The following is a 57,671-nucleotide window of genomic DNA, read 5'->3' as shown; positions in this document are numbered from 1 at the left end:
ATATCCCGCGTTCTTCAACGAGGTTTCCATTGCGGCGACGGCTTCTTCATCCCCGTTCGTGTAGATGACCACCTTCTTCGCTTCCCCCGCGCTGCCGCTGCCGCAGGCAGCCAGTGCAAACACCATGCTGATGGCGATTAATGACAGCAGCATTCCTTTTAACGTTTTGATCATGAGTAACTCCACTCCTTGTTGTGTTGTTATATTTAGAAATCAAGTGAAATGATGGGTCTAACTCGCTTGCGCATATCTTTGATTGAATTGCAGATTATGCTTCTGGGCACGGTACTTCTTGCTTCTTGCTTGGTGCTTCGTGCTGTCACCCAGCGAAAGAGGACGGAATCGTACTGGAGAAGCGTATGCGTTCGCCTCGGATTTCTGCAGTTGATTCATTCAATCAGAGAAATCTGAAGATAACAGCGATCGGAAGTACGATCCGGCGTCGCAGCGGACATGCATCCCTTGCAGCAATAGCTCAGCGTCGAACGGAAGTCCTCCGCTGCCATGCGTCGCACACCAGCTTGATGATCAGATTCGTGAAGAAGATCAGCATCGACAGCACGAAGATTTCATTAAACTTGGCGAAATGCTGCAGCTCTTTGATCTTGCTGGCAACAAGCGACGTCTGGGCCGATACGAGAAAGATAATCCCGCTGACCGTCACCATAGCGTTGATGAAATAGTAGCCAAACATCTCGATGACGGTTGAGGCCGAGTTCGGCAGGATCACCCGATATACGGTCTTGAACCAGCTGTCGCCCAACAGCTCCCCGGTAGTCTCCCAGGATGGATTCATTTTGGACAGAGAGTTCTTGGCCATTAAGTACGGCGTCGTAAAGAAATGCACGATATTGCATAAGACAATAATGACAAACGTGCCCTTCAGGCTGCTTCCATTAAAGAGGAGCAGGTAGGAGATCCCCAGCACCATGCCGGGTACCGTATTGGTAATCATCGATACCATATCTACCGCCGATCGGGCTTTTAACGAGGTGCGGACATTGAGCAATGCCGATCCGTATGCCATCAGGGTTCCGAACAGAGCCGTCAGGAGGGCGACCCAGAGCGAGTTGCGATATACCCCCGTCAAATCGCTCGATTGAAACACGTCCCGTACATGCTTGAACGTAAACGTCAGGTCATAGGGATAACTGCTCAGCCATGGTGCAATGAACATCACGGCAAAAATAGAGAGCATTCCAAGCACGATCACCGATGAAATAACTCCGAATGCGATATCCCGCACTCGGTGCCGCGGCAGCTCGATATCCGACAGCTTGTCATAGTGAAAATTCCATTTCTCCAGATAATTCAGCAGCCAGATGCCGAACACGGCCGGAATCAGCATCAGAACCGCAATAACAGCGCCTTGGTTGAAGTCCGGAATGGAGCCCAGCATCACCTGATACAGCTGCGTTGCCACGACGGGATAGGTACCGCCAACGGAAGCCGGTATTCCGAAATCCGTAAAACTTAAAATAAAGGAAAGTACAAAAGCTCCGCCCAGCGCACCCGCGAGAGGGCGCAGAATGGTGTTCATGAAACTTCTCATCGTTCCGTCTCCCATTAACTTGGATACGATGATGAACTTTTTATCAATGTATTGAAAAGCGTTATGGATCAGCAGGAATACGGGAGGCAGCGTGTATACGACATAGCCGATGAGTAATCCGTTCAATCCGTAGATTTCGAACAAATTGCGTCCGGCAAGCCGGGTGATCAATCCCTGGTTACCAAACGAATACATAATGGCGAACCCATACGTAATCGTCGGAAGCAGCATCGGGACGATGATGACGGTTTTTAACACCCCTTTGAGGGGCTGATATATCCTCGTGCAATGAATGGAGTACGCCAGCATAAATCCCAGGATGGTTGTGATCAGCGCCGTTAACGCCGATACCTTCACACTGTTGCCGATCGCTGTCATCAATTCCCGGTTCGAGCCTAGTGACATATAGTGACCGAGGGTAAATCCCTGATCGGACTCGAAGGAACGAACCAGCAATATAAGCAACGGCAGGAACAGAAACCCAGCGAACAAGATCAGAATGACGGTGAAGATTACCCGCATTTCCGGCTTCACATTAGGCATAATGCTCACCGAACAGATTGTAAATATTCTGCCTTTTGATATGCAGCTGCTTGATGATGAACTGCTTCACAAAATCATCCTGGGGATGATGAACAATCTCCTGTGGCGTACCGAACTGGGCGATTTTCCCTTGGTTAATAATCAGGATTTTATCGGACAGCGTCAGCGCCTCCTCCGGATCATGCGTCACAATGATCGTGGTGAGTTTGAATTCTCTGGCAATCGACTGGATACGCTGCTTGATCGACTCCTTAATGACGCCATCCAGCGCACTGAGCGGTTCGTCGAGCAGCAGAATTTTTGGCTTGGTGACAAGTGTTCTTGCCAGGGCCACCCTCTGCTTCTGACCCCCTGACAGTTCGCTGATCCGCTTCTTCAAGTGGGGCTGCAGTTCCAGAAAATCGATATATTCCTGTACCTCCTGCTCACTCACAGTTCCCTTCTTATTCCGCAGCCCGTATACGATATTGTCGTAGGCATTCAAATTCGGGAATAAGGCATAATCCTGAAAAACAATATTAAAACCCCGCTTCTTCATAGGTACGCTGCTCAGATCCTGGTCATGGAACACGATGCTTCCCTGGTCCATCCGGGTGAGTCCCAAAATGATATTCAGTAATGTGGTCTTTCCGCTGCCGCTCGGACCAAGCAGTGACACAATCTCACCTGTCCCGATTTCTACGCTGATGTCATCCAAAACCACTTTATCGTCGAATTGTTTGCTTATATGCTGAAGCTTCAACAATCGGCTCACCTCCTTGAACACATCCTCAGTATAAAAACCATATGTAAACAAGAATCATGCAAACTGTTAAATGTAAGTAAATTATGCATATATCATTCATAAATTAATACTAATTGTTGACTATATTTAACTGTATCACATGCCTAACTTACGAATAATATGGGTAAATCTATTGAATATGAAGGCACGAATGAGTAAACTAGACTTGAAAGCGAGCGTCAACTACTAATGCAAATTGAATGGGTGAGGGCGAATGTTTCCACTGGAGAGGCACAAGAAAATACTAGAGCTGCTTACGATTAGAAAAGTATTAAAGATCACGGAACTAACCGAAGAGCTGAATATCTCTGTGGATACACTGCGCCGGGATCTGAACACTTTGACCAAGCAAGGCCGGATTGAGAAGATTTACGGCGGGGTTAAACTCGTAGAGTCCCGGTTCGGCGAATCCTCCATGGATGAGCGTATGGTCAGCCAGCTGGAAGAGAAGGACAGGATCGCCCGCAAAAGCAGTGAATTCATCCATGACGGCGATTGTATCTACATCGACAGCGGCTCGACCACGTATCAGATCGCCAAATACGTGAAGCATAAGAAGAAGCTGACGGTGGTTACGAATTCGCTTCCGGTTGCGATTGAACTGATGGACAGCGATGTAGAGCTGATTATGATTGGCGGTAAAATCCGGCGCGAGGAACAGTCCGTCGTAGCGTATGAATACATCTTCAACTTCCATGAGCTGAATGTGCTGAAGGCCTTCATCTGCTGCAGCGGCATTACCATCGAGAAAGGCATTTCCGACTATAATCTGGAAGAAGCCATTACTCGTAAAAAAATGATCGAGCTGTCCAAAGAGGTGTTTGTTATGGCGGACAGCACCAAGTTTGGCAAAGACGTTACCATCTCTATCGCATCACTCGACAAAATTGATACCATCGTGACAGATGCCAACGTCAATGCAAGCCTCATTCCAAAATTCAAAAAAACCAGTACAACGCTAGTGATTGCGGATGAATAGAATAAACATCAAAACGGACATTCTCCATCGCCGAAGCTTCAGCGATGATGGGAATGTCCGTTTTGGCATTTCACGTTGGATATACCGATGCTGCTTATGAGCGCAAACTTCTCGAATCCCTCCACCCGTACCATGTTCCCTTCTTCCCTAATGCCGCCAATCCCTCGGCACAACGAGAGCCATCAAGCCTCATGCGGTTGTACTCTAGATTTAAAGCCCATATAATGTAATGAAGAATAGGATATTTTTGTTATTTTACTTAGATACTCATGCAGGTAGAGGAGGAAGTAGGACATGAACGTGGGATCAGCACGAGCAGCAGCCACCGATTGGGTCTTGCAGCATGCCAGCAGGGAGCCCGGCTTTATGGGTGCCTATTTTAGCGGCTCCACCGTAGGGAAGCCGGATGATGCCGAGATGGCCCCGTCCTCGGACATCGACGTTGTCGTTGTCACTGAAGACGCAGAACCCCCTCTCAAGCTCGGGAAGTTTGTCTACCAGGACGCCTTGATTGAGGCCACCTATCTTTCCTGGCGGGACCTGTCCTCGCCCGAGCAGGTATTAACCTCCTATCATCTGGCCGGCAGCTTTCGGGTAGACACCCTGATGTCCGATCCGACCGGTCAGCTCCGCAAGCTGCAGACAGAGGTTTCCCGGCATTTTGCGGACCGGATCTGGGTCAGCCGCCGCTGCGAGAATGTGCGAGAACGCATCATTACCGGGCTCAGATCCATCGATCCTTCTGCCTCCTGGCATAGACAGGTTACCTCCTGGCTCTTCCCTACCGGCGTTACGACCCACTTGCTGCTGGTTGCCGCTCTTCGGAACCCAACCGTCAGACTGCGTTATGCGGCAGCCCGCGATGTGCTTAAGGAATACGGCCGAGAGGAAATCTACGAAGAGTTGTTAAGACTGCTGGGCTGTAAGGACATGACGGCCGAGCAAGCGATGAATCATCTCAATGGACTCTCTCGAACCTTCGACGCCGCTGCCGCGATTGCGAAGACAACTTTCTTCTTCAGCAGCGATATTACCGTGGACGCAAGACCGATTGCCATTGAAGGCAGCCGCGAGCTGATCCTGAACGGCAGCCATCGAGAGGCTGTTTTCTGGATGGTCGCCACCTTTGCACGCTGCCACAACATTTTGGAAGCTGATGGACCTCCTGAGTTTCAACGGGAATACGCCCCGGCCTTTGACGCCATACTTGCGGATCTTGGCATTACATCCACGGCAGACCTGCAAAAGCGGGCAGACGAAGTCATTCGCTTCCTACCCACGCTTTGGAACATCACGGAGGGGATTCTGGAGGCCAATCCCGAAGTAACAGGAGGCCCAGAGCCGACCTAGAATTTCTATATAATTTAAGACCACGCCCCCATATGGCAGGCGTGGTCTTTGTTTTTGTATATGGGGATCTCCTGGTCACCAAACCGCCAGAGCAACGCATCCTATCCAGCCTTTACCGCTGGTTACAGTTCCCCCCAGCAGAAGCATTTGCCCTTCCCAAAACCCCGAACAATCTTTCCTTTCACTCATACGAATGGAAATTTCCTTAAAGTGGATTTACATCTATGTTATTACGTAATATAATAATTACGTAATAACATAATTTTACGATAAGTGAGGTTGATGACTCCTATGACACGCGACCTGCTCCATGAAATGGATGTCTTACAGAAACAAATGGCGGAGCTGCAGCAGCTTGTATACCAAGCTCTGGTGGAACGAAAACCAGCTTCCGCATCAAACCAGCAGCCCCAAGAAATCACTTCAGCATCCAACATACATGTCTCGAACCATGAACCCGGCTCCGTCTTTTACTCCGGACAGGTGCACCTGAACGGCGATGGACTCCGGTGGGAGCCCCAGGAACGCCGAATGGAGCAATTGCTGGACATGAACACCGAGAAGGCAGCCAAAATCCTCGCAGCCCTGGGCAATAAGCAGCGCCTCGATATTTTAAAGGCCGTCATGACAGAGCCCTTGACCGGCTCCGAGCTGGTGGAACGCTTGAACATGGGGACGACCGGCCAGCTGTATCATCACCTCAAGGCGCTTCTCGGCGCGGATTTACTCGTGCAAGAGCACGGTGGACGCTACGCTCTGCCCAAGCACCGGAGCCTGCCGTTCCTGCTGCTGCTGTCTGCGGCGGGCGATCTTCTTGATACGAGCGATTATCTGGAAATGACAGAAACCCGCAATCATGCGGGGATGTATTTCGGAACCTCGCAGAATTTCGATATTCATCAGCTGCTCTGGGCGGTGGTGGAGAATTCGATATTGGAGCATACGAACGGGTACGGCAATCAGATTGGCATCTTCCTGCATGGGGATGGCAGCGTAACGGTGACCGATAACGGCAGAGGCATTCCCGTGCAGGCCCTTCCGAATTCCAGCATTCCTGCCGTCCAATCGATTCTGACCGATGTCCACCGCTTGAATTCAAGCGCACACTTCCTCGTCCCTGGCGCGGAAAAAGGCATCAGCATCGCCGTCGTCAACGCCCTCTCTCAGCGGCTGGCCGTAGAGATTCGTCGTGACGGCAAGGTGTATCGGCAAGAGTACCGCCACGGCATTCCGCAAACCGGACTTTTGACAGTTGGTTTGACTCAAGACACTGGCACCAGTGTGACTTTCAAACCCGAGCCCGAATTATTCGGCTCCGCCTTTGAAATGAACCACATCATGGAGCGGAAGAAGGCGATTGACGCGGATTATCCTGAGCTTACCCTGACGATCGGTGACATTGCTGAATAAAAGAAACGCAGGAGATCGGTTTCGCACCCCCTTTTTTCCCAGTCTGTAGTAATGTAGTAAGCTCCCGCAAACCGGCTTTACGCGCCTGTGATATACTGACTTGAACGAACGCTAATCGAGGTGATATAGAATGTTGGAACGTTCTATGGAGAATGTAATGGAATCCGAACAGGAAAGGGGATGTTGCGATTAAACAAAATATGAAAAGAGGACGATACACATGCACACACAGCGTACGATCATGAGCGACGGATTTGCTTTGAATGTTTCCATTCATGGAAGGGGCATGCCCATATTGGTGGTGGGAAGCAGCATTTACTATCCCCGCTTATTTTCGGAGTTGCTCTATACCCAATTTCAATTGATTTTCCTGGATCACAGAGGATTTGTGAAGCCCCCTCGAGCACTGGAACCGGAAGACTATACACTGGATCAGGTTCTGGATGATATCGAAACGGCAAGACAAACGCTGGGACTGGAGGATTTTATCATATTAGGGCATTCGGGGCACGCCTTCATGGCCTTGGAGTATGCCGCCCAATATCCGGAGTCTGTCCGGAAGGTCATTCTGCTGAATGCTGCGCCGACCAACAGCCTGGAACGACAGCAGCAGAGTTTGGATGGCTTCAACGAAACGGCAAGTCCTGCCCGGAAGCGGCAGTTTGAAGGTGATATGGCCCTGCTGGAAGGTGATATTCAGAGGGAGCCCGAGCGGCGCTTTGTTCATATGTGCATCCGGATGGGAGCCCACAGCTTCTATAACTATGCCTTTGATGCGGCATCGATGTGGGATGGAGTTTTCACGAACATGCCCGTTATGGATCATTTATGGGGAGAGGCTTTCGCGCAGCTCAATCTGATCGAATCACTGAAAGGCTTCACCAAGCCGGTGTTCCTCGGTCTTGGGCGTTACGACTACTTGGTCGGCCCCGTATCGCTATGGGATACTGTCGACGGGTCGCAAGAGAACGTGAAGAAGGTCATTTTTGAAAAAAGCGGCCATAATCCGATGTTCGAGGAGCCTGAGCTTTTTGAGGCCATATTGACGGCTTGGATTCATGAAACAGACAGCTAATCCGGTGAAGTAACTAACGTATACCGATGGATGAACTAAGAGGAGCCCGCAGCATTCCCGCTGGGGCTCCTCTTCTGTAGTACTAGCGTTTCAACCGATAAACCCTCGCTTCATACGGCTTCAGCGGCAGCGTGCGGACGCTCTTCTCCTTGCCGACCTCCATGTTGGAAATCAACAGCTCGAATTCACGATACTTGATATCCTTCGACAGATGGAATACCGTTTCATCTGCCGTCAGGTTCGTGATGATCAGCAATTGCTCGTCTTCCAGCGTTCGGGTGTACGCATAGATCCGCTTATGATTCTTCAACAGAAGCTCATAGGAGCCGTATACCAATGCAGGATGCGCCTTGCGAATTTCAATCATTTTTTTATAGTAGTGATAGATGGAATTCGGATCTTTCCGTGCCTTCTCGACATGGATCTCCTTGTAATTCGGATTTACCTTCAGCCACGGGGTACCGCTCGTGAATCCTGCCTGCTCCCCGTCATTCCACTGCATCGGTGTTCGGGAATTATCCCGTCCATTCTTCCAGATGATCCTCATGATCTCGTCATGACTCTTGCCGTTCTCGGATTCGATGCGGTACAGATTCTTGATTGCCACATCATTGTAGTCCTCAATGGATTCAAACTGCACGTTTGTCATTCCGATTTCCTGGCCTTGATAGATAAACGGAGTCCCCTGCATGAAGAAATACATCGTAGCCAGCGCCTTGGCGGATGCATCCCAATACGCGCCGTCATTGCCCCATGTGGATACCGACCGCGGCTGGTCGTGATTCTCCATGAAGAGAGCGTTCCAGCCTACGCCTTCAAGGCCTTTTTGCCAGCGGGTCAGGGTTTTCTTAAGCGCATAAATGTCTGCGCCCCCGGTAACACTCTTGCTCCAAAGTCCCATGTGCTCAAATTGAAAAATCATGTTAAATTTGCCGCTGGACTCTCCTACCCACAGGTCCGCATCCTGAACGCTGACGCCGTTCGCTTCGCCCACCGTCATAATGTCATACCGATCAAACGTTTCTTGCTTCAGCTCGTTCAGGAACATATGAATGCCTTCCCGGTTCATATGTCCGTCCATGGAAGGCACATATCTCAGCTTGTATTTATTTGGCATATCGGGGAATCCCGGTACCTTCTTGATGTGGGAGATCGCATCAATCCGGAAGCCATCGATACCTTTATCCAGCCACCAGTTGATCATATCGTACAGTTCCCGGCGCACGTTCGGATTTTCCCAATTCAGGTCCGGCTGTTTGCGGGAGAAAATGTGCATGTAGTACTGTTCCGTCGGTTCATCATATTCCCACACGGAACCACCGAAGATGCTCTCCCAGTTGTTTGGCTCCTCGCCGTTCTTGGCATCCGTCCATATATAATAATCACGCTTGGGATTGCTCTTGCTCGAACGCGATTCGATAAACCATGGATGCTCATCGGAGGTATGGTTGATCACCAGGTCCATGATCAGTTTCATGCCCCGATTATGAACCTCTTGGAGCAGCTGATCAAAATCCTGAATCGTTCCAAACTCCTCCATGATGTCCTGATAATCGGAAATGTCGTAACCGTTATCGTCGTTCGGCGATTTGTATATCGGGCAAATCCAGATGACATCGATGCCGAGCTCCTTCAAGTAATCCAGCTTCGATATAATACCTTGCAAATCTCCGATGCCATCGCCATTGCTGTCCATAAAACTTCGAGGGTAGATCTGATACGCTACGGCCTCTTTCCACCAAATTCTCTCTGTCATTCGTGCACTCCTCGTATGTTGTCCTTGTTTGTTATCGTTTTGCTCTATATGGACTCTAAAAATACATCCTTCATCATTATCCATTGTCTGCGTTCCCCGTCAAGTCCCCATATAAGGTTCCATCTATGGTGTAGAAACTCTGTAATTAGAAATTCGTGAGAATTTCCTGGAAAACAACTAATTATCGTATGTAGCTGTTCAGGCTAGGACCGCTTCGCCTGCTGAATCCGTGGATGATTGAGGTTAAGTTAACAAGGCTATTTCGTGTCCATTCGGACACAGGAGCCGTTATTTGCTTAAAACCACTCTATTTGCGAGTCCATTCGGACACAGGTTCCGTTATTTGCTCAAAACCACTCTATTTGCGAGTCCACTCGGACTCAGGTTCCGTTATTTGCTCAAAACCACTCTATTTGCGAGTCCACTCGGACTCAGGTTCCGTTATTTGCTCAAATCACGGATAAATACCCCGAAAATTGTGAAATAACGGATCTCTTGTCCTCATATCGTTACAAATCAGCAAAAAACAACAAAATAGCGGAACCACGGTCCTCTAAAAGCGGCCAATCCATACTTGATCGTAAATGATACCCGTGCTCCCTTGATGAAGCCCTGTTTTTCCCCAAGGTCTTGGCGCAAGATGCATTAACACCTAGGGTCTCGTAGAAAGTACATAACCCATAAGGCATTGTACAGAGCACATACACCCTAAGTCATACAGAGCATATAAACCCTAAGGTCCTCATAAAGGGCACATTAGCTCTTAGGGCGATCGTACAGAGCACATCCAACTGCTAGAGTCATTGCAGAGTACATAAATCCTAAGGTCATCGTACAGAGTACAAACCCCCAAGGGTCATCCTACAAAGTTACAAAGTACATAAATCCCCCAAGTCATCGCACGGAACACAAAATACCCTAAAGTCATCATACTAAGCACATAATCCCTAGACTCGCCGTACGAAGCACACACTCAACGGATTCAGCACCCCGTCCTGCCAACTCCATCTGCCTCAACCTTCCTTCAAGATTTAAGGAGGCGGAACTCTTCCGCCCTCCTCAGAAGGACAACCCCTCCAGCCTGCGGGTCTCCTCCTCAATCCGGCTTGTATCGATACGTTCAAACAAGAGCTCCACGTGATGGAGGGGCTCGCCAGCCGGAACATTGCACCAGTTCCACGCTGCTGGCTTCAACGAGAGAAAGCCTCTTATTTTGTCACAGGAAAACGGGATAAACGGCTGCAGAAGATTCGTCAGGTTAGCGATGATCTGAACACAGGTGAAGAGGGTATCCCCGCAAGCTTCGCGATCCTCCTTGACCTGAATCCATGGCTTGCGCTCATCAAAATATTTGTTCGCATGACGTACCGTACTAAAAATTAATTCCAGCGTCTCCTTCAATCGCCCCTCTTCGATGAGCGTTCCGGCCTCCCGGTACAATGACTCCATACGTCTCTGCCACTCTTCAGTTATGCGCCCTTCGGGTACCTTCCCGTCAAACGATTTGTTCACAAACACCAAAGTTCGATTCACGAGATTCCCAAAAGCTCCAAGCAGCTCGCCATTATGGCTATGAATGAACTCCCGCCAGGAAAAATCGGTATCCCGCTTCTCGGGACCGTTCGCAATGAGGAAGTAGCGAATCGAATCCGGCTGATAGCGACTCAGCAAATCCGGTACCCAGATCGCCCAGTTCCGACTGGTCGAGAACTTCTTCCCTTCCAGCGTCATGTACTCACAGGAAATGATCCGATCCGGCACATGCAGTCCTCCGGCACCCTTAAGCAGCGCTGGCCAGATCAATGTGTGAAACGGGATATTGTCTTTCCCATGAACATAATAAGCTGTTATATCCTCCCTCTCTTTCAGCCAAAAGGACTCCCAATCGCCGCCCGTTTCCGCGGCCCACTGCTTGCTGGCGGATAGATAGCCGCTTACCGCCTCAATCCATACATAGATTTTCTTATCCTCGAAGCCAGGGACGGGTACATCCACTCCCCAAGTGAGATCCCTCGTCGCCGCCCGGTCCACAAGCCCTTCCTCCAGATATCTTCGAGTCAGCTGGATCGCATTCTCCCGCCAGCCCTTGGCGTTATTCAGGTCATCGGTGAGCTCTCCTTGAAAATGCGACAGCGAAACATAATAATGCTCGGTTGGCCGTTCTACTGGCGGGTTGCCGCAGATTTTGCAGGCTCTGTTACTCAGATCCGACGGATCCAGTAGGGTTGAACAGACGTCGCACTGGTCACCGCGAGCCCTGCTGCCGCATACCGGACAGTCTCCTTCCACATAACGGTCCGGCAGAAACCGCCGATCGGTCTCGCAATACGTCTGCTGGATCGTTTTCCGATACAGATGGCCGTTATCCAGCAGCTTCAGAAACAGCTCCTGAACCACGCCATGATGAAATTCCTGATCGGTTCGCGTATACAAATCGTAGGAAAAACCCAGCTGTTCGAAGCATTTCGCAAACTCTCCATGATACCGATCCGCAATATCCCGAGGCGTTACCCCCTCTTGAATCGCCTGCACCGCCACCGGCGTACCATGGCAATCGCTGCCGGACACATACAACACCTGCTCTCCCTTTGCGCGGAAATAACGCGCTAACACGTCACCGGGCAGTAAGCTTGCGAGCCTCCCCAAATGTAAGGAACCGTTGGCATAAGGCCAGGCACCGCCGATAAAAATGTTTGTCATATCGTTCATCCTCCTTTTTATGGACAACAAAAAAAGCCCTCATCCCAAAGGGACGAGAGCTTGTCGCTCACGTGGTACCACCCAATTTCATTCATGCCTCGCGGCACTCACCTCTTCGGGTACGGCGCGAATCATCGCGGGTATACCCTAGCATGTTAACGGATGCGGGTTCCGGCACAGCCTACAACCCGCTTACGGGTTTCGGTGCACAGCTCAGAGACCATGTTCCCAAGGTTCTTTCCTTACCCCTTTTCACCAGCCGGGGCTCTCTGTTCAAAGACGTCGCCAAGGTACTCTTTCTCTTCATTGCTTTTGCTTGATTTATTCAAGTTATTGGAGATAATACCCGATCCTAACTCAAGAAGTCAAGAGGAAGGAGGCGAGGCCTTTCTTACTTTCGTCTACCGTCCCGCAGCGCCCCCACTTTCTTGCCCAGCATGATATTCAATTTCTTGCGGGCTCTGCTCATGCGATTCCGTACATTGACAGGCTCAATCTGAAGGACTTCCGCTATTTCCAAGGTGTTGAATTTCTCATAGTAATACAAATACATCGGCTGTCTCAAGGTTTCAGGCAATGCAAGCACAGCGGACAGCAGAGCATCGCCTGGATCCTCGCTACCAATAGCCAATTCCGGAGGTGTCTGCATGGTGCATTCGCTTAAACGATCCCTAGAAAGAAAGTCCATCGATATCAGCTCCATTTCGTCATAGGTCGATCCATTCTTCCTTATCACCCCTTTAAGGTTGAACTCAGGCCCGCTTACTGATCGGTCGAAATGGCCTTACATGGCGTAGTTCAGGAGTTGATTGGCCGGTCTTTGAGGACCGTGGTTCCGCTATTTTGCTGTTTTCTGTTGGTTTGTAACATTATGAGGACAAGAGATCCGTTATTTCAGGATTTTCGATAATTAATCCTCGATTCTGGCACATTAACGGAACCTGTGTCCGAGTGGACAGGAAAATAGAGTGGTTTTTAGCGAATAACGGAACCTGTGTCCGAGTGGATAGGAAAATAGAGAGGTTTTCAGCGAATAATGGAACCTGTGTCCGACTGGACGAAAGTGGACCGCAGTGTCAGGAATAAAGCACCCCATTCGGGTTATCGAGATCAAGCCTCGGACTTGCCTGTATTTCCAAGCCTCTCCAGCCTCCTGATCCCGCTCCATCTGCTGCTGCCGTATGAGGTAATCCACAACAAATCAATTGTTCATCCCCACCTCTCTCCTTTCCCTGCCCATAAGTTCATATTTTTTTGAACTAATTAATTTAGTTCAATTATATACGAACCAATAATAAGTTCAATATTTATTTTTCCCAGGTTGTGGTATCCTAAAAACGGATAGATGAGCCCTTGAAGGAGAATGACCATGACCTTAATCAGAATTGACTATTCGCCTGTTCACGAGCTGGTAACCAGCTTGTTCGCATATACAGACAATAAAAATCAACTGCACGATCTCGGCAATAAATGGAGGAAGGAAATTGAGAAGAAGCTGCCTGCATCTTTTAAGAAGAAGCTGGAAGAGATGAACCTGTACGAAACCATTGCTTATCTGCATCTGATCATTGTCGACAGCCCGGAAAAAGACAACGTCGAGCGGTTTCTCAGCTGGTTCAAAAGCTTAGGCGAAGGTCAGTTGTATGAGCTCTTGGCGCCTTATCTTGAGGATGGAATACCCATGGGGCTTAAAACGTTCCGTGATCTTAGCCATGAGATCATGTTAGAGTGGCAACAGGCCTATACCATCCCGCCTGAGATTCATGAATTACTGGGGCGCTCCGCCGCACGTATGGAACAATTGAAGCCACAACTTTCATACATCGATCTGATTGATGAAGCAACGAGCGGCATTGTGCTGGATTCCTCAGACGAATACAACGGCCTGCTTCTCATCCCCACCTATCACATCAAGCCGCTGAACCGGCTGGACTTTGTGAGCAATCAACTCATCGTTAGTTATGCCGTAGACGATGAGCAGATTGACGAGGATACACCAACCAATCAGCTGCTGCGCATGACCAAGGGATTGGCTGACGAGAAGAGGCTGACGCTGCTGCACATTTTGGCTAACGGACCGGTCACATTTACCGAATTGCAGCAGAAGACCAAGCTCTCCAAGAGCAATCTCCACTATCACCTGTCCCTGCTCAAAACCGCGGGGCTCTTGCGAATGCATTTCAAAATGCCAAACGAAAAATATAAATACAGCGCAAGACCCGAGTCATTCAATCAACTGAAGGGTTTACTGGAGTCTTATGTGTTCGGACTTACAGGCTACAATGATCGGTGAGGAGGAATAATGGGTGTTTATCATCTTTGTAGGTGCGGTCCTCGGCGTCATGCAAACGTTATTGAACTTCATTATCGTTGACAAAGAAGAAAGCAAGTTCAAAAAAATGTACGATACCGCCGGAGCCTCATATTATTTCCGCGGAAGCGTGATCTTCTTCATCGTGATTATCGGAATTGCAATCATCGGCTTCTTGGACATAATCACGGCGGCAGCTATTCAGCGGATGTTTCTCGTCTCCCTGATTATTGCTCTGGCCCTTCGCGCGTATATGGAATGGAAGTACCTCCGCAATACGAACCAGCATAAAGCCACGCTGATCCTATTAGGCACCCTGCTTCTTTTTTCTGTATTTTTCTTTTTGTTAAAATAAGTTCATGCTCATCACAAAAAAGCCTGGAACACAAGGTTCCAGGCTCCAGGCTGCCGAGGACATCCCGGCGGCTGTTTTTATAGTTCCGTACGAATATGGAGCCGACCGCTAATCTCGACTCTGTTCGTTCACTAGCTGTTCGCCAGCATGACAGTCAGAGCGCTCTTGGCCGGCATCTCCAGCTGCAATGCCTCTTCCCCGCGCAGCTGGATCGCCACGCTCTCTGGTGCCTCGCTGTCGTTGAACAATACGGCTGCGATTGAACCATCCGTATTCTTGAAGGCAACAGAGCGGATCAGATCATTGCTGGTGGAAGCAACACGCAGCGCTTTCGGACGGACACATTTGCTGAAATGTGCCAGCGCATAATAGTCCAGCGTATACGTTAGCTCCTTTGTCTGCTGATTAACGGTCACGATGCCGCGGCAGGTGCTTTTGCCAAAGCCAGGTACGGTAGGACCATTCTTCTCGTCCAAGGCCATATTCCACAGCACATAGGACTTACTATGATTGCGCAGAATCTCAATACCCGTCCGCATTACATTGGAGAAGGCCTGCTCAAACGGCGGAATCCACTCCCCGCCCGACCCTTCCGTAAAATGCACCTCTTTGCCAGGGAAAGCTTCGAATACGTCCGATTGGGCCGACGGCTTGCCGCCATACCAGTGCCAGGCAACACCATCCACTGCATCTTCCGCTTGCTTGAACACCGTCATCGGGTAATCCGGCTTATCCCAGTTATGATCATAACAGAGGATTTTTGTGTTGATCCGGTTCTTCACGAATTGCGGCTTCAAGTGATTCTTGATGAATTCGCTTTGCGCTTCAGGCAGCATGATCATGCCCGGATAGTGCCCGGGTGAATACAGCGCCTCATTTTGGGGGGTAACGGCATAAATCGGGAGACCGTGTGAAGCATATCCCTGAATATAGCGCACAAAATAATTTGCATACACCGAATAATATTCCGGCTTCAGCTCTCCGCCAATCATCGAGCCGCTCGTCTTCATCCAGCCTGGGGGACTCCAAGGCGAGCCCATCAGCTTCACATCGGGATTCAATCGCAGCGCTTCCTGCAGCAGTGGAATCATATCATCCTCATCGTGTGCGATGGAGAACTGCTTCAGTTCCTCATCGGATTGACCTTCCGGCAGATCATTATAACTATAGAAATCCCGAGCGTAATCAGACGCGCCCATCGGTTGCCGCAGTACCGACAGACCGATCCCTTCGTTGGCATCGAACAATTGTGTCATGAGCTCCGAACGCTGCTCGGTCTCCAGCACTTGATGAATCAGATAAGCAGCGGAATCCGTAAAGGACGCTCCAAAGCCATCCATCTCCTGAAACGTCTGCTCCTCATCGATAACAATTGTGTGCTGCTGTGCCTCCGGGGATACGGGCGCCAGCTGCTCCTTGGTTTTCTTAACGAATAATTGCTCTTCACCGTTTGACTGGTAGATTGTGATGTTCGACATGTTGTTTCCCTCCAGTGTTCTGTTTATATTTCCTATCCCATGGCTTTACTCTGAACCGCTGACATAGAGAAAGCCCCTTCCTATCAAGAAAGGAGCTCTCCCAGCAAGAGATTTACTTATTTCAGCCCCAGCTTTTCTTTGTTCGCTTTCATCTTCTCGTTGCGGACTTCGGTGATTTTATCCCAGTTGTTATCGTCCAGGAACTTTTTGTATTCGTTCAAAAGGCTATCGAATGCTGCATCATCCTTCGAACGGATCATACTGACGAGAGTTGAGTTCCATTTCGTATTGATGGCCGTCAGGGAGCGTGCTTCCGGTGTTCCTTGGTCCGGGTTGATATTCTCCAAAATAAAGTGCGGTACGAGCTTCCCTTTGCCCCATTCCTGCATCTGCTTGATGGCATCCGGGAATGCATCCCCGCTCAGCGCTTTGTGGCGGTCATGACCGAAGAACATGAATTCGCCCATACGGTAGTCCTTCTTGAACGTATCCGAATTGTTCATCTGAAGATCCTTCACCTCAGGAAGGAACTCTACTGTTCCATCTGCATTCACCTGATAGGTCTCGCCTTCAATCCCATAGTTCATCAGCATTTGTCCTTCTTCGCTTAACAAATACGTGAAGAGCTGAATGGATTTGGCAGGATCTGCATTCTCTTTGGTAATAAAGCTGATCATCCAGCCGGTGATACCGGATTGGTTCAGGGTCGGCGCATGTCCGACCGTGCTTTGCGGTCCGTCAATCGCGATGTACTCACTGCCTTTGTTGTTGCTGTAGAAGCTCTGCAGGTTACCACCCTGCTGCGGCGTGCCGTCCAGCATCATCGTTGCGTATTTGCCTGCTTTGACCTTCTCTTCAAAAGCTGTTCCGTCATCGGCAAAGCTGTCATCGCTGATCGCTCCGTCACGATATACGGTATTGAATGCCTTCACCCAAGTCAGATAGTCTTCATCCAGGTTACGGTTATAGAAACCGCCGTTCTCGTCTTCGAGCGGCACGCCGATGAAATCCTGCAGCACGTCGCCAAGCGAGCCGGTGCCTTCACCGATGGAGTTAAAGCCCAGTGGAATCAGAGCAGGGAACTGCTTCTTGATGTCCGCGAGAGCAGCCCGGAATTCTTCCGGCGTTCCCATAGCCGGCTTCCCTATAGCCTCATATACGTCCTTGCGGATGATAAATGCCGTTTTGGCAGGAATGTTACCGCTGTCATAATCCTCCTGCGTATTGGAATAGTTCGGATATCCGTACGTTTTGCCGTCCTTCAACTGGAACCAGTTGATCGTATCCTGTGCTGCTACTTTATTGAAATAAGGATCATATTTCTCGGCAAGATCATTTAACGGCAGCGCCCATGTGGCCGCCTTCTGGACAACTGGGGAGTTGGAGTCAAACGTTGTGATCAGATCCGGCATTTCTCCGCCTGCAAAAAACGTATTTAATTTGGTGTCGTCACCCGTAATGAATTTGATGTTGATGTTCAGATCTTCCTTGATTTTTTTAGTTACAACGTCCTTGCCAAAGTCCGTGTTCCACCAGTCTGCATTCACGTACCAAGTGAGCTCGGTTGTCTCCTCTTTTTTATCCAGCTGCCAAGCCGGGGTCTCTGCGTCCGGTGTATAACGATCCTCGATCGAAACCCAGTTTTCCTTCTTGGAGCCGGAATTGCCGCCAGATCCGCCGCATCCGCTAACAACCAATACAACAGCCATCAATGCGGTGATCAGCGTGAGTCCCTTCTTGCCCAAAGCTTTGTTCTTCAACATCCTGTAACCCTCCCTTTAAATAAAAGCGCTTTCTTGTTAGACCCTAACCTGTCCAGGTGTGCTTCTGTTCCACTCCCCTAAGAGCAGCAGCTCTACTCTTTAACTGCCCCCAGCATCATGCCGGAGATAAAATATCTCTGTAATATTGGATACATCACAACAATTGGCAGCGTTGTCACGACAATTGTTGCTAGTTGGACCCCTTTGGTGGTCGTCTGGATCGCAACCGAACCGATATTTTGCATCGATTGGGTCTGGGACTGCACAATAATCTCATACAGCATCATCTGTAATGGATATAGCGACTGATCCGTGATGTACAATTTGGTGGTCATGAAATCATTCCACTGTCCGACCCCGTTAAACAACGCAATGGTCGCCATAGCTGGCATGGAGAGAGGAATGAAGATGCTCAGGAAAATTCTCCAGTCACCCCCGCCGTCGATCTTCGCCGATTCCTCCAGCGAATCCGGTACGTTGCGGAAGAAGTTCATCAGAATGATAACATCGTAAAAACTCAACAGAGCTGGAATGATATAAACCCAGAAGCTGTTTAGCAGCCCCAAATCCTTCATCAACAAGTACGTCGGAATCATGCCGCCCGAGAAAAACATGGTGACGACACCCATCGACACGTAGAATTTACGGCCGCGGACGTATTTTTTGCTCAAGCCATAACCCACCATGGCACAGAAGAACACGTGCGTGATGACCCCGATTACGGTTTTGGCAACCGAGATGAAAAAGGCATTCCATATGCTGGCATCCCGGAACACGGCCTGATAATTCTCAAGAGAGAATTCCGTAGGCCAGAAGATGAACCCGCCCTCGGCCAGCGACCTGCCCGAGCTGAAGGATGAAACAACCACGTTCCACAGCGGAACGACAATGATGATAGTAAACGTAACCAGTAAAATGATATTGATCGTATCAAAGATCTTGCTGTCGAGATCCCCTTTTGCTGCTTTCAAATTCACCGTATTACCTCCTTCTGCATGACCTATAGAACGGATTGATTATCATTCAATTTACTGGTCACCTTATTAGCCGTAACGAGCAGAATGACAGATATGATGGATACACCCAAACCAACGGCGGTGGCATAAGAGAAATCGCCTTGTGTCATACCCATCCGGTATACGTACGAGTTAATGACTTCGGCCTTTTCCCGGTTCTGCGAATTCATGAGTACCAGGGTTTGATCCAGATTCGATCCCAATAAACCGCTTACAGTAAGGATTAAATTCAAGCTGATGATCATCTTCATGTTCGGCAGGGTGATGTTCCAGATTTGTCTTAGCCGACTGGCCCCATCAATCTTGGCAGCCTCGTAATAGGTAGGATCAATCTTGGCCATGATCGCCAAGTACAGAATCGTTCCCCACCCGGCTTCCTTCCATATATCCGATAACGTTGCGATCCACCAATACTTGCTCGGGTCGAGCAGAATATTTTGCGGCTGCGAGATTAACCCGAGACTCAACAAAATTTCGTTGAATAGTCCGGATGTCGAGAACCAGGTAATGAGCATGCCGCCCAATACGATCCAGGACAAGAAGTGAGGCAGATAGGAGATCGTTTGGACGAATTTCTTGAATCGCCCCATGCCCACCTCGTAAATCATAATGGCCAGAATAATCGGAATGACAAAACCGATCGCCAGCTTCAGGAAGCTGATGCCCAGCGTATTGACCACGGAGTCCCAAAAATACTTATCCGATAAAATAATTTTGAAATTATCGAAGCCAACCCATGGAGCAGAATCCAGCGTATCGATCACGGTGTAATTTTTAAAAGCAATTGTCAAACCGTAAATCGGAATGTAGCAAAAAATAAACATAAAAATAACGCCGGGAATAATCATCGACTGAAGCTCCCATTGCCGCCTGAAATCAATGAAGAATTCCTTGATCCTCTGCCCCATCGGCTTCTTCCCGGTTGGCTGAACCGTACCCGTGCCAGTTGACTGAACTGCAGCTGTTTTGCTCACCTGCTTAGCCTCCTTTGATCATAAAATCGATAAGATAATCAGCGCTAATAAAAACGTTTTTATTTTTGGCGAAAAAACCACCATGACATGATGATCATTTTTAAAAAAACAGATACAAAAAATTCCGTTTCTTCACTTAAACCGATTCGTTCCGATTCATCTTCACGTGACTGGAACCGCGAACGACCAGTTCCCCTGGCAGTTTCTGAATCTTGCCCTTCTCTTTCTTCTGAATCATGCGAACCAGATGATCCACGACCAGAATGCCTTGTCTGGCAATCTGATTGCGTACGGTCGAGAGAGGCGGGGTAAAATACTGCGCGATATCGATATCATCAAAGCCCACAACGCTGATATCCTGCGGAACCTCGTAACCAAGGGACTTCAGCGCCTTGATGCAGCCAATGGCACTCACGTCGTTACCGGCAAGGAAAGCATCCGGCACTTTGCCGGGATGGAGATGAAGAAGCGATTTTACAGCAGAATAGGAGCCTTCCTCCTCAAAATAACCTTGCAGTATGTAGTCGCCATCGATCGGGAACTGGCACTCTCGCAGTGCAGCCAAATATCCCTCTTTCCGCTGAACGCTGTCAAACATCGTATCCACGCCGGAAATATACGCAATTTTCTTATGACCCAGGCTGATCAGGTATTTGGTTGCCTCATAACCGGCTACGTAAGAGTCGAATATGATGCTGCCCATCGTCTCGTTCTGAACCTCACGGTCCAGGAATACAGCCTTGATCTTGTCTTTCTCCATGGCGGCGATGTCTTTATCGTCGATCTTCAGCTCTTCAAAGATAATGACGCCATCCACTCGGCCGCCCATTATATTGCTCATAATGACCTGCTTATCCTTCGTAACAAACACGTTCAATCCATAACCCAGACGGTCACATTCACGTGACATCGACTCAACCAGTGTGTAGAAGTAAGGCCCTGACACGCTTGTTGTAAAGAAGCCCAGCATATTGGTCTTCCCCGACTTCAACAGCTTCCCGTTCAGGTTGGGTACATAGTTTAATCGCTCCGCCACCTTCAGCACATGTGATTTGGTCTCCGGGTTCAATACATCTACATCATTCAAAGCATTTGAAACCGTTGAAATAGAGACTCCGGCTTCTCTTGCCACATCCTTAATCGTTACCTTACCCATATAACTATTCTTCCTTTGCAATAAAAACGTTTTTATGTACATAAGTTACCATACAAGCGCTTACAATTCAATGCTTTTTTTCAAGGCGTTACAAATATTTTTTTCGATTATACTTAACAACCCTTGGGGAGATAGGATATGAAAAAAACAGGCACTCTTCAAAGCGGTACCCTTCATCGGTACCACTCTTCAAAGTGTGCCTGCAGGAATTGAATCTCTTTTTCGTAATGAGCCACATGCCCTTCATCGATCATTTTCTGGTAAGCCTTGTTGCCTTGTGCCGCACCGGTTGTAAGTGTATCGCATAATGCCTTAATGCGTCTTATAATCCACTCTTTCATGTTGGGAGGCGGAGCTATACCATAAGACTTAAAGAACAGCGATATTCTGTGAGTACGATCCGCAGCATGTAATTCCGATCGATAAGGTATCGATGTCCCTGTAGTGTAATTTATTGCAAAGCTTGCTAGCGGGACTGAAGTGTACAGCATATAAACCATGTCCCAGATTCGTGGGCCTTGTGCAGCCAGATCAAAATCGATCAGCGCTACCGGAACCTCGTCTCTAAACACGATATTGTACAAAGCGGCATCATTGTGACAGATCACTTCATCGTCCCATTCCCCCGAAGCCTGAGGGTTATGTTCAGACTCCGTTTGGATTGAAGTAGTTGCAAAGCCTTGTACGGCGTCATGATAACGCCGTAACAACGCTGCACTCTGGATAAGGGCATGGTCCGACCATATATAGGGTTTTAAATCAGGATATTGGTTTCCCGGTACCTCTCCAGGAATAAAGGACAAGATCTCGCGACCGCTATGATCAATACCTATAAACTTGGGAGCGCCATCAAAGCCCTGCTTATCCAAATGTCGAAGCAAATCATGGACGAAAGAACTCCAATTTGTAGTACGGTGAACGTTATTTCCGATACGTACGACTTCGTTAACATTGCCACCGGGAAGTACTTCCTCCTTGTCACACATCCATAGCTCCCCTTCCCGCTGCTCCATGTGCCATCCCCAGTACCTCAGCCAGTCCCTCCAGATCCAGTCCGTCGGCGGCAAAAGCGGTGCGGACAAGCTTCGGCGGAACAAACTCGTCATATTTGCCGAGATACGGCGCCTCATCCGGATCGAGAAGCGCTCCGGCATCCTCGCAATCCGTCAGCTCCTTGCGGATTTCCTCCATCAGCGTCTCGTTATCCACCTTGCCCGCGACAACCATGTAATACGGCTCCATCGGCACGATGGAGCGAAGGGCCAGCCGCTCCGACAGATTATGCTTCAGCAATCGCTCCAGCGTCCGGAACTGCTTGCTCCCTGCCCAAGGCAGAATGAACAGGGAATCGCCTCCCGCCGGAATGACCACCTGCTTCAGCAGTCCGCTCTCCCGGGCAAGCCGGCGAGCCCGCTCCAGGCGGTTTACCGCACCCGGTGCCAGGTACGGATAGATGGTGCTGTCCTCCAGCACCTCCCGCATCTTCTGCACCACACGGGTATGCACATCGCCGCCTGCGCCAAGCCACAAGGTATCAACCTTGCCCTTGGCCGACTTCACGTACAGTGCCTTATGCTTCGTGTCGACTTCCTCCACCTTCCACAGCATGCCTGCCAGCGAGAAGCAGTAGCCGGGCGGGGGTACGGTCGTAATCGATCCGATTTCTTCCGACCCGTTATAGACGACATGCTCTTCATCGTCTTTAAACACCGCATAGAAGCGGTAGTTGTTGACGATTTTCTCTCCGCCAAGGCCGATGATCAGGCTGCCTTCTTCCGTACGCTGGATGTGGTCCGTCTGGATCAAATACTGCAAGAACTCCTTGTATTCCTCCGGCTCGATGCCGCGGAAGGCAGGGAGCGTCAGCACCGCTCGCGCCAGATCCGGCGGCTCGGCCTCGCCCATGCTCTTAAGCATGCTCATCGTCTGATGGTAGAGCACGCCCACCGGTTTCTTCCGCAGGGCGAGCGGTTCAACCCACTTCTCGCGAATATACAGCTCAATGACGGCAATGGCCCGGAGCAGCATCCATGGCATGCGTGCCGGCAGCTGTGCTTCTTCGTCCTCGTCCTCCGGACAGAGGAACATCATCTCGGAGGCCTGATCCCCGCGCCGGCCGGAGCGGCCGAGCCGCTGAACGAAGCTTGAGCAGCTGTACGGCGCGCCCAGCTGGATGACCCGCTCCAGCTCGCCGAGATCGATGCCGAGCTCGAGCGTCAGGGTGGCCGCGGCAACCGCAGGCCCCGGGCCTTCGCGGAGCGCGGCCTCGGCTTCCTCGCGCAGCATGGCCGAGATGCTTCCATGGTGCACATGGAAGACATCCCGCTGCTCGCGCTTGGCCGCAATCCGCCGCAGCTCGAGCGTGGTCAGCTCGGCATCCGAGCGGCTGTTCGTGAAGACCAGCGCTTTTTTCAGGTGGGTGTTGTCGTACACGAAGTCGTAATAGGCTTTGCGTGCAAGCTCCAGCTGCTCCGCCTGCTTCTCATCCCGCGCATCCGGGAATGAGAAATGCTCGACAGACAGCCGCAGCTTGCGTCCTCCTTGCGGCGAAACGACCTCGACCGCATTCTTCGTGCCTGCGCCCAGCCAGGCGGCTGCGGTCTCATAATCACTGAGCGTTGCCGACAGCCCGATGCGGCGAGGCGAGCAGGAAGCCATCCGCTCGATACGGGTCAGCTGACTCAGCACCTGAATGCCCCGATCGGCACCCATGAAAGCGTGCACCTCATCAATGATGGCGTACCGCAAATCCTGGAACAGCGCCGGGATGGCATTCGGCCGGTTCATAAGCAGTCCCTCAAGCGATTCCGGCGTAATCTGCAGTACGCCGCAAGGCTTCTGCATCAGCTTGGTTTTCTCAGCTTGGGACACATCACCATGCCAATGCCACACCGGCACCTGACCTTCCTTCAACAAATCGGTGATGCGTTCAAACTGGTCGTTAATCAGGGCCTTCAGCGGCCCGATATACAGAATTCCTACCGAGCTGGAAGGCTCATTGTACAGCTCCGTCAGCGCCGGGAAGAACGCGGCCTCGGTCTTGCCCGATGCGGTACCGGAAGCAATCAGCAGATGGTTCGGCGTATCGAACAGGACGCGGCAGGCTTCCACCTGCGCCTCGCGGAGCGTGTCCCATCTTTTTTTATAAATAAACTCCTGAATGAACGGAGCCAGTCTGGTAAAAGGGTTCACACTCATAATTCGAACTCCGCCAGCAGATCGTCCAAATCGTCCGAAGCCGCTTCATTATTCCTCTTGCCTTGCGGCTGCGCCGCGGCGCGTTCTCCCAGGAGCTCCTCGAAGACGGCCTCCGGATGCTGATGCAGTGTATGCAGCAGATCCATAAAGTCCCGCACCACCTCGCGGGTGGTAAGCAGCTCCTCAGCCCCCAGCCGGTTCACGGCTATCTGCATGAAGGCGATCAGCTGCTCATCCGTCAACTGCGGCTCATACTTGAAGTGCAGGGCGTGAATGTCCCGCAGCTTTTGCAGCAGAATGAGAATTTCCTCGTACGACAGCATGTCCAGCTTCAGGATGGGCGAGGTGTAGGTTTTCAGCGAACCGCTGCCGTAGCGCCCGTCGATCAGGCGGGAGCGCAGCGCATCATAACTGAACAGCCCCCGGCGCTCATCCTCGACAAACTGCGGCGTTCCGCCCATATAGATGCCCAAATGCTCCGCCTTGCCCTGCATGGTGTCGTTGAACATGGTCAGCAGCTTCTCGTAGTTGCTCTGGCGGGATACACTATTGGTAATTTTGTAGAGGTTAACCCCTTCATCAATAAACAACAGCAGTCCCTTGTAACCGATGGCCGCCGTAAATTCGGACCACAGCTTCATGTAGTCATACCAATTGTCGTCATCGATAATGACCCCCACGCCGAGGTCCTTGCGTGCTTCTGTCTTCGTTGGCACTTCTCCGCGGAGCCAGCGCAGCGCTGCCCCCTTGCGGTCATCGTCGCCCAGTTTATAGCCGTTCCAGTAAGCAGCCAGCACCTTTGCAAAATCAAACCCATGCACCAGGTTCTGCATGCCGTTAGTCACCGCATAAATCTGCAGCTCCACGCTTTCGTTCAGGGCAGGGTCGTCCGGGCGCATGCCCGTTTCCTGCATGATATCCTGCTGGATCGCGGCGATCCATTTCTGCAAAATGGCTTCCAGCGCACCGCCGTCCGGCCTGGTTCTCGTGGACAGATGGGTCATCAGCTCCCGGTACGTGGCAAGCCCCTGCCCCTTCGTACCCACCAGCCGCCGCTCCGGCGACAGGTCCGCATCCGCCACTACAAAATCGCGATCCATCGCGTAGTTGCGGATAATCTGCAGCAGGAAGCTTTTGCCGCTTCCGTAGCGGCCCGTAATCAGGCGGAAGGCAGCCCCGCCCTCGGCGATATTATCCATATCGAGCAGGATAGACTCCACCTCCGGCTTCCGTCCAACGGCAATAAATTCCAGCCCCACCCGCGGCACAACGCCTGCGGTTAGAGAGTTTACAAGGGCCGTTGTGAGCCGTTTGGGGATTTTCAGTTCAGTCATGGTTCCACCTCTCTCAAGCAGCTTACAAACATAACAATTTCAATCCGTTCGTTTACACGGACTTCAACGTTTCCAGCATCTCTATATAATCATCCGCAATGGTCTCCCCATCAATCAGAAGGTCCCCGATGGTATCCATTGCGGCATCATTGATCTCATCGAGCAATAGCGCCGGCATGGAGCCGGCTTTCTCCGCAATCCGCTGCAGCCCCGGACGATTCGAACCCTCCTTGAGGGCATGGAGAACTTCCAGGTGGATGGGACTCAGACGCTCTGCGAGCTCCTGCCATTCCTCATCCTCGACCTCCCATTGCCACGACTGCTCTTCTACTGCAAGCATCCCTGTAGGCATTCCGGTGTGCATGTCATTCTCTACGGGGTGCGGGTCCATACCATGGATAACTCCAGCTTCAGAAGAATGCTCTTCTCGTGAACCCATGGATTGCATCAAGCTATCATCAGCGCTCCCTGACGACTCCATATAGCAGCCTTCAGCTGCTCCTAATTGGGACTCTGCTTCTGGTTGCTTCGCTTCTAGCGTATTTACGGAACTAGCGATGTCATCTGCATCATCCGATTGTTCCCGCATCTCGATGGAATCGAGCTCATAAGGATCTGCATCAAAATCCATCACGGCCTGGAACACGTCCGGTTTCATAGGCGCGGATCTGGTGGCGGATCGGCTCCTGGAAGGCGTTTCGGTCTTAGCGCTATCTTTTGTAATAGAGCCTGCGTCGTCCAAAGGTACTCTTGGCGCTCGCGTCAGCTCGCGCTGAAACACTTCAGCCTGCTGCTGCCCGGCTTCCTCCGTAAGCAGCATGTCGCGGACCTGGTCCGACTCCCGCTGTAACCGGCGCAGCTTCCCTGTGTCGATCTGAACCTCAGGCAGGCTCTGCTTGCGCTCGGCCTCCATCTGCTCCTGAATCTCTTTTTTCAAGTAACGGGTGATGATCTCTTCCACTTCGGGCTCAACCACATCCGCGCCGCGCAGCCTTCCCTTGAAGCCTCTCAGTTCTCGCAGCTTATTCTCGGTCAAGCGGACCAGCCCGGTTATATAGGAACGCAAAGGAGCGTACTCGCTTAACGACACCACCGTCAGCACGACGGTGCGCCCGTATAACCCGTGATCGTACACCGCGCTGCGGAATAAATGCCGCTTTACCTGCCGGGGCCGTGGCTGAAAGCGGTCGATGAAGCGCTGACCCTTCATTTTTGCCAAATAGCTGTCCACGAGCGCAATCACCTTCGGGGCGTACCGTTCCAAGTCCTTGCGGCCATTCTCCTGGTAAAAACGGCTCTTCTCCACGTCATAATCCAGCAGTTCCAGCAGCAGATCCCATGTCAGCTCCACCGGCTGGAGGGAGAACCGGCGCTTCCATTCCTTCTCTTTCAGCTCAGCGGATAAAACGCGTGGAAAGCGCTGGTACGTCTCCCGGATCGGCATATCCAGGCCATGCACGATCATAAAATCATATAACCACTCCCGCAGGTACGTATCCAGTTTGGCATAACGCTTGCGGTATGCGGTCCACGTCTGCTCCATCCATTCGTACCCTTGGAGGGGATCACTCCAGCCTACGCCATGGATCAGCTCATAAAAATACACAAATAAATAGGATAAGTCCGTATCCGGGTACCGCCCGGACCTGACTTCCTCCCGCCAGTAGAAATACCATGTGAACTGGTCGCTAGTCATTTGGTCGTAGGTCGGCCAATAGCTTTTGAAGGCAACAAAAGGAGTCTCCTCCTCCACATGCCATGCGAGCTCCCTTGCCTTCTGCACGAATTGCTGCTCCTTGGTCACGTATCGGAAATCCTCGCCCCAGTTCATATCGAGCGACTGCTGCGGCTTCACAATCAAGGGCTTCTTCGTTGGGACAGCAGGGTCAACTGTTTCCTGCACCTGATTCAGCGTATCCGGGCGCTTGTCCGGGATTGAAACATCCTGCTCATCACCGGCCAGTTCGAATTCGGCAAAACGAATCCCCTGGTCGTTCACGTGCGTAGTATGTCTTATTGAATTTATGTGATTGTCGTTGTTAGGCTTATCATTTTTCATCAAACATGAACCTCCGTCACAACTTCAATTATACCATTTAACCGAAAGGGTCTACCCGATTTTCACATGTTTCTCATCTGTATTATAATGGACGGAATGATAGTCTAGCGAATGACTTTACGCTGAAAGGACCTTCGAATGAATAAATGGCTAAAAGCACTCTTGTTTCTAGTGGGCGCAGCTTTTCTGACGAGACTGATCCCCTTCTCCTCCTGGTTCCGTATCCTGGATACGATGATCCACGAGCTGGGGCATGCCGTGATGACCCTTATTATGTCAGGGCGGGTACTTAGCATTGAGCTGAACCCCGATCATAGCGGCGTTACCTATTCCATGCTGGCTTCAGGCGGGTGGAGCCCGATTGTCGTCTCGCTTGCAGGCTATATGTCCGCATCCCTGTTCGCCATTCTAATGTTCTACGGCTACGCCAAGAAAAAACAGGCCGCCGGCCTGATCACCATTACCGTGCTTGCCCTCATCATGATTATTTTCTTCGTTCGCACCGGCTACGGATTATGGTGGCTGATTATTTTTATGATCGTGAATCTGATCTTTTATTTTCTCGGCGAGAAGATCCGCAATTTCTATTACCTGCTGCTCGCCTTTCTCGTACTCGAAGAATCCGTGGTCGGTCCGCTCACCCTCTTGACCATGGCGCTGACCCAGCCCAATCAAGCAGGCGACGCCTCCAACCTGGCTAACTTGACCGTGCTCCCGGCCTTCGTCTGGGCGCTGCTGTTTCTGCTGTTCTCCCTGTGGTGCGCAAAGGTGGCGCTGCAGCTGTTCTGGAAGAAGCGGTGAGGGTGAAGGAAGGTATATAGATTAAGCCAGCGTTATCCAACATGTGGATGGCACTGGCTTTTTTTATAGCGACTTTTTACTCATATGGATCTAAGGGTCACAATTCACTGCGCTTTGGAAGAGGATTAACTCCCTCATCATGGAACTTGTATAAATCAAAATAAACAAATAAAACCTATAAAAGCGTTATAAAATGAGCTATACTGAGGTAAGAATAAGTAAGGAGTCGTGCTGCGAACACGACTCCAGAGTACAATAACTGCATAAAGAGCAGTCGGCCACGAAAGACAGGTCGAAAAATAGACCGTTACCTTAGGCAGGGCGGTCTATTTCTTTTTCATGTAGGTGAGCAATGCCAGAATGAACATGCCGAACATGAACATTAAGGAAAGTGCATCTTTGACCTCCATGGGCATCACCTCCCTTCTGGGAGATTAGCCGACCGCCCTTATAAGCCGTATATTGTACTAGAAAATTATAACATAACGAAGACGATCTAATACGAAAACAAGCATAAAATACGATAAAAGAGTAATGAAAAAAGACTATATAAGGAAGTATATACCAATCACCTAAACCATTCTTAGGACATAGAACTCCATAAAAAATGGGCAACCCAGCAAGTAGTTCCACTACTGGCAGGTTGCCTATTTTCTATTTATACTTCACACGAATTAATTATCGCAATCTCTGACATAATCCAATTAAGTGCCTGAAAACTGAGTGACATCCTTCATCCTTCAACTACCACTCTCACCGACACCGCACCAACAAATCGATCGGATAGCGGCCTGCATTCCGTCCATACAGACTGATGCCGCCTTCTTCGGCTCGCAGCTCCAGTCGGAAGCTGCGCTTGCGGTCAAGCTTCGCCGAAAGTCTGCCCGGCACCTGCGCCTGGCACAGGTAGCCGTACGAACCGGCCTCTTCCAAGAGGTTATGAACCGGCTGATAGTGCCACGACAGAACGCCTCGGCAATCGGCAGGATCATCCGCGAGCACAGCCTCGCCGATTTTGACATCGTCTACCCAAACAGATACACGCGATTCATGCAGCTCTTCATCCGTCATATAGTAAGTGCTCGGGTTATACTCTACGTCCGCCGATGCCCCGTGCATGAAGTCGATGCCGTGGCTGCGATGCCGCGCACCCTCGATATTTCGTGCCAGCAATCGCTTGGCGCCAGCCTCAAAGAAAATCTCGATATCGCGGATCAGCGGCTGTTCCTCACGGTCCGGCAGCTGCACGTCATAGACGAATCGTCCCTCTCCGCCGCCGTTCACTTTGGCTCCTTGAAGCGCCTCCCACATATAGGAGAAGCTTTGCTCACGGAATGTGTTGACCGGAATGCGTACCGTTCTGGCTTCCGCTCCACCATTGCACTGCTCCTCTCCGCCGCGCACGTCAAACGTCGTGAAGTTGCGCGTCACGACTCCGTTCGCACCATTCAGGAGACGAATGCCGAGTATCGCAACCGCATCGGTCTCCGGCATGCGAAGCTGCAGTTCGGTCAGCGGCGCCACACCGTAACCGTCCCATGCGACCTCCAGGGATCCTTGATCAGCCACGACCTTCGTACCCAACTGGTCATAGGATAATTCCCAGGCAAGGATAAGCTTCTGTCCATGATATTGATCGGAATAACTGGAACGCTGCAGCGGTATGGATACTGCGTCTCCTTGCTCCAGCGTCTGACAAGGCGGTGCGTCAATCACAACGAAATCCGGCGTGTGCAGGTCGGCTATCGTCATACCTGGCACAAAGTCCTCGTATCCGAATTTTTTATCCGTACCATCAAGACGATAATAGCCGTTGAACTCGTTCGTGACATCACGGAATTCCGTAAATACAAAGCCGCACAGTTTATCATGGCGCCGGAATTCGTTGAGCATGTAACGGTAATGCCATGCCAGATCACTGTCCCCGGCTCCTCCGTCAATTCCCCACACATTACCACATTCGCTGTTCATGAGCGGAGCGTCACCCTGCTGATTGCCGCCGATATAGTTATGCTCGGAACCCGGATGCGTCTTCTGAACAATCTCCTCGATATGATTCCGCAGCGGTTCATACCCGTTGATGTAAAAATGCCAGGTGTTAATATCCGTTTCCACATGATCATAAGCGCAAGGCGAATTGTCTTCAACGATCCGGGTCGGATCTAGCTCCTTGGCCCATCTGTACTTCTCCCGCACCCATTCCTGCGTCTCCGGGAGATAATATCGATGCTGTCCTTCTCCCCCGGTCAGGCCGGCGGATTCGCTGTCCGTGCGCAGCCCCCAAGTTTCGTTAAACATCACCCAGGAAAAAATAGACGGATGATTCCGGTCCCGCTCTATAATTTCAAGCGCCTCGCTCTCGTAGGCTGAGCGTGCTGTCTCATCCGGGTTGCCCCAAAAACACGGCATATCCTCCATCACCAGAATGCCGAGTTTATCCGCCCAATACAGCTTGCGGGGCTCCTCCGGCTTAATATGAATCCGCACGAAGTTCAGTCCAAGCCGCTTCATGAGATAGATCTCGTCCTGCATCTCCGTATCCGTCGGGTAGGTGAAGAACCCGGTCTGATGATAGGACTGGTCCAGCGTTCCGTTTAAATATACCGGCTTCCCGTTCAATGTGATCCAGCGGTACTCCCGACCGTCGAACTTCGCCGTCCCGATCTCGCGTATCCCAAAGTAAGTATGCACGACATCATCACCGGCGGAACCCGACAGAGTCAGCTGCCCTTCATACAGGTGCGGCGTTTCAGGACTCCACAGCTGCGGATCGTTAACCTGGAACACGGTAGTGCACTCATTAACCCCTTCTGCCAGCTCCCACTCCACCTGATGAGTAATGGAACCTTCTTCAAAAGAAAGATGAAGTGTCGCCGTGCCTGCTTCATGCGCCTGAATCCTGGATTTCAGTTCGACCTGACCATCGAGGGAAGTTATGAAGGTTGCTTGCTCCATGTAGGTTTGCGGCCGGGCCTCCAGCCAAACCGGCTGCCATATTCCCCGGATCTCCCCATATCCCTGCTTCCCGCGGGCCTGATAGTTATGATCATAGTCCTCTGCACGGACCACGAGAATATTGTCTTGTTCCGCATTCCAAACCGTAGTCACATCAAACTCAAATGTTCCGTACCCGCCTTGATGCGAGCCGACATGCTTGCCGTTAACCCATACATCGCACAGATAATCCACGGCGCCGAACCGCAGGAAGATTCGAGACTGCTTCTCGGCCGGCCCCCACTTCACGGAACGTCGGTACCAGCCGACACCCTTTACATCACGCTCAACACCGGACAATGGGCTTACCCAGGAGAACGGCACCGTAATCTCGGAATCAAAACACCGTGCATCGCCCGCTTGCAAGGAAATGTATTCATCCTCGCCAGCATGCTGCTGAGTATCATCGGATCCTTCTGTTTCCAGCTGGAACGACCACTGACCGTTCAGATTTAACCAATCTCTCCGCTCATAATCGGGCCTCGGGTACTCCGGGCGTGGAATTTCCGTACGGATGGGCGTTGCTACAGGAGACTTCATGAAGCGAACACAACCTTTCCTTTTTCTAAATTTGCCCCTATTCTAGCACCTGTATATAATAATTGCAATGTACATTATATTTTTACAATATATCGAATTTAGTGTACACTTGGAGTCACTATATCTCTTCAGTAAAGGAAGGGGATTATGAACGAATCGAAGCTGGAAACCAACCGTTATCCGGCATCCCGGATCGTGGAAGTAGCCAAAGCCTTATCCAGTGATGTCCGTGTGCGCATTCTTGAAGCGCTTGGCGATAAACCGATGAGTGTCGGTCAATTGGCCGAAGCGCTTGGGATTGCGCAGCCTACGGTATCCATTAATGTCCAGATGCTGGAGCAGGCGGACCTGATCGTCTCTTCGCAAGGTGCCAACCGGGAAAAAATCTGCGCCGTTACCTGCCGCTCCATTTTTCTCGAACTGCCCGCAAAGCCGGGCGAGGGGCTGCAGCGCACGGAAGAGATTCACATGCCGATCGGCATGTTCTCCCACTGCTCGATCGAGCCTACCTGCGGCATGGCGGCTCGGGATGGCTCTCTGATCGGATCGCCTGACGATCCGCGCGCCTTTTACATGCCGGAACGAACAGAGGCCGCGCTGCTCTGGTTCTCGGGATCCGGATATATCGAATATTATTTTGCCAATCCCATGCCGCCCGGAGCCGCTCTCGATGAACTGCGCATCCGTGCGGAGCTCAGCTCCGAAGCGCCTTCCTTCCAGCAGGATTGGCCATCCGATATAACCGTCAGCATTAACGATCTCCCTGTAGGCACCTGGAGAAGCCCTGGCGATTTTGGTGATCGCAAAGGGAAACTCACGCCGGATAAATGGAGAAGCGGCAGTGAATACGGCATGCTGACGGAATGGCGCGTAACCGCAACAGGCAGCCAAGTCGACGGTCAAGCGGTAGGCGCGACCACCATAGATTCGCTGGGACTCGCCTTCAACCGGCCGATTCGCGTCCGCTTTGAGGTGAAGGAAGACGCCGAATACCCGAACGGCCTGAATCTGTACGGTTCGGGTTTTGGGGATCATCCGCAGGATATCACCCTGTCTTTTGTGCGGTATACGGAGGCCTGACAGTTGATGCTGCCGGAAAAACTAACGTGAAGCACATCTGCGGTATGGATGACCTTGTAGTGACAGGTCTCGTTCCGGGGCTCTACCAACACGGAGCATCCCGCAGCCAAGATGATGCAAAAAACAAGCCTTGGCAATCACAACATTGGCCTGTAACATCGCGGACGGTTCAGCCTCACCGTGTATCCATGGCTAAATTCAATCATTTTTCTTGGGCTCAACCCCAACCTGAATAAAAGCTATTCCATGTCAACCCCTGGGCTGGCCTGGGAATAGTCTTTTTTTCTTTTAGTTATTTTCCCAAAGTTTATATTTACATTTCTATAAAAATAGATATAATGAGCATATGGATACCATACAAACCATCAAAGCACTATCAAACGAGACCCGGTTTAAACTTCTGGAGTGGCTGAAGCATCCGGAGGAACATTTTGATCCGCAGAAGCACATGCCTTCTACATGCGATTTTCAGGGCGGTGTCTGCGTCGGCTCCATTTCAGAGAAAACAGGGCTTGCACAGTCGGTCGTTTCTGGCTACCTGGTCAAATTGCAAAAGGCAGGTCTGCTGGAATCCAGGCGCTCGGGCCAGTGGACATATTACAGACGTAATGAGGAGGGTATCGCGCGTTTTATCGAACAACTCAAGAAAGAGCTATAGGCTTAAACGAGCATTATCACCATAAAGGAAGCCTACAAGCTCTTTCTTTTCATTATATATATCTATTTTTATGAAAATGCAGAAAAACATATTAGAGATATTGGAGGATTCCATACATGAGCAACCAAAATCAAAACACCCGATCCACCGAGGCTCTTTTCGAGCCTTATACAATCGGAAACCTGACTCTTTCATCCCGCGTGGTGATGGCACCCATGACCCGCGGCTTCTCCCCGAATGGCGTACCGGGCCCGAATGTGGCGGCTTACTATCGTCAGCGTGCAGAGAATGGCGTCGGATTGATCATTACCGAAGGAACGCTGATAGACCACCCGGCAGCTACCGATAACCCCAATATACCTAATTTCCACGGTGAAGCCGCATTGAACGGCTGGGCCGAGGTCGTACGTCAGGTTCATGAGGCTGGCGGCAAGATCATGCCGCAGATTTGGCACATCGGCATGACCCGTCCGGTGGGCGCCGAGCCAAACCCGGAGGCACTTCCGATCGGACCATCCGGACTTGACCTGGAAGGCAACCTCGTCACTAAGCCGATGACCATAGATGAAATCAAACAAGTCATTCAAGCTTATGCGGATGCTGCTGCGAATGCTAAACGCATTGGCTTTGACGGAGTAGAAATCCATGGTGCCCACGGATACCTGATCGATCAATTCCTCTGGGAAAGAACGAACCAGCGTACCGATGAGTATGGAGGAGACATGCTGAAGCGTGCCCGCTTTGCGATCGAAGTGGTGAAAGCCGTACGTCAAGCGGTAGGTCCGGACTTCCCTGTTGCCATCCGTCTATCCCAGTGGAAGACAACCCAATACGAAGCTAAGCTCGCAGATACGCCTGAAAAACTGGGTCAGTTGTTAACCGCGCTGTCGGACGCAGGTGTCGATATATTCCACTGCTCGACACGCCGCTTCTGGGAGCCTGAATTCGAAGGCTCTGAGCTGAACTTTGCCGGTTGGGCTAAGAAACTGACAGGAAAAACGGTCATCACCGTCGGCTCTGTTGGCCTCGATGAAGTGTTTACCAGCCTCTTTACCCAAGGCAAGGGTGCTGGTCACAAGGACATCGATGAGCTCTTGAACCGCCTTGAGAAACATGAATATGACCTCGTTGCCGTAGGTCGTGCTCTCCTGGCTGATCCGCAATGGGCTGCCAAGGTACGCGACGGACGTTTCGACGAGCTTGAGCCATTCACGCCGGAATCCTTGAATACCCTGGTTTAATGCTGTTCTGGCCCCTATAGACCTGGGCTGCATTAGGCCTTCGAAATATCCATCATAAGCCGGAAGAGGACCGCAGTCTTCTACCGGCTTTTTTTGCTGTGTACATAAACAAAGACCAAGCTCTCCCAGGAGAGTTTGGTCTTCATGTATTACATCATCTATTACAATAGGGAATCTTCGCCAAGTGCGTTCACGATCACGCCCGCTAACGTTGAGGTCAGCATGGTCGACACATTGCTTAACACGATTACCGCGATTTCTTGATCCAGCAGCTTTAGATAGGAAGCCGTGTAACCGTTAATCCCGCCATGATGGAAGGCCATGGTCCGGTTGGCCCCGATGCTTGCTCTATTCCAGCCATAACGGTAAGGCTGCTGCCCGTCCCAAGAGAATAGCTTGACCGTCATATCGCCGGACAACAGCTTCCCCTCATCCAGTGCACAGTTAAGCATATGCAGATCTCTAGCGGTAGAGACAATGCCCCCGGCCGAATAAGCGTTGGACATGTCGAGGTACGAGCGTTCCGCAGTTCTCCCTCCGCCGTCATCTCATAAGCGCTCGCTCGGTTAGATAAGATCGAGCTGGATTCAAGGGCGGAATCCTTCTTGCCCGCAGGGCCGAATATTTCCCGTTCCAGAAAATCGGCGTACGTGGAGCCGCTGAAGTTTCGATGATTTTTCCAACAGAATGTAGCCAGAGTTCGAATAGCTAAAGTTCGTCGGAACCTCTGACTCCATGGGAAGAGAGTATATCCATTCCACAAGTTCATCAATTGAATGCTTTTGAACCGATATACGCACCGCCTCACAGCCCTCGTCCAAGGTGCCTCCCTTGCCTTGCCTAGCCTTCCCCACCCACACCCAAAAGCCCAGTTCATGCGACCAGGCTGAACTGGGCTATCTTTGCTCCCCAGCGATGGCTGCAAAAGGCTGCACACCTCCCTCATGCTCAGGTGCGTATATCGGTGGAGGAGCAACGCGTTCGCCTTTAAAATCGGGAAGCCTCCTTACCCTAATCCATCCAGCTTCCCGATTTTAACAGCGACCGGAGCCGATATTCGCACCGCCCCACAGCCCTCGTCCAAAGGTGCAGCCCTTCCCTTTCTCCCCCTCCTCCACCCAAAAGCCCAGCTCATGCAACCAAGCTGAGCTGGGCTTTATCTCTTGTACTCTCCGGCGATGGCTGCAAAAGGCTGCACACCTCCCTCATGCTCAGGTGCGTATATCGGTGGAGGAGCAACGCGTTCGCCTTTAAAATCGGGAAGCCTCCTTACCCTAATCCATCCAGCTTCCCGATTTTAACAGCGACCGGAGCCGATATTCGCACCGCCCCACAGCCCCCATCCAAGGTGCAGCCTTCCTTGACTCTTCGACATCGCCCAATCACACGCAAAAAAAGCCCAGCTCCCAAAAAGCAGGAGCTGGACTTTCTTCTATTTCAATTATTTTTGCTTCAAGTTGTAGAACGACTTCAAGCCGTTGTATTGAGCAAGTTCGCCCAATTGATCTTCGATGCGAAGCAATTGGTTGTATTTTGCCACACGGTCGGTACGGGAAGGAGCACCCGTTTTGATCTGACCTGCGTTGGTTGCCACCGCGATATCAGCGATGGTGCTGTCTTCGGACTCACCGGAACGGTGGGAGATAACAGCCGTGTATCCTGCGCGTTTTGCCATTTCGATTGCATCGAATGTTTCAGTCAATGTACCGATTTGGTTAACTTTGATCAGGATGGAGTTACCGATACCTTCGTTGATCCCTTTTTCCAAACGCTCGGTGTTGGTAACGAACAGATCGTCACCCACGAGTTGAATTTTGTTGCCCAATTTCTCGGTAAGCAGCTTCCAACCTTCCCAATCGTCCTCGGAACATCCGTCTTCGATCGTAACGATTGGATATTTGTCTACCCAAGAAGCGAGCAAGTCAACGAATTCTGCAGGCGTGAAGGATTTGCCTTCGCCTTCCAGAACATATTTGCCATCTTTGAAGAATTCAGTGGAAGCTACGTCCATACCGAGCAATACGTCTTCACCTGGCTTGTAGCCGGCTTTTTCAATCGCTTCGATGATGGAAGTCAATGCATCTTCGTTAGAAGTAAAGTTAGGAGCGAAGCCGCCTTCGTCACCAACCGCCGTGTTCAGGCCTTTGCCTTTCAGAACAGACTTCAGGTTGTGGAAAATTTCAGCGCCCATGCGAAGTGCTTCTTTGAAGCTAGGTGCGCCAACAGGCAATACCATGAACTCTTGAACGTCCACGTTGTTGTCTGCATGAGCACCACCGTTAACGATGTTCATCATAGGAACTGGAAGCTGTTTCGCGTTGAATCCGCCAAGGTAAACATACAATGGGAGATCCAGAGCGTCTGCAGCAGCGCGAGCTACAGCCATGGATACAGCCAGAATTGCGTTTGCACCCAATTTGCCTTTGTTTGGAGTTCCGTCCAAAGCGATCATCAATTTATCGATGCCGAGTTGGTCCAAAGCGTCCATGCCAATTACTTCAGGAGCAATGATTTCATTCACGTTCTCAACAGCCTTCAGAACGCCTTTGCCCAGGTAACGGGATTTGTCCTCGTCGCGAAGCTCAACGGCTTCGTGAATACCAGTGGAAGCACCGGATGGAACGATAGCGCGACCGATCGCACCGGATTCCAGGTATACTTCAACCTCTACGGTTGGGTTGCCGCGGGAGTCAAGGACTTCGCGTGCATATACGTCAGAAATAATAGTCATGTGTATAGTCTCCTTTAAATGTTATGTTTACGTTCCATTATGAACGACTTACTTCCGTGCTGCAATCATGGAGGTTCCCGTCATTTCGTCCGGCTTCGGCAGACCCATCAGATCGAGAATCGTTGGTGCGATGTCGGCAAGAATGCCGCCTTCACGCAGCGTTACGTTCTCATCCGTTACGATGAACGGAACCGGGTTCGTGGTATGCGCTGTGAATGGACGCCCATTCTCGTCAAATACCATGTCCGCATTTCCGTGGTCAGCGGTGATCAGAACAACCCCGCCTTTTGCCAAAACAGCCTCGACAACCTTTCCAACACATTCGTCTGTGGTTTCAACAGCCTTGATTGTTGGCTCCAGCATACCGGAGTGACCTACCATGTCCGGGTTCGCAAAGTTCAGGATGATCGCATCATGCTTATCCGCTTCGATCTCTCGCACACAAGCATCCGCCACCTCATAAGCGCTCATCTCCGGCTGCAGGTCATACGTCGCGACCTTCGGTGAATTGATCAGTACGCGCGTTTCGCCTGGAAGCTCCACATCGCGTCCACCGCTGAAGAAAAACGTCACGTGTGGATACTTCTCGGTTTCCGCAATACGCAGCTGCTTTTTGTTGTGCTGAACCAGCACTTCACCGAGGGTGTTGTCCAGATTCTTCGGCTTGTAGGCTACGAAGCCTTCCACCGTCTCGCTGAACAACGTCAGGCAGACAAAATGCAGGTTTTGCGGGAACTTCGGTCCACGTTCAAAACCGCGAAAATCATTGTTCGTAAACACTTGGGACAGCTGAATCGCACGGTCAGGACGGTAGTTCAGGAAGATAACGGAATCTCCGCTCTCCACCAGGCTTACCGGCTCGCCCTCACCGTTCACAATCACGGTCGGTTCCACGAATTCATCATAAACCGATTTCTCGTAAGATTCGGTGATGGCTTTCAGCGGATCCGTGTATTGAGGTCCTTCGCCGTATACCATAGCACGGTATGCTTTCTCGACACGATCCCAACGCTTGTCACGGTCCATCGCATAATAACGACCGGAGAGTGTAGCGATTTGGCCAACGCCCACTTCTTCAATCTTCGCGATCAGATCCTTAACAAACTGCTTGCCGCTGTCCGGTGCCACATCGCGTCCATCCATGAAGCCATGGATGTATACGTCATGGAAATCTTCCTTCTTGCAAAGATCCAGCATCGCAAACATATGCTCAATGTGACTGTGCACGCCGCCGTCGGACACAAGTCCGTACAGATGCAATTTCTTGCTGTTGTTCTTAGCTGCGCGAACGGCTTCCACCAACGTATCGTTCTCGAAGAATTCTCCTTCACGAATCGACTTCGTGATGCGAGTCAAGTCCTGATACACAATCCGGCCTGCGCCAATGTTCAGGTGACCCACTTCGGAGTTCCCCATTTGACCTTCCGGCAAGCCAACAGCTTCGCCGCAAGCGGTCAATGTTGTGTTCGGGTATTGCTTCAAATACCGGTCGTAATTGGGTTTGTTCGCTTGAGCGACCGCATTACCCACATCGGTGTTGCGAAGCCCGAAACCGTCCATGATGATCAGAGCTACGGGTCTTGGAGCTGACATCTACTTCGCCCCCTCAACGAGTGCGATGTAGGAAGCCGGTTGTAGACTTGCACCACCAACGAGCGCGCCGTCGATGTCGCTTTGTCCCATATACTCCGTTACATTTTCAGGCTTCACACTGCCGCCGTATTGAATACGCACCAGTGCTGCGACACTTTCACCATACAGGCCTTTTACGAGTTCGCGGATATAAGCGATTACTTCGTTAGCGTCCTCAGCTGTTGAGGATTTGCCTGTACCGATAGCCCAGATAGGTTCGTAAGCAATAACAACATGAATGGCTTGATCAGCAGGAATACCTGCGAACGCGGCTTCAGTCTGTACTTTGCACACGTCTTTGGTTTGGCCTGCTTCGCGTTCTTCCAGCTTCTCGCCGACACATACGATCGGAAGAAGACCATGACGGAACGCCGCATGTACTTTCTTGTTCACGATCTCATCGGTCTCTGCAAAATACTGACGACGCTCGGAATGTCCGATAATGACATAATCCACGCCCAGATCCTTCAGCATCAAACCGCTGATTTCGCCTGTAAAGGCACCATTATCTTCAAAATGAAGATTTTGTGCACCAATTTTGATGTTCGTGCCCTTTGCAGCTTCAACCAGAGCAGGAAGAGTGGTGAACGGCGCGCAAATTACGCTTTCCACGCCTTCAACTTCTGCTTTGCCTTTTACATCTTCGAAAAATGCGGTTGCTTCCGGAACAGTTTTGAACATCTTCCAGTTACCCGCTATGATAGGTGTTCTCACACGATTCACTCCTTTATTCCCCCCGAAGAGCCGGGGTTCAAACTTCATCCACTTGCTACCATCTTATATCATAAATCTATTTATCGTTCAGTGCCACAACACCAGGAAGTTCTTTGCCTTCCATGAACTCAAGAGATGCACCGCCGCCTGTGGAGATGTGGTCCATCTTGTCAGCCAGACCGAATTTCTCAGCTGCTGCAGCAGAATCGCCGCCACCGATAATCGTGTAAGCTTCCGTTTCCGCACAAGCTTGTGCAACTTCACGAGTACCGTTTGAGAACGGAGCGATTTCGAATACGCCCATAGGACCGTTCCACACGACAAGCTTCGAGTTTTTGATCACTTCTGCATACTTGGCACGAGTCTTAGGACCGATGTCAACGCCTTCCCAGTCTGCTGGAATGCCGTCGATGCCAACAATCTTTGTATTCGCATCTGCGCTGAACTCGTCCGTAACCACGATATCTTCCGGCAGGTAGAAGTTTTTACCCAGCTCTTTGGCTTTCTCGATGAAACCGAGCGCAACATCAAGCTTCTCTTTATCGAGCAGAGATTGACCGATTTCATGGCCTTGAGCTTTGAAGAACGTGTAAGCAAGTCCACCGCCGATGATGACATTGTCAGCAAGCGTAAGCAGATTGTCGATCACGTCGATTTTGTCTTTAACCTTCGATCCACCGATGATCGCGGTAAAAGGACGATCCGGATTCGAAAGGGCTTTGCCGAGAACGGACAGCTCTTTCTCCATCAACAATCCCGATACAGCCGGAAGATGATGAGCAATACCTTCTGTCGAAGCGTGCGCACGGTGAGCAGCACCAAACGCGTCGTTCACGAACAGATCAGCAAGCTCTGCGAACTGCTTCGCAAGTTCCGGATCATTCTTCTCTTCACCAGGGTAAAAACGAACATTTTCAAGCACGAGCACGTCGCCGTTTTGCAGCTGGTTTACTTGTGCTTTTACTGCTTCCCCTACCGCTTCATCCGCTTTGGCTACCGGTTTGCCGAGCAATTCGGACAAACGTTCGCTTGCCGGAGTCAGGCGCAAAGATTCAACGACCTCTCCTTTGGGACGACCCATGTGGCTGGCCAGGATAACTTTCGCTCCTTGCTCCACCAGGTAGTTGATCGTCGGCAAAGTCTCACGAATACGAGTGTCGTCTGTAATTTTACCATCTTCGAGCGGTACATTGAAATCGACGCGGACAAACACCCGTTTGCCGCTTACTTCTACATCACGTACACTTTTCTTGTTCATCTCCACGTTCCTCCTAAGAAAACTATTCTCCTCACCGACAGCATGCAGTTGCTCCCGTTTCTCTCTCTATCGTCTCACCAGCGCCCGGATATGATCTATTCTTCCCAGTGCTCTGGCATGAAACAAGTAAAAACCATGAACCAAAGAGGAGACCCGTGAACGGAACTCCTCTTCGATTGGATGGCTAGATCAATTACAGACCTTTGCTTGCGATGTAAGCAGCGAGGTCAACGACACGGTTGGAGTAGCCCCACTCGTTGTCATACCAGGAAACGACTTTCACCATGTTGTCGCCAACCACCATAGTGGAGAGCGAATCGATAGTGGAAGAAGCCGGGTCACCATTGTAGTCGCTGGATACAAGCGGCTCATCGGAGTAGTTCAAGATGCCTTTCAGTGGGCCTTCAGAAGCTTCTTTCAGCGCGCCGTTCACATCTTCAAGCGTAACGTTTTGGGACAGTTCTACTACAAGGTCAGTTACAGAAACGTTCTTCGTAGGTACACGCATCGACATGCCGTTCAGCTTGCCTTTCAGATGTGGCAGTACGAGACCAACCGCTTTAGCAGCACCTGTTGTGGATGGAATGATGTTCTCAGCAGCTGCACGAGCACGACGCAGGTCTTTGTGCGGCAGATCAAGCACTTGCTGGTCATTCGTGTAAGAGTGAATAGTATTCATCATACCTTTCACGATACCGAATTTCTCGTCAAGAACCTTAGCGAAAGGAGCCAAGCAGTTCGTTGTACAAGAAGCGTTAGAGATGATGGTGTGGTTAGCAGCATCGTATTTATCTTCGTTAACGCCCATAACGATGGTGATATCCTCGTCTGTAGCCGGAGCGGAGATGATAACTTTCTTAGCGCCGCCTTTCAAGTGAGCGGAAGCTTTGTCTTTCGCTGTGAAAATACCAGTGGATTCTACAACGATTTCTACGCCGTACTCAGCCCAAGGCAATGCTTCAGGGTTACGCTCAGCGAATACTTTCACTTCGCGGCCGTTTACCACAAGTGCGCCTTCTTTAGCTTCTACTTGTGCGTCAAGTCTGCCGTGAGTTGTGTCATATTTCAAAAGGTGTGCCAGTGTTTTCACGTCCGTCAAATCGTTGATTGCCACGATTTCAACTTCGCTGTTGTTCAGCGCAGCGCGGAACACGTTACGTCCAATACGTCCAAAACCGTTAATACCTACTTTAACCATGAGTAGTTCCCTCCATATTTGTAAAATTTATATATTCAAGATTGACCATAAGATCAATCAAGACAACAAGGTTTGTAAAAACTGTGGTGCTCTAAATTTCTGGACTCAATCAAATGGCGGCATCGATTTCCTTCTCAAGCTCCAACGCTGCCGCTTCATCCGTCACGAGGATGTCCTCATGTCCGAATTTCAGCACGGCGTGAATCGCTTTGCCCTTGCCTTGGCCGCCGGCAATGCCGATGATCGTCTCTGTTCGCATAATGTCCTCAAGCCGAAGTCCGAGGGTAAGCATCTTATGCACAACTTCGCCTTCTTCGCTGAAATAATAGCCGAATGATTCAGCAATCGCGCCATCTGCCTGCAAGTTCTGAATGGAGCCTTCATCCAGCTTGCGTCGTCTCGCCATCTCCATCGCGTCGCCGATGCCGTGTATAATGACCCGGCAGCGCCGAATTACATCCACAATCTCCTGGATATGCTGATCCTGAACAAGAGACTGATAAGCATCCTCGCTTAGCAGATCAGGCACATGGAGCAAACGGTATTCAGCCCCAACACGCTTTGCCATCTTGGAAGCAATGGTGTTCGCTTGAATCTCCATGCTCTCTCCGAGGCCTCCGCGCGCAGGCACAAACCACGTGCTTCTGAGCGGTCCGCCACCAGGCAACGATGACATCTGCTCCGCCACTTCAGCGAGTGTAGAGCCGCCTGTTACGGCGATTGTATCTCCATCCTCCACAAAACTAAGCAGCGTCCTTGCGCCGGCCCGGCCAAGCTCACGTTTGACTTCCGGAGATGACTCACTGTCACCGGGAATAATGACCACTTTACGAAGCCCATAAGCCTGACGGATCTTCTCTTCCAGTTCAACCAATCCGAACAACTCATTCATGACCGGTTCAAGTTCCTCAACCAAGCATAATCCTGCACTGCTGATTCGCATGCCAAGCGTCTCAATCTCGATCAGCCCCTGCGCTTTCAGAAGATCAGTCTCTGCCCTGAGGACACGCTCGGTCATCGAGAGTGATGAAGCCAGCGTTCTTCGGCCAACCATTCCGGACAACTTGATCTGATGAAGGATGGAATACCTTCGTTTAAGAGTGTTCATCAGATCCGGCAGAAGTTGCTCTTGTATTTCTAATAGGTTACGCATGCATTCCACTCCTGCAAACTTCGTCTCGGCTCTCCTCTATCGGGCCGTAAAATGTCCCAGTTAAACTTTTTGAGTCCCACCTTTATTCTAACCAATAATCACGCCCGTTGCAAGTGTCCGAAAGTATATTTCTCTGCCCCAGCCATTCTTATACATTATGGCCAAATGCAAGCTTGTCTATATAGTAGGAACAAAGTTTTGTCCGCTATTGTATTTTCGAAATAGATGCGGTATAATCAACTTCGTTGCTAATTTTTTAGATATCAGAAAGTATATACATCGCAGAGTCAGCTTCCTGATATCGCAAGAAAATCTACCGCTAAACGCGGTCTGTCTTCTTTGAATGTACGTCGATAGACCTTTTTATTATGCGCCCGTGGTCCAATGGATATGACGTAGGCCTCCGGAGCCTGAGATCGAGGTTCGATTCCTCGCGGGCGCGCCATTTTTACTTTTTCTATATACTGATTACCCCAAAGTGCCCATGACGGCTCTTTTTTTTACCCAATAGTTTGACTTTCTTTGACTTTTTGATTTAAATTGTTTATCATGTGGGTAATACGGTAACAGTATTTATATGAGGTACTTAAGAGGAGGTTTTCCACGTGAGTTTTATACCTATGGTCGTTGAACAAAGCAACCGCGGTGAGCGGGCGTACGACATCTATTCCAGATTGCTGAAAGACCGCATTATCTTCCTCGGCTCCGACGTAAATGACGTGGTCGCCAATTCCATCATTGCCCAAATGCTGTTCTTGTCGGCTGAGGATCCCGAGAAGGATATTCATCTTTACATCAACAGCCCAGGCGGTTCCATTACCGCAGGTATGGCGATATTCGATACGATGCAGTTCATCAAGCCGGACGTTTCGACGATCTGTGTCGGCATGGCTGCTTCCATGGGCGCATTCCTGCTGAATGCAGGCGCTAAAGGCAAACGTTATGGTCTGCCTAACAGCGAGATCATGATTCACCAGCCGCTCGGCGGCGCACAAGGTCAGGCCACGGATATCGAGATCCGTGCTCGCCGCATCCTCAAGATGCGCGACAAGCTGAACCGCATCCTGTCCGATCGTACCGGCCAACCGCTGGAGCGCATTGAGAAGGATACCGATCGTGACTACTTCATGACGGCTGATGAAGCCAAGGAATATGGTCTTATCGATCAAGTACTGGAAAATACACCACCGCAGGGACTATAAAAGAATGCAAGGAAAGGGCAGGCGCCGTTATCCGGTGCCTGCCCTTTCTTATCCTCTGGATTCATTGAAAACTTCGAGTACTAAATCGTGAGAGCATCCCCTCCGGTCGCTGTTGAAATCGGGAAACATGAATGAACAGATAAGGAGGTTTCCCGATTTCAAAGGCGAACGAGATGCTCCTCCGAGGATACTCTCACTTCGGTACGACTCTTTTCAATAAAACATAAAGAAGGTAAGACCATCCCCCTCCTAAAAGACCTGCCTTAACTTGTGGGGACGGGAATAGAGGAAAACCTATGTAGGGTTCCTTGCAAGGGTAATTGGTTGCGCACAGCCTAATGTGCTCCCCTCACTCTCTGCGTCCATAAACGGATGGCATCCGATATCGCATAGGGCGACTTATGGCATTTTACCCCCGGACCATACACCGTGCTCACAGGGAGCAGTGCGCACGGTGTACAAACCATATAAGTCACCATCGAGGCAAGCCTCTCGATAAACACAAAAATCCCCTGAGAATAAGGAGCAGGAGTGTACTCTCCAGTTATCAAGGGATTTTTCGCAACTAGTTCCAGCACAGTGTTAACATCAGGACAACATCATGTATCTAAACAAGCTATAGTATTAAAAATGATTTCAGCTAATACAAACTGATTGATCGAGTCTTACTTCCATTCCTTCAGCTTGAACTCAAACTCAGGGAATCCATAGGCATACGCCGTGTACTCATAAAGCTGGAAGTACAGTACCGCCGCGTTATCCTTCACATAGAAGTCGGCATCGGCAGGCACTCCCTCAAAACCGCCGAGATAACCTCCCTCTTTCTTCAGCTTGCTCAGCACAAGGTTGTTCATCTTCTGCTTGTTCTTGCCCTGCATGTTGATGAAATCGCCCAGCTTCATTTGCTTGCCGTCCTTCAGTGAGAAGGTGAAGCTCTTGCGGAAGGTCATGCCATGAGCACCGCCCGTGTACGAATAATCGTACGCCGTAATGCTCAGGATGCCATCCTGATTGTAATGAACTACATAATCACCGCTGAATTCATACGGAAAATCTGTTCCCGATGGCGGGAGTGTGCCCACATTTCCTTCAGCGCCCGTGATGACGCCGGATGCATTTTCTTTTAGCACTTTGTTGATCTCTGCCTGCACCTCAGTGTTACCGAGGCCACTGATAACCGGATAATTCACAACGGCATCAACGCCTTGAATTTTCTTTTTCAGCGCAGTCGATTTGATTTGAATGTCGTTTTGCTTTTTCTGCGTCATGCTGAGTGTTTTCAAGGAAGGATTCCACTGTCCCTGAACTCCCATATATTCGCTGATCGTTTTGAACGGCATATACAGACGACCGTTGATAATCTGTCCGCCTGGCTCACCAACATAAGCTCCGTTCACCAAAATACCGATTTCACTCGCATCATATACGACGGCGCTCAACTTGTTATATCCGTTACCCAGCGTGTAGGTCCGATTCTTCGCATCATATTTAAGAGGCATTCCCAGACCATCCCGTAAAGCGGTTGCCGGAACATAGGTTACCCCATGCAGCACGATGCCCTTCTGTGATAAGGTTTTGCCATTCCATTTCAATACAACTTCATTCTTCGACGATTTTTGACTGGCGGAAACGGATGCCTTAGAGGTGCTTGCATCGATCACCTGTCCACTCAAACCAAGACTGCCAAGCAGGACACTAGTTGCAATTAAGGATGCACATACACGAAATTTAGGATTCATATTAGAATTCCACCTTTGTTAAAATAAGTTTCCGTTAGTTGTTACTCTATTACCCTCATTCATTATAAGGAAAGCTTTCAATCTATTGGTAACAAAGTCAATGACAATTTTGACTCCATGCTAAAGGACCTATATATTCTTGCTTATCTTTCAGTATGGGCCTCGTTATACTAATGAACACAAAACAATGATGTCATGCGCCCGTAAACATGAACATTTCACGGACCCGGACAACGTAAACCAATGGAATGATAAGCAATACCCCCAAGTGCTCCTTCAATGTTTATCAACAGTAAGCGCAAGGGGCTTTTTCTGGAAAACATCCAGTCACAACCACTGCAAATATATAGCTAAAAGCAGCAAGCAGCCAGAGAATTCATACTGTCTTTATCCCGACTTGTTTAAACCATTCAGAATCCATATCAAAATGGCGTATTTCCACTCTTTATATATAACAATGAAAAGGCCCCGAAAGTTATGGGAAAATTCGTATAAGCGATCTTCCACACTTATTTATAGGTCTTAAGATTCAATTTTTATAACATAAAAAAACCTGCCCCCTTGAGGGGCAGGTTTTCTATATTGCAGTTAATATGAAGAAATACATATTTCTTATCGACCGCTCTTCAGCTCGGTCCACAAACGATCATAGATGGACAGGGAATCGCCGACATTGTCGAGCCATTCGGTACGACGCAGCTCCTCTTCCGTCAGGTTGATCATGGTATTGGCGCGATATTCCTCGCTATGGAATTCCATCGCTTTGGTGTTCGGATTGCTGTATCCGATAAATTCATAGTTCTTGGCGCTGACTTCAGGCTCCAGCATGAAGTTAATGAATTTCTCGGCCAGCTCCTTATTCTTCGCACCTTTAGGAATCGCGTAGTTGTCCGAGAAGATGGTCGCTCCTTCTTCAGGCACGACATATGCCACATCCGGATTCTCCGCCGCGATAAACGCCGCGTCTCCGGACCAAACCGTAGCAATCCAGCCTTCTTCCTGAATCATCTTCTGCTTGATATTATCCGTATCAAATGCAAGCACGTTAGGCAGCAGCGTCTTCAGCTCATCAGATGCAGCGATAATCTCCGCTTCATCTTTACTGCTGTTGGATTTCCCCTGCTTCTTAAGTGCCATGCCAATCATCTCCCGGTTGTCATCCAGAAGCAGGACTTTGCCCTTGTATTCCGGGTTCCAGAGATCTCCCCAGCTTTTGATCTCGTCTTTCACGTACTTCTTGTTATATGCAATTCCCGTTACACCGGACGTGTAAACGATCGAATATTTATTGCCCGGGTCATAAGAAGGATCTTTAAACGTATCCGTAATATTGACGAAGTTCGGGATATTATTCATCTCAAGCGGCTCAAGCAGCTCCGATTCAATCATGGTTTTCACCATATAATCGGACGGCTGAATGAGATCATAACCACTGCCGCCAGCTTTGATCTTAGCCAGCAGATCTTCGTTGTTTGCATAATTGTCGTAGGTTACCTTCACGTCAAACTTCTCTTCGAAGTCCTTCAGCACCTCAGGGTCGAAGTTGTCAGCCCAGCTGTAAATATGAAGAGTTTCCTTATCCGAGCCGCAAGCAGCCAGGAGTCCTACAGACAATACTGCAACCATACCTGCCATCAGCAGGCGGGTCCATCTCGATTTGTTCAATTCAATATCTCCTCTCTTTCCACTTCCATATTCTATTCGAAAAAAGCGTTCGTATCGCTTAGATCGGCAATGTTTTGTGCTTCTTCTGACCGTTGCCGCGGTTGAGAATGTATTGGGCTAACAGGATCAGCGTAATGCTCACCAGAATGAGCAGCGTACACAGCGCGTTGATCTCAGGCGAGATGCCTCGTTTCACCTGCGCGTAAATATAGATCGGCAGCGTCGTTGAGCTTGGACCAGCGACAAAAAAGCTGACCATGAAATCATCCAATGACAGGGTAAAAGCAATCAAAGCGCCGGAGATAATGCCCGGTGCAATCTGCGGCAGCGTTACATGCCGGAACGTTTGCCAAGGCGTGGCTCCCAAATCCTGAGCCGCCTCATCCAACTGCTTGCCCATGCCGGACAGTCTGGCCGTAACCACGACGTAGACATAGGACAGGCTGAACGTGATGTGAGCAATAATTACCGTGGTTTTGCCAAGCGGCATGTTCAATTGGCTGAACAACACGAGCAGTGATAACCCCATAATGATATCCGGGATAATGACGGGCAGATATAACAGCCCGTTCATGCCGCTGCGTCCTTTGCGGCCCATATTTCGGAGCGAGAGTGCCGCTGCGGTTCCCAGCAGGGTGGATACAACCGTAGAGATGACGGCCACCGTCAAGCTGTTCATCAGGGCTTCCATCACATGCCGGTTCTCGAACAGCGATACATACCAATCCAACGTAAATCCTTCCCAGTTTCCGCTCAGCCGCGTATCGTTGAAGGAATAGATAATGATCATAATGATGGGTACATAGATGAAAGCCATCATAAGGAAAGAGTGAATCCCGAGCAGCGGATGATTCTTCTTCTTCACTTATCTCCCCTCCCCTACACGTTGATGGCGGGCTTGCATGGCCCGGTTAAATAGCAGGATCAGCACCAGGGACGTGGCGACAAAAATCACCGACAACGCCGCTCCAAACGGCCAGTTCCTTGCACCCAGGAACTGTGACTGAATAATATTACTGATCATGGAGGACTTCGCGCCTCCCAATATATCCGTAACTACAAACATCCCGGAGGTCGAGACATACACCAGAACCGCACCCGTCATAATGCCGGATTTGCTCTGCGGCAGCGTAATGTGCCGAAACGCCTTCCACCTCGATGCACCCAGATCGCTGGCCGCATCCAAGAGACGCTTGTCCATCTGCTCCAGCGCTACATAAATCGGCAGCACCATGAAGGGAATAAAGTTATACACCATGCCAAGCAATACGGCACCATACGTATATAACATCTGAATAGGCTCATCAATCCACCCCACCCATAACAGCAGGCTGTTCACCACGCCTTGCGTTCGCAAAAGCAGAACCCAGGCATACGTGCGAATCAGAAAGTTGATCCAGAACGGAACGGTGATCAGAATCAATCCCCATGTCTGGATACGCGGGGAAGCGTTGGCTATATAATAGGCCAAAGGATAGCTGACTAACAAGCAGATCACCGTAGTCAGCAGCGACAGTACCAGGGTATCCCAGTAGATTCCTAAATATAAGGGATCAAAAAAGGTCTTGTATCCTTCCAGACTGAAGGAAAACACGATATTACCGAGCGAATCCCGCGACAGAAACGAGATGCCGACCACGATCAGCATCGGGACGATCAGGAACAGGGATAACCACAACAGCACCGGCGTCAGCAGGAACCTTGATTTCCTCATGGCCCGATGATCACCTCATCCTTCGTGCTCCAGTTCACCCCGACCCGCTCACCAACCTCCCAAGGACGATCATCCGAAATATCCAGGGCAATCGTTACCTTCATCGGCTCATTGTCAAGCTGGACCAGCAGCTTATGCACACTGCCGAGGTACTGCACATCCTCAATCACGCCGCTCTTCTTCGCACCCGACTCCCGCTGCGGAACCAGTTTCTCCGGCCGCACGGCAAAGAGGCCTTCCGGTGATGAGAAGACATTATTCTCCCCAACAAAAGTGGCAGCAAACAGCGTTTGCGGCCTCGCGTAGATCTCGCGCGGCGTGCCGATTTGTTCTACCCGTCCATGATTCATAATCACGATCCGGTCGGACAGCATCATGGCTTCCTCCTGATCGTGCGTTACATATACAAACGTAATGCCCAGCGTCCGCTGCAAATGCTTCAGCTCGGATTGCAGGTTTTTGCGCAGCTGCAGGTCCAGTGCACCCAGCGGTTCATCGAGCAGCAGCACCTTCGGTTTGTTGGCGATGGCACGTGCGATAGCTACCCGCTGCTGTTGTCCTCCGGACAGCTGATGCGGGAAGCGTTCCCGCAGTGGGGTTAGCTGTGTCATCGTCACGGCCTCGTCCACACGTTCCTTGATGAGCTGACGCGGCATTTTTTTCATTTTTAATCCAAAAGCAATGTTATCTTCTACGGTCATATGCGGAAACAGAGCATAGTGTTGGAATACAAGATTTAAATCCCGCTTGTTCGCAGGCACATCCGTCACATTCTGACCCGCCAGCAATACCTGTCCTTCGGTAGGCTGTTCGAATCCTGCTATCATTCGGAGAATCGTCGTTTTGCCGCAGCCGCTGGGGCCCAGCAAAGTCAGGAATTCCCCTTCTTTAATGGAGAGCGACAGCGGATGCACGACCGCTTGTCCCTGAAAATGCTTCTCGATCTGGACAAGTTCAATCACATGCATCAACCCCTTCTTCAAAATGTGACCTATTCCATGTGTACCAGTGTACCAATCCTACTTGCTAGTATGCACAAAAACGTGCTCCACTAAGAAGAAACGGTTATACTGCCTATCTTGCTCAGATGGGCAGGATCCGTTTCTTAGGGGAAGCTCTAGAAGTCTCTACTAAGAGAAAAAAGCCATATCCATGGGTATGGCTTTACGCTTTAGAACAAAGTTCAGTTTTTCGCATATTCACTATACCTCGTTTTCCCCCTATACACAACACTTTTCTGTGTATTTCGACAGGGGAAGGTACGGATATGGCACCGTATTATGGTATTTCAGTTTTCAGAGTGAATGCATCAGATAAATCAAAGAAAACCGCTCACCCGGTAATGACCCGGATGAACGGTTCTCTGCACGCTTAGTGAAAAGACATTGACTATTTCAGCTCATATTGAACATACAGCTGTGTCGAGATTTTGATCTCGCCCGGCTTCACGGATGTGCTGGCGCCTGCGTCCGCTGCATTGGATTGAGCCGCCATCTCCATTTTTTCGAGGCCATAGATGTTATTTACGCCAACGGAGCCTTCCACAATGTTAAGCACGACACCCAGTTGACGCTTGGAGGCTTTCGCCATAGCTTGAGCCTTAAGGTCTGCATTTGCCATGGCTTTATCAATCACCTGCGCTTCGAATGCATCGCGGTTCTCAACAGAGAAACGGGCGTTGCCAATGGAGTTCGCCCCCGCATCAGCGGATGCATCCAGCAGGTCTCCAACTTTGCTCAAATCGCGAAGGGTAACTTCCAGGGAATGGTACGCTGTGTAGTTTTTCACTTTACGGCCATTCTCATCGGAATACGTATAGTTGGGCTGTACGTAGAATTGTTCGGTTTTAATATCCTTGTCATCAATTTTCCATGTTTCCTTCAACAGCTTGGTCACTTTATCCATTTTCAGCGCGTTGCTCTTCTGTGCGGATTTTGCGGTTTCCGCATACGATTCAGCCCCGATGGAAAGATATACGATATCTGGCTTCACCGAGATTTCGCCTTTACCGAGTACGGTGAGAAGATTTTGCTGTGCTGCCTCCGCCGCATGCACCTCGGTTGCCCCGCTCAATCCTGCCAAAGCCGTACTGCCTGTCAACAGTGCGCCTGCAATCATAATGGAACCTACTTGTTTGACCCATCTTTTCATTATTGTCAGCCTCCTTCAATATTGGCATCGCTGCCATGCTTGACTTACCCTTCTAACGTGGCGGGATTGGTAAATGTTGCATCCGATGTGAACGGTTTAGCGATTTTTCCTCAATTTATTTTTCGGGACCCCATGTGATGGTATTTCTAGGCATGATTGGTTCATTGGGAAAATAAGATACCGAAATAAAGCAGGAAGCAGCTGTTAACAAGGAAGCAACAATGGGTAACTAACTTACGACGGTGTTTAAAAAGAGGAGGTCACTATGAAATCATCCCGGGTGTTATACGCGTTCATGTCACTGCTGCTCCTTATGGCAGTTGGCATGCCATATGGGACGGCAAGCGCTGCGGCAGAGCCTGCCTCCGGCAAAACCTATCAGATCGGAACGGACGTTACGTTTGCTCCGTTTGAATTCCAGGATGCCAGCGGCAATTTTGTCGGTATCGATATGGATCTGCTCGATGCTATCGCCAAAGATCAAAACTTCAAATACGAAATCAAGCCGCTCGGCTTCAATGCTGCGGTTCAAGCGCTGGAAGCCAATCAGGTAGACGGCGTCATCGCGGGCATGAGCATCACGGATGAGCGAAAGCAGAAGTTTGACTTCTCGGATCCTTATTTTAACTCGGGCGTGGTCATGGCTATTCGTCAGGATCAGGAGTCCATCAAGGGATATGAGGATTTAAAAGGGAAAAAGGTCGCGGTCAAAACCGGTACGGAGGGATACAGCTTCGCGGAATCCATATCCTCCAAATACGGTTTTACCATTGTGCCTTTTGACGATTCGGCTCAAATGTATGACGACGTCAAAACCGGCAATTCCGTTGCCTGCTTTGACGACTTTCCGGTATTGGCCTATGGCGTTAAACAGAACAACGGTCTAAAAATCGTTACGGATATGGAGCCCGGTGCATCCTATGGATTTGCCGTGAGCAAGGGGAAGAATCAGGAGCTGCTGGAGAAATTCAACGCCGGCTTGGTCAATCTGCAGGCAAACGGAGAATATAATCGCATCAAGGAAAAATATATTGGCGAAAACGCTGTAGGACCGGTGGATCAAAGCCGCTGGGGACTGATCGTGGAGTCGCTGCCTTCCTTGTTGAAGGGCCTCGGCAATACACTGCTGCTGACATTTGCGTCCCTGTTTTTTGCATTTTTCCTAGGCTTGATATTCGGTTTCATGAAGGTCGGACGTAATAAGTGGCTTCGAGGTCTTGCCACCGTATTCGTGGACATCTTCCGCGGCATCCCCTTGCTTGTCCTTGCCTTCTTCATCTACTTTGGTATTCCTCAAGCATTCGGTTTTACCATGTCGCCTATCGTGGCAGCCGTTCTGACCCTAAGCCTTAATGCTGGAGCCTATGTAACGGAGATCATCCGCGGCGGCATCCAGTCCATCGACCGCGGGCAGATGGAAGCAGCCCGTTCGCTCGGTTTGCCATACCGCAAAGCCATGATGAAAATCATTATTCCGCAGGCAATCAAAATCATGATTCCGACCTTTATCAACCAATTGGTGATCACGCTCAAGGATACATCCATCCTGTCGGTTATCGGCCTGGTCGAGCTGACCCAGTCCGGGAAGATCATTATTGCAAGAACTTTTGCATCGTTTGACATCTGGCTGGTCGTTGCGATCATGTACTTGATCGTCATCACGATTTTGACCAAAATTTCGGATCGTCTGGAAAGGAAGGTACGTCATGGATAAGATTCGCGTTGAAGGATTGAAGAAGAATTTTGGTACCAATGAGGTACTGAAGGGCATCGACATGCAGGTTCAGGAAGGCGAGGTTGTCTGTGTCATCGGACCTTCCGGTTCCGGCAAGAGCACGTTCCTGCGCTGCATTAACCGGCTGGATGACATTACAGCAGGCAAGGTGTTCGTGCATGACCGGGATATCAATGACCCTAAAACGAACATCAACAAGGCGCGGGAGAACATCGGCATGGTGTTCCAGCATTTTAATCTGTTCCCGCATTTTAACGTGCTGAAGAACATTACCTTTGCCCCGGTGGAGCTGGGTAAACAGAACTCGGTCGAGGCGCGTGCCACGGCACTCAAGCTGCTGGAGCAGGTCGGCCTCTCGGATAAAGCCGAGGCATTCCCTAACCAGTTATCAGGCGGTCAGAAGCAGCGCGTAGCGATCGCCCGGGCGCTGGCAATGAACCCGGACATCATGCTGTTTGACGAGCCGACATCGGCGCTGGACCCGGAGATGGTCGGCGAAGTGCTCGGCGTCATGAAGGATCTGGCACGCGAGGGCATGACGATGATAATTGTCACGCATGAGATGGGCTTCGCACGCGAGGTGGCCGATCGCGTGATCTTCATGGACGGCGGTTATATCGTCGAGGAAGGCCCGCCGGAAGAGGTGTTCGGCAGACCGAAGCATGAGCGTACGATCAGCTTTTTGGAGAAGGTGTTGTAATGATGGGGCAGGTGCTGTAAGCACAAGGCTAGGTGCGTATGCACAAGGGCTAGGTGCGTATGTACAAGGGCTAGGTGCGTATGCACAAGGGCTGGGGGCGCAAGCACAAGGCTAGGTGCGTATGCACAAGGGCTGGGGGCGCAAGCACAAGGCTAGGTGCGTATGCACAAGGGCTAGGTGCGTATGCACAAGGCTAGGTGCGTCTGCACAAGGGCTGGGGGCGTAAGCGCAAGGGCTGGGGGCGTATGCACAAGGGCTGGGGGCGTATGCACAAGGCTAGGTGCGTAAGCACAAGGGCTGGGGCTGGGGGCTTACACATACAGCCAACTTATCTTTAGAATCGCTGTTACCGTGCGGTTACTTCCCCATTGCAAGTAACCTTATGACCATGCAGCCTTCATTGTGCAGCTGCCCATCATCGAACTACCAGAAATAGCATCTAATGATGACATCTGGATAAAATTTGGTACTCTAAAGCATGGGCAATCAAGGCATTACTGCAACCCGAAAAACTAACGGACCCAGCGGACCTTATTGGCGGAAAAACGGGGTTTTTAGGAAACTAAGGGACCCAGGATCCTTTATTCCCCAAAAAGGCTTCATTTTCCTGATAAATTCCTATGATAACGTCTCTGGAGTCCGTTAATTCTAAATATGGAGCTGAATTCGACCAATAAGATCATTAGGGTCCGTTAGCATGGGATACACAGGATGTATTGCATCATTTGCAATTATTACTTGCACCACTGTGCTACTTACAATAATTTCCCGACTTACTTCACTTGCACAACTTAGTTATTCGCAACATTACATCGCTGCCCAAATCATCATCACTTACACTTACACCACTTACATCACGTTAGTGTGCGTGATGATGAAGTGGGCAATATGTAAGTGATGAAAGTGATACCAGCACCACTTACCTCCACGTACATCACCTTATGCCACTCTCACCCTCCTACAATTGCACAGTGCTCTCACTGCTATCACCAGCTTTGGTGTTACTTGTACCTCTTTACTATTCTTGCAACATATTCAACCCTTCATATCCAATCTTCATTTCCAATCCTCATTCCCAATCTTCACGCACGACCACTACTTTGTATCCAAAGATCGCTTATAAGGCACCTTCACGGTAAATGTAGATCCCTTCCCAAGCTCGGATTGAACAGCGATCCGCCCTTGATGAATATCGACGATCCGCTTCACGATCGATAATCCCAGACCGCTGCCGCCAGCAGCGCGATTACGCGATTTGTCCGCTTTGTAGAAGCGTTCGAAGATGTGCAGCTGATCGGACTCCGTCATCCCGACCCCCGTGTCCGTGATTGTGACCTCGGCTTCGTCTTGATCTGCCTTCAGCACAATCGTGATTATGCCATCTTCCGGCGTGAATTTGATGCTGTTGTGCAGCAAATTGGTCCACACCTGATTCAGCAGATCCTCCGTCGCCTCGATCTGGACCTCGGCGAGGTCCAGATCCACCTGAATCCGCTTTGCCAGCCATTGCGGTTCGTTGGCCAACACCACTTCACGCAGTTGGCCGTCAAGACGGTAACGTGCCCTTTCGAATACAGGCTGATCGCCCTCCAAGGACGACAGCTTCAGCAGATTATCGCTCAGCTGCGACAAGCGGCGGCTCTCCCCTTCGATGATCTCCAGGTAACGAGCCCTCTTTTCCTCCGTAAGGCGGGGATTGCGAAGCGCTCGGGCAAACCCCCGAATCGAGGTGAGCGGGGATTGGATTTCGTGGGATACATTGGAGATGAAATCCTGACGCATACTTTCCATTCGCCCCAGCTCCCCCGCCATATCGTTAATGCTGCTGGCAATCATCTTAAACTCCCCGCGCCACTTCTGATCGTCCATCTTCACGTTGAAATCCCCTTGAGATATCCGGCGCATGGCATCTGTGATGGCAGTCAGCATGGCAATCTGCCTGTGCTTGAAGAACATGCCCACGATCAGCATGCACAGAAAGAAAATGATAACACCCACAAACAGGTCGAGCAGATGGACAACATAATCCCACTTCGGGGTTCCCGTCCAGTTATATACGAACCTTGTTACATAGGTTGCTGCCGTCCATGAGGCACCCAGGACCGCGAAGATCGAAATGGTCTGAAGGATTTCCCGCACGATTTTCAACAAAATTTTGAGGATTTTTTTCATCAGCCCTCACCTACCTCCAGGCGATAGCCAAGGCCGCGCACCGTACGAATCCTGAACCGGTACTTCTCCTCCGGGAACCGCTCCCGCAGCCGGTTCACGTGTACGTCCAGCGTCCGTTCGTTCCCCTCAAAATCATAGCCCCATATATCCTCAATCAGCCGGTCCCGTGTCAACGTGCTCCCCGGATAGCTTCCCAGCTTGAAGAGCAGCTCGAACTCCTTCAGCGGCAGGGCGAAGATGTCATCAGCCGTCTTGACTTCATAGGTTCTGCGATTCATCTGCAGCTTCCCGACGTTCACCGTCTGGGAGGCCGCGACCTGATACCGCTTCAGCAGCGCTTTGACGCGCACAACCAGCTCGGCTGGTTCGAAAGGCTTCACCAGGTAATCGTCGGTCCCCAGCTCAAAGCCCTTCACGATCTGCCTCGTTTCCCCCTTTGCCGTCAGCATCAGCACCGGGATTCCCGTATTCCTCCGAATCTCCCGGCATAACTCCCATCCATCCATATTCGGCATCATGATGTCCATCACGACCAGATCGACTGATGCCTGATCCATCACGGACAGGGCTTCGACCCCGTCCGAGGCTTCGAGTATCTCCTCCATCCCCGCTTCCTCCAAAAACACCTTCACGAGTTCGCGGATGTTCGGATCATCGTCCACTACCAATATTTTTGCCATGGTCATCCCTTCTTCCCCAGCATGTTCAAGCTGCCATCAAGCCTCCATCGTTTCATTCATCTGCAGCTGCTGCACCGCGAATTCTCTATACATCGCATGCTGCTCGATCAATTCGTCATG

The 57,671-nt window shown here is 50.4% G+C and carries 45 protein-coding genes, 1 tRNA gene and 1 pseudogene (2 of these 47 cut by a window edge); 14 read left to right on the top strand and 33 right to left on the bottom strand.

Annotated elements, in window-relative coordinates:
* From M2277_RS09030 to M2277_RS09020, 3 genes are all read right to left on the bottom strand, one after another.
* Nucleotides 1–174, bottom strand: the start of a protein-coding gene (locus tag M2277_RS09030) for an extracellular solute-binding protein (RefSeq protein ID WP_036644328.1). It extends 822 nt beyond the left edge of the window; only the first 174 of its 996 coding nucleotides appear in the window; its start codon is at nucleotides 172–174; its stop codon lies off the left edge, out of view.
* 301 nt (nucleotides 175–475) lie between these two features.
* Nucleotides 476–2,095 (bottom strand): ABC transporter permease subunit, encoded by a 1,620-nt coding sequence (locus M2277_RS09025; protein ID WP_148248456.1) that lies wholly within the window; start codon nucleotides 2,093–2,095, stop codon nucleotides 476–478.
* A complete protein-coding gene (locus M2277_RS09020) occupies nucleotides 2,088–2,840 on the bottom strand; it encodes an ABC transporter ATP-binding protein (RefSeq protein WP_006207616.1) in 753 nt (250 codons plus the stop codon). The genes M2277_RS09025 and M2277_RS09020 overlap by 8 nt, the downstream gene beginning before the upstream one ends.
* Before the next feature lie 253 nt (nucleotides 2,841–3,093).
* Here M2277_RS09020 and M2277_RS09015 point away from each other — a divergent pair, with 253 nt between their 5' ends.
* The 4 genes from M2277_RS09015 (at nucleotide 3,094) to M2277_RS09000 (ending at nucleotide 7,693) form a co-directional block, all read left to right on the top strand.
* The gene (locus M2277_RS09015; RefSeq protein WP_006207615.1) at nucleotides 3,094–3,858 is read left to right on the top strand and encodes a DeoR/GlpR family DNA-binding transcription regulator; all 765 of its coding nucleotides are present in this window, start codon (nucleotides 3,094–3,096) and stop codon (nucleotides 3,856–3,858) included.
* Between the two features lie 294 nt (nucleotides 3,859–4,152).
* A complete protein-coding gene (locus M2277_RS09010) occupies nucleotides 4,153–5,208 on the top strand; it encodes a hypothetical protein (protein ID WP_280754618.1) in 1,056 nt (351 codons plus the stop codon).
* A gap of 291 nt (nucleotides 5,209–5,499) precedes the next feature.
* Nucleotides 5,500–6,618 (top strand): ATP-binding protein, encoded by a 1,119-nt coding sequence (locus M2277_RS09005; RefSeq protein WP_152825023.1) that lies wholly within the window; start codon nucleotides 5,500–5,502, stop codon nucleotides 6,616–6,618.
* A gap of 220 nt (nucleotides 6,619–6,838) precedes the next feature.
* Nucleotides 6,839–7,693, top strand: a complete 855-nt coding sequence (locus tag M2277_RS09000; RefSeq protein ID WP_280754617.1) for an alpha/beta fold hydrolase — start codon at nucleotides 6,839–6,841, stop codon at nucleotides 7,691–7,693.
* Between the two features lie 82 nt (nucleotides 7,694–7,775).
* Here the strand turns inward: M2277_RS09000 and M2277_RS08995 are convergent, their stop codons facing one another.
* From M2277_RS08995 to M2277_RS08985, 3 genes are all read right to left on the bottom strand, one after another.
* Nucleotides 7,776–9,449 (bottom strand): glycoside hydrolase family 13 protein, encoded by a 1,674-nt coding sequence (locus tag M2277_RS08995; protein ID WP_280754616.1) that lies wholly within the window; start codon nucleotides 9,447–9,449, stop codon nucleotides 7,776–7,778.
* Between the two features lie 1,059 nt (nucleotides 9,450–10,508).
* The gene (gene metG, locus M2277_RS08990; RefSeq protein ID WP_280754615.1) at nucleotides 10,509–12,149 is read right to left on the bottom strand and encodes a methionine--tRNA ligase; all 1,641 of its coding nucleotides are present in this window, start codon (nucleotides 12,147–12,149) and stop codon (nucleotides 10,509–10,511) included.
* A 391-nt stretch (nucleotides 12,150–12,540) separates the two neighbouring features.
* Nucleotides 12,541–12,837 (bottom strand): sigma factor-like helix-turn-helix DNA-binding protein, encoded by a 297-nt coding sequence (locus M2277_RS08985; RefSeq protein WP_100086457.1) that lies wholly within the window; start codon nucleotides 12,835–12,837, stop codon nucleotides 12,541–12,543.
* 681 nt (nucleotides 12,838–13,518) lie between these two features.
* Here M2277_RS08985 and M2277_RS08980 point away from each other — a divergent pair.
* Both M2277_RS08980 and M2277_RS08975 read left to right on the top strand, forming a co-directional pair.
* On the top strand, nucleotides 13,519–14,442 hold the full coding sequence (locus M2277_RS08980; RefSeq protein WP_280754614.1) for an ArsR/SmtB family transcription factor: 924 nt from the start codon (nucleotides 13,519–13,521) through the stop codon (nucleotides 14,440–14,442).
* A 13-nt stretch (nucleotides 14,443–14,455) separates the two neighbouring features.
* Nucleotides 14,456–14,815 carry a DUF4181 domain-containing protein gene (locus tag M2277_RS08975; RefSeq protein WP_148248464.1) on the top strand — a complete coding sequence of 120 codons (360 nt, stop codon included), beginning with the start codon at nucleotides 14,456–14,458 and terminating at the stop codon, nucleotides 14,813–14,815.
* A gap of 131 nt (nucleotides 14,816–14,946) precedes the next feature.
* Here the strand turns inward: M2277_RS08975 and M2277_RS08970 are convergent, their stop codons facing one another.
* The 9 genes from M2277_RS08970 to M2277_RS08930 all read right to left on the bottom strand — a co-directional run bounded on the left by M2277_RS08970 (nucleotide 14,947) and on the right by M2277_RS08930 (nucleotide 27,793).
* Nucleotides 14,947–16,293 carry a glycoside hydrolase family 30 protein gene (locus tag M2277_RS08970; RefSeq protein WP_280754613.1) on the bottom strand — a complete coding sequence of 449 codons (1,347 nt, stop codon included), beginning with the start codon at nucleotides 16,291–16,293 and terminating at the stop codon, nucleotides 14,947–14,949.
* Nucleotides 16,294–16,409: 116 nt separating this feature from the next.
* Entirely contained in the window at nucleotides 16,410–18,056 is a 1,647-nt protein-coding gene (locus tag M2277_RS08965; protein ID WP_063478286.1) for a type 2 periplasmic-binding domain-containing protein, read from the bottom strand.
* Nucleotides 18,057–18,148: 92 nt separating this feature from the next.
* Nucleotides 18,149–19,033: a carbohydrate ABC transporter permease gene (locus M2277_RS08960; RefSeq protein ID WP_063478285.1), complete on the bottom strand. Its 885-nt coding sequence runs from the start codon at nucleotides 19,031–19,033 to the stop codon at nucleotides 18,149–18,151.
* A gap of 23 nt (nucleotides 19,034–19,056) precedes the next feature.
* Nucleotides 19,057–20,046 carry an ABC transporter permease gene (locus M2277_RS08955; RefSeq protein WP_006207601.1) on the bottom strand — a complete coding sequence of 330 codons (990 nt, stop codon included), beginning with the start codon at nucleotides 20,044–20,046 and terminating at the stop codon, nucleotides 19,057–19,059.
* Between the two features lie 136 nt (nucleotides 20,047–20,182).
* A complete protein-coding gene (locus M2277_RS08950; protein WP_006207600.1) occupies nucleotides 20,183–21,202 on the bottom strand; it encodes a LacI family DNA-binding transcriptional regulator in 1,020 nt (339 codons plus the stop codon).
* Between the two features lie 173 nt (nucleotides 21,203–21,375).
* A complete protein-coding gene (locus M2277_RS08945; RefSeq protein ID WP_280754612.1) occupies nucleotides 21,376–22,215 on the bottom strand; it encodes an aminoglycoside phosphotransferase family protein in 840 nt (279 codons plus the stop codon).
* Nucleotides 22,181–24,400, bottom strand: a complete 2,220-nt coding sequence (locus M2277_RS08940) for a DEAD/DEAH box helicase (protein WP_280754611.1) — start codon at nucleotides 24,398–24,400, stop codon at nucleotides 22,181–22,183. The genes M2277_RS08945 and M2277_RS08940 overlap by 35 nt, the downstream gene beginning before the upstream one ends.
* Nucleotides 24,397–25,734 carry an ATP-binding protein gene (locus M2277_RS08935; protein WP_006207597.1) on the bottom strand — a complete coding sequence of 446 codons (1,338 nt, stop codon included), beginning with the start codon at nucleotides 25,732–25,734 and terminating at the stop codon, nucleotides 24,397–24,399. Before M2277_RS08935 ends, M2277_RS08940 begins: the two co-directional genes overlap by 4 nt.
* A 52-nt stretch (nucleotides 25,735–25,786) precedes the next feature.
* Entirely contained in the window at nucleotides 25,787–27,793 is a 2,007-nt protein-coding gene (locus M2277_RS08930) for a TerB N-terminal domain-containing protein (protein ID WP_280754610.1), read from the bottom strand.
* A 138-nt stretch (nucleotides 27,794–27,931) separates the two neighbouring features.
* Between M2277_RS08930 and M2277_RS08925 the strand changes: the two genes are divergently transcribed.
* Nucleotides 27,932–28,594 (top strand): M50 family metallopeptidase, encoded by a 663-nt coding sequence (locus M2277_RS08925; protein ID WP_006207595.1) that lies wholly within the window; start codon nucleotides 27,932–27,934, stop codon nucleotides 28,592–28,594.
* Nucleotides 28,595–28,920: 326 nt separating this feature from the next.
* On the opposite strand, the gene M2277_RS31640 is transcribed toward M2277_RS08925, so the two are convergent.
* Together M2277_RS31640 and M2277_RS08915 are read right to left on the bottom strand one after the other, a co-directional pair.
* Entirely contained in the window at nucleotides 28,921–29,004 is an 84-nt protein-coding gene (locus M2277_RS31640) for a putative holin-like toxin (protein ID WP_220687457.1), read from the bottom strand.
* 343 nt (nucleotides 29,005–29,347) lie between these two features.
* Nucleotides 29,348–32,128 (bottom strand): glycoside hydrolase family 2 protein, encoded by a 2,781-nt coding sequence (locus M2277_RS08915; RefSeq protein ID WP_280754609.1) that lies wholly within the window; start codon nucleotides 32,126–32,128, stop codon nucleotides 29,348–29,350.
* 147 nt (nucleotides 32,129–32,275) lie between these two features.
* Here M2277_RS08915 and M2277_RS08910 point away from each other — a divergent pair, with 147 nt between their 5' ends.
* From M2277_RS08910 to M2277_RS08900, 3 genes are all read left to right on the top strand, one after another.
* Nucleotides 32,276–33,208, top strand: coding sequence for an ArsR/SmtB family transcription factor (locus tag M2277_RS08910; RefSeq protein ID WP_006207593.1), 933 nt, complete (start codon nucleotides 32,276–32,278; stop codon nucleotides 33,206–33,208).
* A gap of 346 nt (nucleotides 33,209–33,554) precedes the next feature.
* Nucleotides 33,555–33,866 (top strand): ArsR/SmtB family transcription factor, encoded by a 312-nt coding sequence (locus tag M2277_RS08905; protein ID WP_006207592.1) that lies wholly within the window; start codon nucleotides 33,555–33,557, stop codon nucleotides 33,864–33,866.
* A 116-nt stretch (nucleotides 33,867–33,982) separates the two neighbouring features.
* Nucleotides 33,983–35,107, top strand: coding sequence for an NADH:flavin oxidoreductase (locus M2277_RS08900; protein WP_036644282.1), 1,125 nt, complete (start codon nucleotides 33,983–33,985; stop codon nucleotides 35,105–35,107).
* Between the two features lie 161 nt (nucleotides 35,108–35,268).
* On the opposite strand, the pseudogene M2277_RS08895 reads toward M2277_RS08900, so the two are convergent.
* From M2277_RS08895 to M2277_RS08865, 7 genes and pseudogenes are all read right to left on the bottom strand, one after another.
* A pseudogene (locus M2277_RS08895) lies at nucleotides 35,269–35,616 on the bottom strand (serine hydrolase); the annotation flags it as partial.
* Between the two features lie 932 nt (nucleotides 35,617–36,548).
* Nucleotides 36,549–37,838: a phosphopyruvate hydratase gene (gene eno / locus M2277_RS08890; protein ID WP_006207587.1), complete on the bottom strand. Its 1,290-nt coding sequence runs from the start codon at nucleotides 37,836–37,838 to the stop codon at nucleotides 36,549–36,551.
* A gap of 48 nt (nucleotides 37,839–37,886) precedes the next feature.
* Nucleotides 37,887–39,431 (bottom strand): 2,3-bisphosphoglycerate-independent phosphoglycerate mutase, encoded by a 1,545-nt coding sequence (gene gpmI / locus M2277_RS08885; protein ID WP_006207586.1) that lies wholly within the window; start codon nucleotides 39,429–39,431, stop codon nucleotides 37,887–37,889.
* Nucleotides 39,432–40,184 (bottom strand): triose-phosphate isomerase, encoded by a 753-nt coding sequence (gene tpiA / locus M2277_RS08880; protein WP_006207585.1) that lies wholly within the window; start codon nucleotides 40,182–40,184, stop codon nucleotides 39,432–39,434.
* A gap of 76 nt (nucleotides 40,185–40,260) precedes the next feature.
* The gene (locus M2277_RS08875; protein ID WP_006207584.1) at nucleotides 40,261–41,442 is read right to left on the bottom strand and encodes a phosphoglycerate kinase; all 1,182 of its coding nucleotides are present in this window, start codon (nucleotides 41,440–41,442) and stop codon (nucleotides 40,261–40,263) included.
* A 193-nt stretch (nucleotides 41,443–41,635) separates the two neighbouring features.
* A complete protein-coding gene (gene gap / locus M2277_RS08870; protein ID WP_006207583.1) occupies nucleotides 41,636–42,640 on the bottom strand; it encodes a type I glyceraldehyde-3-phosphate dehydrogenase in 1,005 nt (334 codons plus the stop codon).
* A 109-nt stretch (nucleotides 42,641–42,749) separates the two neighbouring features.
* On the bottom strand, nucleotides 42,750–43,793 hold the full coding sequence (locus M2277_RS08865; protein ID WP_006207582.1) for a sugar-binding transcriptional regulator: 1,044 nt from the start codon (nucleotides 43,791–43,793) through the stop codon (nucleotides 42,750–42,752).
* Nucleotides 43,794–44,163: 370 nt separating this feature from the next.
* Here M2277_RS08865 and M2277_RS08860 point away from each other — a divergent pair.
* A tRNA-Arg gene (locus tag M2277_RS08860) sits at nucleotides 44,164–44,238 on the top strand.
* 160 nt (nucleotides 44,239–44,398) lie between these two features.
* On the top strand, nucleotides 44,399–44,995 hold the full coding sequence (gene clpP, locus M2277_RS08855) for an ATP-dependent Clp endopeptidase proteolytic subunit ClpP (protein WP_006207581.1): 597 nt from the start codon (nucleotides 44,399–44,401) through the stop codon (nucleotides 44,993–44,995).
* A gap of 665 nt (nucleotides 44,996–45,660) precedes the next feature.
* On the opposite strand, the gene M2277_RS08850 is transcribed toward clpP, so the two are convergent.
* The 6 genes from M2277_RS08850 to M2277_RS08825 form a co-directional block, all read right to left on the bottom strand.
* Nucleotides 45,661–46,734 carry a PdaC/SigV domain-containing protein gene (locus M2277_RS08850; protein WP_280754607.1) on the bottom strand — a complete coding sequence of 358 codons (1,074 nt, stop codon included), beginning with the start codon at nucleotides 46,732–46,734 and terminating at the stop codon, nucleotides 45,661–45,663.
* A gap of 612 nt (nucleotides 46,735–47,346) precedes the next feature.
* The gene (locus M2277_RS08845; RefSeq protein ID WP_036644278.1) at nucleotides 47,347–48,399 is read right to left on the bottom strand and encodes an ABC transporter substrate-binding protein; all 1,053 of its coding nucleotides are present in this window, start codon (nucleotides 48,397–48,399) and stop codon (nucleotides 47,347–47,349) included.
* 58 nt (nucleotides 48,400–48,457) lie between these two features.
* Entirely contained in the window at nucleotides 48,458–49,264 is an 807-nt protein-coding gene (locus tag M2277_RS08840; protein ID WP_036644275.1) for an ABC transporter permease, read from the bottom strand.
* On the bottom strand, nucleotides 49,265–50,113 hold the full coding sequence (locus tag M2277_RS08835) for an ABC transporter permease (RefSeq protein ID WP_036644271.1): 849 nt from the start codon (nucleotides 50,111–50,113) through the stop codon (nucleotides 49,265–49,267).
* Nucleotides 50,110–51,081 carry an ABC transporter ATP-binding protein gene (locus M2277_RS08830; RefSeq protein ID WP_036644269.1) on the bottom strand — a complete coding sequence of 324 codons (972 nt, stop codon included), beginning with the start codon at nucleotides 51,079–51,081 and terminating at the stop codon, nucleotides 50,110–50,112. The genes M2277_RS08835 and M2277_RS08830 overlap by 4 nt, the downstream gene beginning before the upstream one ends.
* 421 nt (nucleotides 51,082–51,502) lie before the next feature.
* Nucleotides 51,503–52,264: an SIMPL domain-containing protein gene (locus M2277_RS08825; protein WP_006207574.1), complete on the bottom strand. Its 762-nt coding sequence runs from the start codon at nucleotides 52,262–52,264 to the stop codon at nucleotides 51,503–51,505.
* A gap of 325 nt (nucleotides 52,265–52,589) precedes the next feature.
* On the opposite strand from M2277_RS08825, the gene M2277_RS08820 reads away from it, so the two are divergent.
* Together M2277_RS08820 and M2277_RS08815 are read left to right on the top strand one after the other, a co-directional pair.
* Complete coding sequence (locus M2277_RS08820; RefSeq protein WP_231888101.1) at nucleotides 52,590–53,978, top strand: amino acid ABC transporter substrate-binding protein/permease; 1,389 nt, start codon at nucleotides 52,590–52,592, stop codon at nucleotides 53,976–53,978.
* Entirely contained in the window at nucleotides 53,971–54,699 is a 729-nt protein-coding gene (locus M2277_RS08815) for an amino acid ABC transporter ATP-binding protein (protein WP_280754606.1), read from the top strand. Before M2277_RS08820 ends, M2277_RS08815 begins: the two co-directional genes overlap by 8 nt.
* A 1,095-nt stretch (nucleotides 54,700–55,794) precedes the next feature.
* Here M2277_RS08815 and M2277_RS08810 read toward each other — a convergent pair.
* The 3 genes in view from M2277_RS08810 to M2277_RS08800 are tightly spaced (at most 36 nt apart) and all read right to left on the bottom strand, a layout consistent with a single transcriptional unit that may run on beyond the window.
* Nucleotides 55,795–56,871 (bottom strand): HAMP domain-containing sensor histidine kinase, encoded by a 1,077-nt coding sequence (locus tag M2277_RS08810; protein WP_148248476.1) that lies wholly within the window; start codon nucleotides 56,869–56,871, stop codon nucleotides 55,795–55,797.
* Nucleotides 56,871–57,551 (bottom strand): response regulator transcription factor, encoded by a 681-nt coding sequence (locus M2277_RS08805; RefSeq protein ID WP_006207571.1) that lies wholly within the window; start codon nucleotides 57,549–57,551, stop codon nucleotides 56,871–56,873. The genes M2277_RS08810 and M2277_RS08805 overlap by 1 nt, the downstream gene beginning before the upstream one ends.
* A gap of 36 nt (nucleotides 57,552–57,587) precedes the next feature.
* A protein-coding gene (locus tag M2277_RS08800) for an ABC transporter ATP-binding protein (protein WP_280754772.1) crosses the window boundary here: on the bottom strand, nucleotides 57,588–57,671 show its final stretch. It continues 1,668 nt past the right edge of the window; only the last 84 of its 1,752 coding nucleotides appear in the window; its start codon lies off the right edge, out of view; it ends in the stop codon at nucleotides 57,588–57,590.

It is taken from the genome of Paenibacillus sp. LBL (assembly GCF_029893715.1).
GTDB classification, from domain to species: Bacteria; Bacillota; Bacilli; order Paenibacillales; family Paenibacillaceae; genus Paenibacillus_AQ; species Paenibacillus_AQ glucanolyticus.
Note: the sequence above shows the minus strand (reverse complement) of the source record. Positions and strands in the feature narration are given on the sequence as shown.

Excerpts from the sequence above, each read along its gene's own strand:
- metG (WP_280754615.1), bottom strand. The coding sequence starts at position 12,149 with ATGACAAACATTTTTATCGGCGGTGCCTGGCCTTATGCCAACGGTTCC.
- M2277_RS09005 (WP_152825023.1), top strand. The coding sequence starts at position 5,500 with ATGACACGCGACCTGCTCCATGAAATGGATGTCTTACAGAAACAAATG.
- M2277_RS08825 (WP_006207574.1), bottom strand. The coding sequence starts at position 52,264 with ATGAAAAGATGGGTCAAACAAGTAGGTTCCATTATGATTGCAGGCGCA.
- M2277_RS08910 (WP_006207593.1), top strand. The coding sequence starts at position 32,276 with ATGAACGAATCGAAGCTGGAAACCAACCGTTATCCGGCATCCCGGATC.
- M2277_RS08905 (WP_006207592.1), top strand. The coding sequence starts at position 33,555 with ATGGATACCATACAAACCATCAAAGCACTATCAAACGAGACCCGGTTT.
- M2277_RS31640 (WP_220687457.1), bottom strand. The coding sequence starts at position 29,004 with ATGGAGGTCAAAGATGCACTTTCCTTAATGTTCATGTTCGGCATGTTC.
- M2277_RS08970 (WP_280754613.1), bottom strand. The coding sequence starts at position 16,293 with ATGTCGAACATCACAATCTACCAGTCAAACGGTGAAGAGCAATTATTC.
- M2277_RS08930 (WP_280754610.1), bottom strand. The coding sequence starts at position 27,793 with ATGAAAAATGATAAGCCTAACAACGACAATCACATAAATTCAATAAGA.
- M2277_RS08815 (WP_280754606.1), top strand. The coding sequence starts at position 53,971 with ATGGATAAGATTCGCGTTGAAGGATTGAAGAAGAATTTTGGTACCAAT.
- M2277_RS08915 (WP_280754609.1), bottom strand. The coding sequence starts at position 32,128 with ATGAAGTCTCCTGTAGCAACGCCCATCCGTACGGAAATTCCACGCCCG.
- M2277_RS08985 (WP_100086457.1), bottom strand. The coding sequence starts at position 12,837 with ATGGACTTTCTTTCTAGGGATCGTTTAAGCGAATGCACCATGCAGACA.
- M2277_RS08875 (WP_006207584.1), bottom strand. The coding sequence starts at position 41,442 with ATGAACAAGAAAAGTGTACGTGATGTAGAAGTAAGCGGCAAACGGGTG.
- gap (WP_006207583.1), bottom strand. The coding sequence starts at position 42,640 with ATGGTTAAAGTAGGTATTAACGGTTTTGGACGTATTGGACGTAACGTG.
- M2277_RS08900 (WP_036644282.1), top strand. The coding sequence starts at position 33,983 with ATGAGCAACCAAAATCAAAACACCCGATCCACCGAGGCTCTTTTCGAG.
- eno (WP_006207587.1), bottom strand. The coding sequence starts at position 37,838 with ATGACTATTATTTCTGACGTATATGCACGCGAAGTCCTTGACTCCCGC.
- M2277_RS08925 (WP_006207595.1), top strand. The coding sequence starts at position 27,932 with ATGAATAAATGGCTAAAAGCACTCTTGTTTCTAGTGGGCGCAGCTTTT.
- M2277_RS08820 (WP_231888101.1), top strand. The coding sequence starts at position 52,590 with ATGCCATATGGGACGGCAAGCGCTGCGGCAGAGCCTGCCTCCGGCAAA.
- M2277_RS08850 (WP_280754607.1), bottom strand. The coding sequence starts at position 46,734 with ATGAATCCTAAATTTCGTGTATGTGCATCCTTAATTGCAACTAGTGTC.
- M2277_RS08995 (WP_280754616.1), bottom strand. The coding sequence starts at position 9,449 with ATGACAGAGAGAATTTGGTGGAAAGAGGCCGTAGCGTATCAGATCTAC.
- M2277_RS09025 (WP_148248456.1), bottom strand. The coding sequence starts at position 2,095 with ATGCCTAATGTGAAGCCGGAAATGCGGGTAATCTTCACCGTCATTCTG.
- M2277_RS08865 (WP_006207582.1), bottom strand. The coding sequence starts at position 43,793 with ATGCGTAACCTATTAGAAATACAAGAGCAACTTCTGCCGGATCTGATG.
- M2277_RS08945 (WP_280754612.1), bottom strand. The coding sequence starts at position 22,215 with ATGGAGCAGCGGGAAGGGGAGCTATGGATGTGTGACAAGGAGGAAGTA.
- M2277_RS08835 (WP_036644271.1), bottom strand. The coding sequence starts at position 50,113 with ATGAGGAAATCAAGGTTCCTGCTGACGCCGGTGCTGTTGTGGTTATCC.
- M2277_RS08940 (WP_280754611.1), bottom strand. The coding sequence starts at position 24,400 with ATGAGTGTGAACCCTTTTACCAGACTGGCTCCGTTCATTCAGGAGTTT.
- M2277_RS08810 (WP_148248476.1), bottom strand. The coding sequence starts at position 56,871 with ATGAAAAAAATCCTCAAAATTTTGTTGAAAATCGTGCGGGAAATCCTT.
- M2277_RS08935 (WP_006207597.1), bottom strand. The coding sequence starts at position 25,734 with ATGACTGAACTGAAAATCCCCAAACGGCTCACAACGGCCCTTGTAAAC.
- M2277_RS09010 (WP_280754618.1), top strand. The coding sequence starts at position 4,153 with ATGAACGTGGGATCAGCACGAGCAGCAGCCACCGATTGGGTCTTGCAG.
- M2277_RS09000 (WP_280754617.1), top strand. The coding sequence starts at position 6,839 with ATGCACACACAGCGTACGATCATGAGCGACGGATTTGCTTTGAATGTT.
- M2277_RS09015 (WP_006207615.1), top strand. The coding sequence starts at position 3,094 with ATGTTTCCACTGGAGAGGCACAAGAAAATACTAGAGCTGCTTACGATT.
- M2277_RS08980 (WP_280754614.1), top strand. The coding sequence starts at position 13,519 with ATGACCTTAATCAGAATTGACTATTCGCCTGTTCACGAGCTGGTAACC.
- M2277_RS08830 (WP_036644269.1), bottom strand. The coding sequence starts at position 51,081 with ATGCATGTGATTGAACTTGTCCAGATCGAGAAGCATTTTCAGGGACAA.
- M2277_RS08965 (WP_063478286.1), bottom strand. The coding sequence starts at position 18,056 with ATGTTGAAGAACAAAGCTTTGGGCAAGAAGGGACTCACGCTGATCACC.
- gpmI (WP_006207586.1), bottom strand. The coding sequence starts at position 39,431 with ATGTCAGCTCCAAGACCCGTAGCTCTGATCATCATGGACGGTTTCGGG.
- M2277_RS08805 (WP_006207571.1), bottom strand. The coding sequence starts at position 57,551 with ATGGCAAAAATATTGGTAGTGGACGATGATCCGAACATCCGCGAACTC.
- M2277_RS08950 (WP_006207600.1), bottom strand. The coding sequence starts at position 21,202 with ATGGGTAAGGTAACGATTAAGGATGTGGCAAGAGAAGCCGGAGTCTCT.